General features: G+C 70.3%; 55 protein-coding genes (2 of these 55 cut by a window edge). 46 read left to right on the forward strand and 9 right to left on the reverse strand.

Annotation, left to right across the window (positions count from 1 at the left end):
* A protein-coding gene (locus AB0I38_RS25335; RefSeq protein WP_358472120.1) for an elongation factor G-like protein EF-G2 crosses the window boundary here: on the reverse strand, positions 1–1,751 show its 5' portion. Its footprint begins 388 nt before the window's first position; 1,751 of the gene's 2,139 nt are visible here — the first part of the coding sequence; the start codon lies at positions 1,749–1,751; its stop codon lies beyond the left edge, outside the window.
* 244 nt (positions 1,752–1,995) lie between these two features.
* Between AB0I38_RS25335 and pgsA the strand changes: the two genes are divergently transcribed.
* From pgsA to AB0I38_RS25425, 18 genes are all read left to right on the forward strand, one after another.
* Positions 1,996–2,598: a phosphatidylinositol phosphate synthase gene (gene pgsA, locus AB0I38_RS25340; protein ID WP_358472122.1), complete on the forward strand. Its 603-nt coding sequence runs from the start codon at positions 1,996–1,998 to the stop codon at positions 2,596–2,598.
* Positions 2,595–3,503: a phosphatidylinositol mannoside acyltransferase gene (locus AB0I38_RS25345; protein WP_358472124.1), complete on the forward strand. Its 909-nt coding sequence runs from the start codon at positions 2,595–2,597 to the stop codon at positions 3,501–3,503. The genes pgsA and AB0I38_RS25345 overlap by 4 nt, the downstream gene beginning before the upstream one ends.
* Positions 3,500–4,630 (forward strand): glycosyltransferase family 4 protein, encoded by a 1,131-nt coding sequence (locus AB0I38_RS25350; protein WP_358472126.1) that lies wholly within the window; start codon positions 3,500–3,502, stop codon positions 4,628–4,630. The genes AB0I38_RS25345 and AB0I38_RS25350 overlap by 4 nt, the downstream gene beginning before the upstream one ends.
* Before the next feature lie 8 nt (positions 4,631–4,638).
* Positions 4,639–5,169, forward strand: a complete 531-nt coding sequence (locus AB0I38_RS25355) for a hypothetical protein (protein WP_436838781.1) — start codon at positions 4,639–4,641, stop codon at positions 5,167–5,169.
* Between the two features lie 61 nt (positions 5,170–5,230).
* Positions 5,231–6,250, forward strand: a complete 1,020-nt coding sequence (locus AB0I38_RS25360) for a DUF3048 domain-containing protein (RefSeq protein WP_358472130.1) — start codon at positions 5,231–5,233, stop codon at positions 6,248–6,250.
* A 95-nt stretch (positions 6,251–6,345) separates the two neighbouring features.
* A complete protein-coding gene (gene pdxS / locus AB0I38_RS25365; protein WP_358472132.1) occupies positions 6,346–7,275 on the forward strand; it encodes a pyridoxal 5'-phosphate synthase lyase subunit PdxS in 930 nt (309 codons plus the stop codon).
* A gap of 197 nt (positions 7,276–7,472) precedes the next feature.
* Positions 7,473–8,111: a pyridoxal 5'-phosphate synthase glutaminase subunit PdxT gene (gene pdxT / locus AB0I38_RS25370; protein ID WP_358472133.1), complete on the forward strand. Its 639-nt coding sequence runs from the start codon at positions 7,473–7,475 to the stop codon at positions 8,109–8,111.
* A gap of 4 nt (positions 8,112–8,115) precedes the next feature.
* A complete protein-coding gene (locus tag AB0I38_RS25375; protein WP_358472135.1) occupies positions 8,116–8,868 on the forward strand; it encodes a YebC/PmpR family DNA-binding transcriptional regulator in 753 nt (250 codons plus the stop codon).
* Positions 8,869–8,939: 71 nt separating this feature from the next.
* Positions 8,940–10,688 carry a hypothetical protein gene (locus AB0I38_RS25380; protein ID WP_358472137.1) on the forward strand — a complete coding sequence of 583 codons (1,749 nt, stop codon included), beginning with the start codon at positions 8,940–8,942 and terminating at the stop codon, positions 10,686–10,688.
* 10 nt (positions 10,689–10,698) lie between these two features.
* On the forward strand, positions 10,699–11,850 hold the full coding sequence (locus AB0I38_RS25385) for a GNAT family N-acetyltransferase (protein ID WP_358472139.1): 1,152 nt from the start codon (positions 10,699–10,701) through the stop codon (positions 11,848–11,850).
* Between the two features lie 104 nt (positions 11,851–11,954).
* A complete protein-coding gene (gene ruvC / locus AB0I38_RS25390) occupies positions 11,955–12,497 on the forward strand; it encodes a crossover junction endodeoxyribonuclease RuvC (RefSeq protein WP_358472140.1) in 543 nt (180 codons plus the stop codon).
* Entirely contained in the window at positions 12,494–13,114 is a 621-nt protein-coding gene (gene ruvA / locus AB0I38_RS25395) for a Holliday junction branch migration protein RuvA (RefSeq protein WP_358472142.1), read from the forward strand. Before ruvC ends, ruvA begins: the two co-directional genes overlap by 4 nt.
* Before the next feature lie 58 nt (positions 13,115–13,172).
* Positions 13,173–14,204: a Holliday junction branch migration DNA helicase RuvB gene (gene ruvB, locus AB0I38_RS25400; protein ID WP_358472144.1), complete on the forward strand. Its 1,032-nt coding sequence runs from the start codon at positions 13,173–13,175 to the stop codon at positions 14,202–14,204.
* A gap of 210 nt (positions 14,205–14,414) precedes the next feature.
* Positions 14,415–14,774 (forward strand): preprotein translocase subunit YajC, encoded by a 360-nt coding sequence (yajC, locus tag AB0I38_RS25405; RefSeq protein ID WP_358472146.1) that lies wholly within the window; start codon positions 14,415–14,417, stop codon positions 14,772–14,774.
* A gap of 42 nt (positions 14,775–14,816) precedes the next feature.
* Complete coding sequence (gene secD / locus AB0I38_RS25410) at positions 14,817–16,580, forward strand: protein translocase subunit SecD (protein ID WP_358472148.1); 1,764 nt, start codon at positions 14,817–14,819, stop codon at positions 16,578–16,580.
* A gap of 1 nt (position 16,581) precedes the next feature.
* The gene (gene secF, locus AB0I38_RS25415) at positions 16,582–17,574 is read left to right on the forward strand and encodes a protein translocase subunit SecF (protein WP_358472150.1); all 993 of its coding nucleotides are present in this window, start codon (positions 16,582–16,584) and stop codon (positions 17,572–17,574) included.
* Between the two features lie 141 nt (positions 17,575–17,715).
* The gene (locus tag AB0I38_RS25420) at positions 17,716–18,234 is read left to right on the forward strand and encodes an adenine phosphoribosyltransferase (protein WP_358472152.1); all 519 of its coding nucleotides are present in this window, start codon (positions 17,716–17,718) and stop codon (positions 18,232–18,234) included.
* A 175-nt stretch (positions 18,235–18,409) separates the two neighbouring features.
* On the forward strand, positions 18,410–20,602 hold the full coding sequence (locus tag AB0I38_RS25425; protein WP_358472153.1) for a RelA/SpoT family protein: 2,193 nt from the start codon (positions 18,410–18,412) through the stop codon (positions 20,600–20,602).
* A 127-nt stretch (positions 20,603–20,729) separates the two neighbouring features.
* Here the strand turns inward: AB0I38_RS25425 and AB0I38_RS25430 are convergent, their stop codons facing one another.
* The gene (locus tag AB0I38_RS25430) at positions 20,730–21,959 is read right to left on the reverse strand and encodes a DUF349 domain-containing protein (RefSeq protein WP_358472155.1); all 1,230 of its coding nucleotides are present in this window, start codon (positions 21,957–21,959) and stop codon (positions 20,730–20,732) included.
* Between the two features lie 62 nt (positions 21,960–22,021).
* The gene (locus tag AB0I38_RS25435; RefSeq protein WP_358472157.1) at positions 22,022–22,888 is read right to left on the reverse strand and encodes a peptidylprolyl isomerase; all 867 of its coding nucleotides are present in this window, start codon (positions 22,886–22,888) and stop codon (positions 22,022–22,024) included.
* Between the two features lie 139 nt (positions 22,889–23,027).
* Here AB0I38_RS25435 and AB0I38_RS25440 point away from each other — a divergent pair, with 139 nt between their 5' ends.
* Genes AB0I38_RS25440 through aspS form a run of 3 tightly spaced genes read left to right on the forward strand, consistent with a single transcriptional unit; the run spans position 23,028 to position 26,700 of the window.
* Positions 23,028–23,708 carry an MBL fold metallo-hydrolase gene (locus AB0I38_RS25440; protein ID WP_358472159.1) on the forward strand — a complete coding sequence of 227 codons (681 nt, stop codon included), beginning with the start codon at positions 23,028–23,030 and terminating at the stop codon, positions 23,706–23,708.
* Complete coding sequence (hisS, locus tag AB0I38_RS25445; RefSeq protein WP_358472161.1) at positions 23,708–24,967, forward strand: histidine--tRNA ligase; 1,260 nt, start codon at positions 23,708–23,710, stop codon at positions 24,965–24,967. The genes AB0I38_RS25440 and hisS overlap by 1 nt, the downstream gene beginning before the upstream one ends.
* On the forward strand, positions 24,964–26,700 hold the full coding sequence (aspS, locus tag AB0I38_RS25450; RefSeq protein ID WP_358472163.1) for an aspartate--tRNA ligase: 1,737 nt from the start codon (positions 24,964–24,966) through the stop codon (positions 26,698–26,700). Before hisS ends, aspS begins: the two co-directional genes overlap by 4 nt.
* A 72-nt stretch (positions 26,701–26,772) precedes the next feature.
* Here the strand turns inward: aspS and AB0I38_RS25455 are convergent, their stop codons facing one another.
* Positions 26,773–27,648: a peptidylprolyl isomerase gene (locus tag AB0I38_RS25455; RefSeq protein ID WP_358472165.1), complete on the reverse strand. Its 876-nt coding sequence runs from the start codon at positions 27,646–27,648 to the stop codon at positions 26,773–26,775.
* Positions 27,649–27,835: 187 nt separating this feature from the next.
* Here AB0I38_RS25455 and AB0I38_RS25460 point away from each other — a divergent pair, with 187 nt between their 5' ends.
* The 16 genes from AB0I38_RS25460 (at position 27,836) to AB0I38_RS25535 (ending at position 44,485) form a co-directional block, all read left to right on the forward strand.
* Entirely contained in the window at positions 27,836–28,315 is a 480-nt protein-coding gene (locus tag AB0I38_RS25460) for a DUF2231 domain-containing protein (protein ID WP_358472167.1), read from the forward strand.
* A gap of 9 nt (positions 28,316–28,324) precedes the next feature.
* On the forward strand, positions 28,325–29,638 hold the full coding sequence (locus AB0I38_RS25465; RefSeq protein ID WP_358472169.1) for a replication-associated recombination protein A: 1,314 nt from the start codon (positions 28,325–28,327) through the stop codon (positions 29,636–29,638).
* A 240-nt stretch (positions 29,639–29,878) separates the two neighbouring features.
* Positions 29,879–30,253 (forward strand): DUF948 domain-containing protein, encoded by a 375-nt coding sequence (locus AB0I38_RS25470; protein ID WP_358472171.1) that lies wholly within the window; start codon positions 29,879–29,881, stop codon positions 30,251–30,253.
* Complete coding sequence (locus tag AB0I38_RS25475; protein ID WP_358472173.1) at positions 30,250–30,480, forward strand: hypothetical protein; 231 nt, start codon at positions 30,250–30,252, stop codon at positions 30,478–30,480. Before AB0I38_RS25470 ends, AB0I38_RS25475 begins: the two co-directional genes overlap by 4 nt.
* A 17-nt stretch (positions 30,481–30,497) precedes the next feature.
* The gene (gene alaS / locus AB0I38_RS25480; protein WP_358472175.1) at positions 30,498–33,170 is read left to right on the forward strand and encodes an alanine--tRNA ligase; all 2,673 of its coding nucleotides are present in this window, start codon (positions 30,498–30,500) and stop codon (positions 33,168–33,170) included.
* Between the two features lies 1 nt (position 33,171).
* The gene (ruvX, locus tag AB0I38_RS25485; RefSeq protein ID WP_189125706.1) at positions 33,172–33,654 is read left to right on the forward strand and encodes a Holliday junction resolvase RuvX; all 483 of its coding nucleotides are present in this window, start codon (positions 33,172–33,174) and stop codon (positions 33,652–33,654) included.
* A 46-nt stretch (positions 33,655–33,700) separates the two neighbouring features.
* A complete protein-coding gene (gene mltG / locus AB0I38_RS25490) occupies positions 33,701–34,768 on the forward strand; it encodes an endolytic transglycosylase MltG (protein ID WP_358472178.1) in 1,068 nt (355 codons plus the stop codon).
* A gap of 247 nt (positions 34,769–35,015) precedes the next feature.
* The gene (mltG, locus tag AB0I38_RS25495; protein WP_358472180.1) at positions 35,016–36,155 is read left to right on the forward strand and encodes an endolytic transglycosylase MltG; all 1,140 of its coding nucleotides are present in this window, start codon (positions 35,016–35,018) and stop codon (positions 36,153–36,155) included.
* Positions 36,156–36,206: 51 nt separating this feature from the next.
* A complete protein-coding gene (locus AB0I38_RS25500) occupies positions 36,207–37,070 on the forward strand; it encodes a shikimate dehydrogenase (RefSeq protein WP_358472182.1) in 864 nt (287 codons plus the stop codon).
* A gap of 243 nt (positions 37,071–37,313) precedes the next feature.
* Positions 37,314–37,985 carry a translation initiation factor IF-3 gene (gene infC, locus AB0I38_RS25505; RefSeq protein WP_436838778.1) on the forward strand — a complete coding sequence of 224 codons (672 nt, stop codon included), beginning with the start codon at positions 37,314–37,316 and terminating at the stop codon, positions 37,983–37,985.
* 121 nt (positions 37,986–38,106) lie between these two features.
* Positions 38,107–38,301: a 50S ribosomal protein L35 gene (gene rpmI / locus AB0I38_RS25510; RefSeq protein ID WP_358472184.1), complete on the forward strand. Its 195-nt coding sequence runs from the start codon at positions 38,107–38,109 to the stop codon at positions 38,299–38,301.
* A gap of 24 nt (positions 38,302–38,325) precedes the next feature.
* Complete coding sequence (rplT, locus tag AB0I38_RS25515) at positions 38,326–38,709, forward strand: 50S ribosomal protein L20 (protein ID WP_189125703.1); 384 nt, start codon at positions 38,326–38,328, stop codon at positions 38,707–38,709.
* A 119-nt stretch (positions 38,710–38,828) separates the two neighbouring features.
* Positions 38,829–39,632: a TrmH family RNA methyltransferase gene (locus AB0I38_RS25520; protein WP_358472186.1), complete on the forward strand. Its 804-nt coding sequence runs from the start codon at positions 38,829–38,831 to the stop codon at positions 39,630–39,632.
* 50 nt (positions 39,633–39,682) lie between these two features.
* Positions 39,683–40,762, forward strand: a complete 1,080-nt coding sequence (locus tag AB0I38_RS25525; protein WP_358472188.1) for a sensor histidine kinase — start codon at positions 39,683–39,685, stop codon at positions 40,760–40,762.
* Positions 40,763–40,889: 127 nt separating this feature from the next.
* On the forward strand, positions 40,890–41,930 hold the full coding sequence (gene pheS, locus AB0I38_RS25530) for a phenylalanine--tRNA ligase subunit alpha (RefSeq protein ID WP_358472231.1): 1,041 nt from the start codon (positions 40,890–40,892) through the stop codon (positions 41,928–41,930).
* Entirely contained in the window at positions 41,930–44,485 is a 2,556-nt protein-coding gene (locus tag AB0I38_RS25535) for a phenylalanine--tRNA ligase subunit beta (protein WP_358472190.1), read from the forward strand. Before pheS ends, AB0I38_RS25535 begins: the two co-directional genes overlap by 1 nt.
* Before the next feature lie 47 nt (positions 44,486–44,532).
* Here the strand turns inward: AB0I38_RS25535 and AB0I38_RS25540 are convergent, their stop codons facing one another.
* Positions 44,533–45,111: a Uma2 family endonuclease gene (locus tag AB0I38_RS25540; protein ID WP_358472233.1), complete on the reverse strand. Its 579-nt coding sequence runs from the start codon at positions 45,109–45,111 to the stop codon at positions 44,533–44,535.
* Positions 45,112–45,245: 134 nt separating this feature from the next.
* On the opposite strand from AB0I38_RS25540, the gene AB0I38_RS25545 reads away from it, so the two are divergent.
* Positions 45,246–45,479, forward strand: a complete 234-nt coding sequence (locus AB0I38_RS25545) for a hypothetical protein (RefSeq protein WP_358472192.1) — start codon at positions 45,246–45,248, stop codon at positions 45,477–45,479.
* A 16-nt stretch (positions 45,480–45,495) separates the two neighbouring features.
* Here AB0I38_RS25545 and AB0I38_RS25550 read toward each other — a convergent pair whose 3' ends face one another.
* From AB0I38_RS25550 to AB0I38_RS25565, 4 genes are all read right to left on the reverse strand, one after another.
* Positions 45,496–46,788 carry an MFS transporter gene (locus AB0I38_RS25550; protein ID WP_358472194.1) on the reverse strand — a complete coding sequence of 431 codons (1,293 nt, stop codon included), beginning with the start codon at positions 46,786–46,788 and terminating at the stop codon, positions 45,496–45,498.
* Between the two features lie 92 nt (positions 46,789–46,880).
* The gene (locus AB0I38_RS25555) at positions 46,881–47,243 is read right to left on the reverse strand and encodes a nuclear transport factor 2 family protein (RefSeq protein WP_358472196.1); all 363 of its coding nucleotides are present in this window, start codon (positions 47,241–47,243) and stop codon (positions 46,881–46,883) included.
* Between the two features lie 31 nt (positions 47,244–47,274).
* Complete coding sequence (locus AB0I38_RS25560) at positions 47,275–47,694, reverse strand: hypothetical protein (RefSeq protein WP_358472198.1); 420 nt, start codon at positions 47,692–47,694, stop codon at positions 47,275–47,277.
* A 180-nt stretch (positions 47,695–47,874) separates the two neighbouring features.
* Positions 47,875–49,536, reverse strand: coding sequence for a class I adenylate-forming enzyme family protein (locus AB0I38_RS25565; protein WP_358472200.1), 1,662 nt, complete (start codon positions 49,534–49,536; stop codon positions 47,875–47,877).
* A gap of 206 nt (positions 49,537–49,742) precedes the next feature.
* On the opposite strand from AB0I38_RS25565, the gene argC reads away from it, so the two are divergent.
* The 8 genes from argC to argH all read left to right on the forward strand — a co-directional run.
* Positions 49,743–50,786, forward strand: a complete 1,044-nt coding sequence (gene argC / locus AB0I38_RS25570) for an N-acetyl-gamma-glutamyl-phosphate reductase (protein ID WP_358472202.1) — start codon at positions 49,743–49,745, stop codon at positions 50,784–50,786.
* Positions 50,783–51,934, forward strand: a complete 1,152-nt coding sequence (gene argJ, locus AB0I38_RS25575; protein WP_358472204.1) for a bifunctional glutamate N-acetyltransferase/amino-acid acetyltransferase ArgJ — start codon at positions 50,783–50,785, stop codon at positions 51,932–51,934. Before argC ends, argJ begins: the two co-directional genes overlap by 4 nt.
* Entirely contained in the window at positions 51,931–52,809 is an 879-nt protein-coding gene (gene argB / locus AB0I38_RS25580) for an acetylglutamate kinase (RefSeq protein WP_358472206.1), read from the forward strand. The genes argJ and argB overlap by 4 nt, the downstream gene beginning before the upstream one ends.
* Positions 52,802–53,980: an acetylornithine transaminase gene (locus tag AB0I38_RS25585; RefSeq protein WP_358472208.1), complete on the forward strand. Its 1,179-nt coding sequence runs from the start codon at positions 52,802–52,804 to the stop codon at positions 53,978–53,980. Before argB ends, AB0I38_RS25585 begins: the two co-directional genes overlap by 8 nt.
* Positions 53,977–54,900, forward strand: coding sequence for an ornithine carbamoyltransferase (gene argF / locus AB0I38_RS25590; RefSeq protein ID WP_358472209.1), 924 nt, complete (start codon positions 53,977–53,979; stop codon positions 54,898–54,900). Before AB0I38_RS25585 ends, argF begins: the two co-directional genes overlap by 4 nt.
* Positions 54,897–55,466, forward strand: coding sequence for an arginine repressor (locus tag AB0I38_RS25595; protein WP_358472211.1), 570 nt, complete (start codon positions 54,897–54,899; stop codon positions 55,464–55,466). Before argF ends, AB0I38_RS25595 begins: the two co-directional genes overlap by 4 nt.
* Positions 55,467–55,518: 52 nt before the next feature.
* Positions 55,519–56,718: an argininosuccinate synthase gene (locus tag AB0I38_RS25600; protein WP_358472213.1), complete on the forward strand. Its 1,200-nt coding sequence runs from the start codon at positions 55,519–55,521 to the stop codon at positions 56,716–56,718.
* Positions 56,719–56,797: 79 nt separating this feature from the next.
* On the forward strand, positions 56,798–57,252 hold the beginning of the coding sequence (argH, locus tag AB0I38_RS25605) for an argininosuccinate lyase (protein WP_358472215.1). It continues 988 nt past the right edge of the window; only the first 455 of its 1,443 coding nucleotides appear in the window; it begins with the start codon at positions 56,798–56,800; its stop codon lies beyond the right edge, outside the window.

A 57,252-nucleotide genomic window follows, 5' to 3' on the forward strand; every position in this document is an offset into this window, starting at 1 on the left:
CGGACGTCCACCATCGGATAGCCGGCGACCACACCCCGCTCCATCTGGGCCCGCACGCCCTTCTCCACTGACGGGATGAACTGCCGGGGCACCACACCGCCGACGATCTTGTCCACGAACTCGAACCCGCCGCCGGACGGCAGCGGCTCGACCTCGAGGTGGCAGATGGCGAACTGGCCGTGACCGCCGGTCTGCTTGACGTTGCGGCCCATCGCCTGGCACTTGCCGCCGAACGTCTCGCGCAGCGGCACCCGCAGCTCGATGCGCTCCACCTCGACGCCGTGGCGCTTGGACAGGCGGTCGAGCAGCACGTCGGTGTGGGCCTCGCCCATGCACCACAGCACGAGCTGCCGGGTCTCGGCGTTGTTCTCCAGCCGCAGCGTCGGGTCTTCGGCCACCAGGCGGCCGAGCGCCTGCGACAGTTTGTCCTCGTCGGCCTTGGACCTGGCCTGGATCGCGACCGGCAGCAGCGGGTCGGGCATCTGCCACGCCGTCATCAGCAGCGGTCTGTCGACCTCGGACAGCGTGTCGCCCGTCTCGGCCCGCGACAGTTTGGCCACCGCGATGATGTCGCCCGCGATGCCCCTGGCGGTGCCGCGCTGCTGCTTGCCCAGTGGGCTGGTCAGGGTGCCGATGCGCTCGTCGACGTCGTGGTCCTCGTGGCCGCGGTCGGCCAGGCCATGCCCGGAGACGTGCACGGTCATGTCGGGGCGCAGCGTGCCGGAGAAGACGCGGACCAGGCTGATGCGGCCGACGTAGGGGTCGCTGGTGGTCTTGACGATCTCGGCCACCAGGGGCCCGTCGGGGTCGCAGGTGATGCCCTTGACCGGTTTGCCGTCGAGGGTGGTGATCTCGGGCATCGGGTGTTCGAGCGGCGACGGGAAGCCCTGCGTGATCAGCTCCAGCACCTCGGTCGTCCCGACGCCGAGCCCGGAGCAGAGCACCGGGAAGAAGCTGCCCCGGGCCACCGCCTTCTCCAGGTCGTCGATGAGCACCTCGGTGTCGATCGCGTCGCCGGCGAGGTAGCGCTCCATGAGCGACTCGTCCTCGCTCTCCTGGATGATGCTCTCGATCAGGGTGTCGCGGTGCTCCTCGATCTGCGCCTCGTACTCGGCGCCCGGCTCCTTCTCGGTGCGGCCGCCGGTGGCGTAGTTGTAGAACTTCTGGGTCAGCAGCCCGATCAGGCCGTTGACGTGACCGTTGGTGATCACCGGGAGGTAGAGCGGGGCGACGCCGTCGCCGAAGATCTCCTGGCAGCTCGTGAGCACCTCGTCGAAGTCGGCCCGCTGGTGGTCGATCTTGGTGATCACGACCGCCCTGGGCATCGCGACCCGCGCGCACTCCTCCCACAGCAGCTGGGTCAGCCCGTCGATGCCCTCTGCGGCCGACACGACGAAGAGCGCGGCGTCGGCGGCCCGCAGACCGGCCCGCAGGTCGCCCGTGAAGTCGGCGTAACCGGGGGTGTCGAGAAGATTGATCTTGATGCCGTTGTGCGTCAGTGGCGCGAGCGACAGGTTGACCGAGCGCTGCTGCCGCACCTCGACCTCGTCGAAGTCGCTGACCGTGTTGCCGTCCTCCACCCGGCCGGCCCGCTGGATGGTGCCGGTCGTCGCCAGCAGCTGCTCCACGAGGGTCGTCTTGCCCGCTCCTGAGTGGCCGACCAGCACGACATTGCGTATCGCGTCCGCCCTGTCGGCCGCTGGTGCCCTGCCCGCGGCTCCCAAGGCCCCTCCGGGGTTCTTCTCCGCCACATCGCCTCCGGTCTCCTGGGACGAGGCGGCCTCGCCGTCGAACGCCCGGCATCGCGACGCCAGGTGTCCGGCTCGGCTCCCTCTCCCGTCTCGTTCGGATGAGGTTCGCAACGCCGCGCCCGTGCGGGGGGTCGCAGGACCGCATGGACGCGGTGTGTTCACCAAATACCCGTGTGGCGGATATCACAAGGGGGGTGAGGCAAAGAAAGTCGCCGCTCCCGCGATGGCCTACGATCGGAGCGCGATGCTCAAACTCCTGCGCCCGGCCATGACCCGGATACTCACCCCGCTGGGCCGGGCCCTGGTCCGCCGGGGGATCGGCCCCAACGTCGTCACGGCGATCGGCACCCTCGGCACGGTGGCCGCCGCCCTGATCTTCTTTCCTGCGGGGATGCTCAGCGTGGGCGTCCTGGTGATCACCGTTTTCGTGCTGTTCGACCTGCTCGACGGGGTGGTGGCCCGGCTCGGCGGGGGAGGGGGCAGCACCTGGGGGGCCTTCCTCGACTCCACGCTCGACCGGGTGGCCGACGCCGCCATCTTCTGCGGGCTGGTCCTCTACTTCGCCTCCCAGGACGACCCGCTGATGGTGGGCGTCACGCTGTTCTGCCTGGTGGCCGGGGCCGTGGTGTCCTATACCAAGGCCCGGGCCGAGGGGCTCGGGCTCACTTGTGACGTGGGCCTGGCCGAGCGGCCCGAGCGGCTGGTGGTGGTGCTGGTGGCCACGTTCTTCGCCGGGCTCGGCGTCCCCTACCTGCTGCCCGCCGGCATGTGGTTGCTCGCGGGGGCGAGCGCTGTCACGGTGGTGCAGCGCGTGGTCCACGTTCACCGGCAGACGAGGGAGAGATGAGCGAGAAGCCGTCCGTCACCGATCGGGTCGTCGCCGCGGGGTTCGCGGCGGGCTGGACGATCGTGCCGCTGCTGCCCAAGCGGCTCACCGCCGGGGCCTTCCGCTACGCCGCCGACCGGCTGTGGCGCGGCCAGGGCAAGTCGGTACGCCGCCTGGAGTCCAACCTGGCCAGGGTGACCGGGCTCGCTCCCGGCAGTCCTGAGCTGCGCGAGCTCGGCCGGGCGGGCATGCGCTCCTACTTCCGCTACTTCGAGGAGATCTTCCGGCTGCCGTCCATGTCGCGCGACGAGATCGTCCGGCGCACCCACGTGACCGGCGCCGAGCACATCCACGACACCGTCGCCGCCGGGCGCGGCGTGGTGCTCGCGCTGCCCCACATGGGCAACTGGGACCAGGCGGGCGCCTGGCTGGTCGGCGTCGGCCATCCGTTCGCCACGGTGGCCGAGCGGCTGCGGCCCGAGTCGCTGTTCCGCCGCTACGTCGCCTTCCGCGAGGGGCTCGGCATGGAGGTGCTGCCGCTCACCGGCGGCGACGGCCACAACTTCGCCGCCCTGGCGATGCGCGTGCGCAGGGGCGGGGTCGTCTGCCTGCCCGCCGAGCGCGACCTCACCAAGAGCGGCGTCGAGGTCGAGTTCTTCGGCGCGACGACCAAGGTGCCCGCGGGGCCGCCGCTGCTGGCGGTGCAGACGGGCGCCGCGCTGCTGCCCGCCACGGTCTTCTTCGCGGGCGACGACTGGGGCATCGACATCCACGAGGAGATCCCGGTGCCCGAGGAGGGCACCCGCCAGGAGAAGGTCGCGGCGGTGGCGCAGAGCCTCAGCCACGTCTTCGAGAAGGGCATCGCCGAGCATCCCGAAGACTGGCACATGCTGCAGCGTCTGTGGCTGGAGGACCTGCGGCGATGAAGGTCGGCATCGTCTGCCCCTATTCCTGGGACATGCCCGGCGGGGTCAAGCAGCACATCGACGACCTGGCCCAGGCCCTGATCGCGCAGGGGCACGACGTCTCGGTGATCGCGCCCGCGGCCGACGACGACGACCTGCCGCCCTACGTGGTCGGCGCGGGCCGTGCGATCCCCGTCCCCTACAACGGGTCGGTGGCCAGGATGTCGTTCGGGTTCCTGTCGGCGGCGCGGGTGCGGCGCTGGATCGGCGACGGTGACTTCGACGTGCTGCACATCCACGAGCCGCTGGTGCCCAGTCTGGGGGTGCTGGCCTGCTGGGCGGCCAAGGGCCCGATCGTGGCCACCTTCCACGCCTCGTGGGCGCGCTCGCGCGCGATCGCGGTGGCCGAGCCGCTGCTGCGCAGCGCCCTGGAGAAGCTGAGCGGCCGCATCGCGGTCTCCGACGCCGCCCGCAAGAGCCTGGTCGAGCAGTTCGGCGGTGACACCGTGCTGATCCCCAACGGGGTGACCGTGGCCCGCTATACCGAGGCCGAGCCGCTCGACGGGTGGGGGCCCGACGGCGCGACGATCGGCTTCCTCGGGCGGATGGACGAGGAACGCAAGGGCCTGCCCATCCTGCTCGACGCCTTCAACCTGCTGGCCGGGGAGCGGCCGGAGCTCAGGCTGCTGATCGCTGGCCCCGGCGACGCCAAGGACGTCTACGACCGGGTGACCAGGGCGTTCCACGACCGGGTCACCGTGCTCGGCATGGTGAGCGAGGCCGACAAGATCCGCGCCTACCACTCGGTCGACGTGTTCTGCGCGCCCAACACCCGGGGTGAGAGCTTCGGCATCGTGCTGGCCGAGGCCATGGCCTCCGGCGCGACCGTGCTGGCCAGCGACATCCCGGCGTTCCGCAAGGTGCTGGGCGAGGGGCAGGCGGGCGCGCTGTTCTCCAACGGCGACCCGGCCTCGCTCGCCCGGGAGGCCGCGGCGTTACTCGACGCGCCCGAACGGCGGGCCAAGCTGGCGGCCGAGGCGCTGGTGGCGGTCCACAAGTACGACTGGTCGACGGTGGCGCGTGACGTGGTCAGGGTCTACGAGACCGTCACCATGGGCGGCGCGGGCCGGGTGGAGGAAGACCTGTGACCTCGATCATGGTCGTGCTGATCGTGGGCATCGTGGTGGTGCTCACGGCCGTCTACATCTCCTGGCGGGCGGGCCGGCTCGACCGGCTGCACATCCGGCTCGAACTGGCCGGAGAGTCGCTGTCGGCCGCGCTCATGCGACGCCGGGCCGTGGCGCTGGAGCTGGCGGGCTCCCGGCTGCTCGACCCGGCGACCTCGCTGGTGCTCGCGGCGTCGGCGCACGAGGCCAGGATGGCCGGGCCCGACGAACGCGAGCGCGCCGAGAGCGACCTGTCGCGCACCCTGCGGGCCGTCGTCGACCAGGAGCGGTTCGGGGAGAAGCTGTCGGAGTCGCCGGGAGGGCAGGCGCTCCTGGAGGAGCTGGAGGCGGCCGTGGCCAAGGTCGTCTACTCCCGCCGCTTCTACAACAACGCCGTCGGGGTGACGCGCACCGCCCAGCGGCGCTGGCTGGCCAGGGTTCTCCGCCTGGCTGGGCGCACCGAATACCCTCAATTCTTCGAGATTGATGACAATCCGCCTGAGGCGATGGCAACTGAATGACCCGATTCGTCAGGGCCGGTAAGCTTCTTCCGATTTTGCGGCAAAGCGGAGGAGTGTACAGGTGCGGCTATTCCGGATGATCACCGTGACGCTGGCCGGAGCGGCGGTTCTGCTGCCCGTCGCGGCATGTTCGTCGGATGAGCCCGCCGCGGGGCAGGCGCCGGAGGCGTCGGTCACCACGCCCGCCGAGGAGGAGACGCCCGACGCGGGCAAGACCCACCCGTTCACCGGGCAGCCCACCGAGACCCTCAAGCCGGTGCTCGCGGTGAAGATCGAGAACACCGCCGCGGGCAAGCCCCAGCTCGGCCTGAAGAGCGCGGACATCGTCTACGTCGAGCAGGTCGAGGCCGGTCTGACCCGGCTGATGGCGATCTTCTCGTCCAAGCTTCCGGCGAAGGTCGGCCCCGTCCGCAGCGCCCGCATCTCCGACCTGCACATCGTGCCGCAGTTCGGCAAGCCCGCCTTCGCCTACTCGGGCGCGCAGACCAAGATGCTGCCGTTCATCGCGGAGGCGTCCCTGTTCGACGTCTCCGACAGCCGGGCGCCCGGCGCCTACTTCCGCCAGCCCGGCCGCTACGCCCCCTACAACCTGTTCGCCACTTCCAAGCAGCTGCTGGCCGGCGCCCCCAAGGCGAGCAAGGCCAAGGACATCGGCTTCACCTTCGGTGATGCTCCGGCCGAGGGAGGCGTGGACCGCACGTCCTACACGGTCAAATGGCCCGCGGCGCGCTTGACCTTCGCCTGGTCCGAGGCCAGGAAGCAGTGGCTGATCTGGCAGGACGGCAAGAAGGACATGGCGGCCGAGGGCGGCCAGCTCGGCGCTCCGACGATCGTCATCCAGTACACCAAGACCGAACGCTCCGAGTTCCACGACAAGAACCAGAGCTACACGCCGCTCGTGCACAGCGTCGGCAAGGGCTCGGCGATCGTGCTGCGCGACGGCAAGGCGTACAAGGCTCGCTGGGAGCGGGAATCCGAGGAGGGGGGTACGACGTTCACCACGGAGAGCGGCGAGCCGATGAACTTCGCCCCAGGTCAGGTCTGGGTGGCACTCGCCAGCCGCAAGCCCGTGACTCCTTGACGTACAAGAACCACCGCAAGTCTTGACATGATGGCGGGTCGGGGAAAAGACCGTTAAGGACCTACCATGGGCTTGATAACTTACCGTTCGCCTTTGTGAGGAAGACCGTGTCCAGCACGCCCGAAGCCCCGTCCACCCCTGGCCCCGTCACCGGCACCGCCCGTGTGAAGCGAGGCATGGCCGAGATGCTCAAGGGCGGCGTCATCATGGACGTCGTCACCCCGGAGCAGGCGAAGATCGCCGAGGATGCCGGGGCGGTCGCCGTGATGGCCCTGGAGCGTGTGCCCGCCGACATCCGCGCTCAGGGCGGTGTGTCGCGGATGAGCGACCCCGACATGATCGACGGCATCATCGCCGCCGTGTCGATTCCCGTCATGGCCAAGGCCCGCATCGGCCACTTCACCGAGGCCCGCGTGCTGCAGGCGCTCGGTGTCGACTACGTCGACGAGTCCGAGGTGCTCACCCCGGCCGACTACGCCAACCACATCGACAAGTGGCAGTTCACCGTGCCGTTCGTGTGCGGGGCGACCAACCTGGGCGAGGCGCTGCGCCGCATCACCGAGGGCGCCGCGATGATCCGCTCCAAGGGCGAGGCCGGCACCGGCGACGTCTCCAACGCGGTCACCCACATGCGCACGATCCGGGGCGAGCTCAAGCGCCTCGGCTCGCTGCCCGAGGACGAGCTGTACGTCGCCGCCAAGGAGCTGCAGGCGCCGTACGAGCTGGTGGCCGAGGTCGCGAGGGCGGGCAAGCTGCCGGTCGTGCTGTTCACCGCGGGTGGCATCGCCACCCCGGCCGACGCCGCGATGATGATGCACCTCGGTGCCGAGGGCGTGTTCGTCGGCTCCGGCATCTTCAAGTCGGGTGACCCGGCCAGGCGCGCCGCCGCCATCGTCAAGGCCACCACGTTCTACGACGACCCCGACGTCATCGCCAAGGTCTCTCGTGGCCTGGGCGAGGCCATGGTCGGCATCAACGTCGAGGAGATCCCGCAGCCGCACCGCCTGGCCGAGCGCGGCTGGTGACCACGGCCCCGTAGGGCCGGATGAGCTGCCCGGCGGTGGCACTGATTTCCGAATAAGGCGATATCCGCGAAGGGTGTCGCCTTATTCGTGTTGTGTGGCGTTCGCCGGGGCGTCATGGAGCTCGGTCAAGCTACAGGACGTCCACAGCCCGGTCACGCGCGGGTGCCGCCGCCCTCTTTTAGCCACTCTGTAGGAAGATGTCGTACGGGCTTGGTGTTGAATCAACCGGACCCCACGACCCCGAGGGAAGGACGCCCGTGCCCACGATCGGTGTACTCGCTCTGCAAGGAGACGTGCGCGAGCATGTGCGCATGCTCCAGGAGGCAGGCGCCTCGGCCATGACCGTGCGCCGGCCCGCCGAGTTGGAGGCCGTCGACGGGCTGGTCATCCCCGGCGGGGAGTCCACCACGATGTGGAAGCTCGCCGAGACCTTCGACCTGCTGGAACCCCTGCGGCTGCGGGTCAAGGACGGCATGCCCGCCTACGGCTCCTGCGCCGGCATGATCATGCTGGCCGACCGGATCGAGGACGGCGCCGAAGGGCAGCGCACCATCGGCGGCATCGACATGGTGGTCAGGCGCAACGCCTTCGGCCGCCAGGTCGACTCGTTCGAGGCCGATCTCGACTTCGCGGGCCAGCCGGTGCACGCCGTGTTCATCCGAGCGCCGTGGGTCGAATCGGTCGGGCCCGACGTTGATGTGCTGGGCCGGGCCGAACCGGGGGATAGGATCGTCGCGGTCCGCCAAGGGCCGCTGCTCGCGACCTCGTTCCATCCCGAGCTGACCGGGGACGCTCGCGTGCACCGATACTTCGTAGACATGCTGAGGGAGCTATAGGTAGATGTCCGGCCACTCCAAATGGGCGACGACGAAGCACAAGAAGGCCGCGCTCGACGCCAAGCGCGGCAAGCTGTTCGCGAAGCTCATCAAGAACATCGAGGTGGCGGCCAGGACGGGTGGGCCTGATCCGGATGCCAACCCCACGCTCTTCGACGCCATCTTCAAGGCGAAGAAGAACTCGGTGCCCAACGACAACATCGAGCGGGCCCGCAAGCGGGGTGGCGGCCTGGAGGCCGGCGGCGCCGACTGGCAGACCATCACCTACGAGGGCTACGCCCCCGGCGGGGTCGCGGTCCTCATCGAGTGCCTCACCGACAACCGCAACCGAGCGGCCTCCGAGGTGCGTGTCGCGCTGACCCGCAACGGCGGCTCGCTGGCCGACCCCGGGTCGGTGTCCTACATGTTCAACCGCAAGGGCGTCGTGATCGTGCCCAAGAGCGACCTCGACGAGGACACGGTGCTCATGGCCGTGCTCGACGCGGGGGCCGAGGAGGTCAACGACCTGGGCGAGGCGTTCGAGGTCGTCTCCGAGGCCGGTGACCTGGTGCCGGTGCGCAAGGCGCTGCAGGACGCGGGCATCGACTACGACTCCGCCGAGTCCAGCTTCCTGCCGACGATGAGCGTGCCGCTCGACGAGGAGGGCGCCAAGAAGGTGTTCCGGCTCATCGACGCGCTGGAGGACAGCGACGACGTGCAGAACGTGTTCGCCAACTTCGACGTCTCCGACGAGATCATGGAGAAGCTCGACGCCTGATCCCGGCGGATCGAGGTGATGATCGGCATCGTCGTGGCACGGTGCCCGGGGGCGGCGTAGGGTGTCGCGTCGTGACCTCCCCCAACCCCTCCCAACAGGCTTCTCCCGCGCTCGGCTGGCTGCTCCTGCTTCCCGCGCTGGTCGGCACCGCGATCTCGCTGCTCTTTCCGACGATCAGGACCATCCTGCTCGGCTTCGAGTCGGGCCGGATCGCCGGGCCGAGCCAGTTCGTCGGGCTCGACAACTACGCCGGCAACCTGGGTGACGACGCGTTCTGGCGGGCGCTCGGCTTCACGCTCTCGCTGGCGGTGGTGCCGCTCCTGGTGGCCGTGGTGGTGGGGCCGTCGCTCGCGCTGGCCCTCGACCGGGCGGGCGGGCCGCTCAGGCGCACCGGCAGGGTCGTGCTGTCCCTGGCCATCGTCACCTTCTCGCCGTTGGGGGTCGCCGCCGCCTGGCTGCGGGGCCTGCGCTCCGAGGCCACGGGCGTGGTCACGCTGGCCGAGGGGCTGCGCGATCAGGCCACCGCGCCGGTGACCTTCGGTTTGATCTTCGCCGCCACCACGTTCGGGCTGGTGTGCGCCCTGGCGGTGATGGCGTTCCTGCCCGCGTTGCGCGGCGGCACCGTGACGGCGGCCATGCTCGTGGTGGGCGGGCTCGTCGCGCTGGCCATGATCGCCGCCGCCCTCCAGACGTTCTCGATGGGGCTGGCGCTGATGGCGGGCGGGCCGGGGCGTTCCGCGCAGACGCTGGCGACGTTGCAGTACGACTACGCCTTCCGGCTGTTCAGGCCGGGGCTGGGCGCCTCGCTGGCGACCATCGTGGGCGTCCTGCTCGGCGTGCTGGGGCTCGTCGCGACGATCCTCGCGGTGGCCGCCGACCTGCGCATCTCGCTCATACCTCGCTCGGGGCCCGCGGATGGGCTTGATCACCGGTCAGAGCCCGCGGACGGACAGAAAGCCCCGTACCAGGCTCCCGTGTACGGTCAGGGCGCCGAACGGCCGGAGGGTGCACACGGACAGGCCCTGGGGTCGCGCGCGGCGCAGCGGGCCGCTCAGAGCCGCACGCGGGGCGCGTCCGTGGCGGGCAAGGTGATCGGAGCGGTGGCGCTGGCCCTCGTGACCCTGATCGCGGTGGTCTGGGCCTGGCCGTGGCTGTCCGCCCTGGTCGCGGGCGGTGAGACGCCGGGCGCCGGGCCGCGGACGCAGGTGAACACCTGGGTGCCCGCCGTCGTGGGGGCGCTGGTCTCCGTCGGCGTCGCCTACCTGGCGGCGCTCGGCATCGGCGGGCTGCGCCCGCTGGGACGGCGCAGCGAGTGGCTGCTGCTGCTGTTCGGGCCATGGTTGTTCGTCGGCATCGGGCCGCTCAGTGTCGCCGATTGGCAGACGGTGACTGACATGGGCCTCATCGATACTTTTATCGCGATTTTTCCGCCTTTCTTGGTGTCTGTGCCTGCGCTCCTGGTGCTGACGTTGCTCTGCAAGGGGCTGGCCGAGCGCGCCGGAGGCGACTTCCTCGGCGGCGTCGTGCTGCCGTCCCTGCCGATGGCGGGCATCCTGGCCGGCGCGGTCGCCCTGGCCAACGCCCAGGAACTGCTCTGGCCGCTGCTGACCGCGCACGATCCCGGCCTCGCCACCGCCCCCGTCGCCCTGCTGAACCGGCTGAGCGACTTCCGCGCGGCCGCCCTCGACGCCGGGGTCACCACGCCGCTCGCCATGCTGCTCGTCGCCTTCGCCGCCCTGGTCGCGGCGCAGTTGCTCTACCTCGACCGGCTGGCCGTCACCGCCGGAAAAGGTTCGCGCTCCCGAACACCCGCCGCATAGGTTGCGCATTGTGGAAATTCGTTACCTCACCCCCGATGACCTCGACGCCGTGTTCGACATGCGCAAGCGCTCCTTCGGCCTGCTGTCGGCCTCCCAAGGCGAAAGCTGGCGCATGGCCATACGGCCCGTCCTGGCCGAGGGCCGCTACCTGGGCGCGTTCGACGGCACCAGGCTCACGGCCGCGGCCCGGCTGCGCGGCTTCACCCAGTGGTGGCACGGCAGGCCGCAGCCGATGGCCGGGATCGCCGGCGTCACGGTCAACCCCGAGGACCGTGGCAGGGGAGTGGGCGGGCAGATCATGCGCGCGATCGTCGCCCGGGCGGCCGAGCTCGGCGACGCCGTCTCCGCGCTCTATCCGGCGACGACGCCGCTCTACCGCTCCGTCGGGTACGAGCACGCCGGGGCCCAGCACCTGGCCACCATCCCGGCCGAGGCGCTGCGCACGATCCGGCCGTCCGGCGAGGTCAAGCTGCGCCGGATGGGCCCGGCCGACGCGGCCGAGGTCGTCGCCGTGCTGCACCGCGTGCACGGCGCGGGCCGTGCCTCCGGCCCGATCTCGTGGGACGAGCGCACCTGGGCGCTCTGGCTCGCCGAGCCCGACGACTTCCTCTACCTCGCCGACGACGGTTACGTCGTCTACCGCTGGGACGGCGAGAACATCCGGGTCGACAACCAGGTCGCCGGGTCCGAGGCGACCGCCAGGGCGCTGTGGTCGCTGGTGGGCACCTCCTCCTCGGTGGCCGAGCACGTCACCGCCGCCGTGGCGCCCGACGACCCCGTGCTGTGGCTGTTGCGCGAACGCTCGAAGGAGAAGGTCACCCTGGTGCGGTGGATGTTCCGGGTGATCGACCTGGCCGCGGCCGTCGAACGCCGGGGCTATCCGGGCGGGGTGACCCTGAGCGCCGCCGTCGAGGTGGACGACCCGCTGCGGCCCGGCAACACCGGCCGGTGGCGGCTGGAGATCGCCGAGGGCCGCGGCACGGCCACCCGCGTGGAGGCGGGAGACGGGCCCCGGCTCACGGTCAACGCCCTGTCGGCCCTCTACGCCGGCGTTCCCACCACCACGCTGCGCCGTGCCGGGCTCATGTCCGGCGACGACCGCCACGACGACGCCCTGGACGCGGCCTTCGCCGCCCGGCCGTACATGCTCGACTACTTCTGACGGTTCTGATGGGCGTCCGGCGGGCGTTTCGCGGTGCGCGGCCACGTCGGCCGGGGTAGAGTCTCGTGCCGAACAGGTGTTCGGCGGCGCGGGGAGGCAGGCCGGTGCGGGTGATGGGCGTCGATCCGGGGCTGACCCGGTGCGGCCTGGGAGCGGTCGAGGGCCGGCCCGGCGCGCCGCTGTCCCTGGTGGCCGTCGGGGTGGTGCGCACCGGAGCCGACGAGGAGCTGGGCGCACGGCTGGTGGGCATCGAGGCCGGCATCGAGCAGTGGCTCGACGAGGTGCGCCCCGACGCAGTGGCGGTCGAGCGGGTCTTCAGCCAGCACAACGTCCGCACCGTCATGGGCACCGCACAGGCCGCGGGCATCGCGGTCCTCTGCGCGGCCAGGCGCGGGCTGCCCGTCGCCCTGCACACGCCCTCCGAGGTCAAGGCGGCCGTCACCGGCAGCGGCAGCGCCGACAAGAAGCAGATCGGGCTCATGGTGACCCGGCTGCTGAGGCTCACCGAGATGCCCAAGCCGGCCGACGCCGCCGACGCGCTCGCGCTGGCCATCTGCCATGTCTGGCGCGGCGGCGCCCAGCACCGCGTCGCGGAGGCGGTCGCGCGGGCGCAGGCCCGCGCGCCGCGCAGGGACGTGAAGCTGTGATCGCCTCGGTGGCCGGCCGGGTGACGACCGTCGCGCCCGACGGCGCGGTGATCGAGGTCGGCGGCGTCGGCGTCCTGGTCCACTGCACGCCCGGCACCCTGGCCACGCTCCACACCGGTGAGCAGGCCCGGCTGGCCACCTCGCTGGTGGTGCGCGAGGAGTCCCTCACCCTCTACGGCTTCGCCACCGACGACGAGCGGGCCGTCTTCGAGCTGCTCCAGACGGCCAGCGGCGTGGGCCCCAAGCTGGCGCTGTCCATGCTCGCCGTCCACTCGCCCAACGCGCTGCGCGTCGCCGTCGCCGGAGCCGACCTCAAGGCGCTCACCCAGGTGCCGGGCATCGGCCAGAAGGGCGCCCAGCGCATCGTCCTGGAGCTGAAGGACCGCCTCGGCACCCCCGAGGCGACCCTCGACGCCGCGCTCAACGGCGGCCGCCGCGTCGCGCTCTGGCGCGACCAGGTGCACTCCGGGCTCGTGGGGCTGGGCTATTCGAGCAAGGACGCCGACGAGGCCGTCGCGGCCGTCGAGCCGGAGGCCGACGCCGATCTGGCCGCCGGCCGCACCCCCCAGGTGGCCGCCCTGCTGAAGGCGGCGCTGCGGGCGCTGAGCGTCCGATGACGGCGTGGGCGGGCCGGTGCCCTACCCTCGCAGGGAGCCCCGTCAGGGAGGTGCGGCAGTGAGCCTGGAGCGAGACCTCGTGTCGCCCGACGCCGAGGGCGAGGAGTCGCAGATCGAGGCGGCCCTGCGGCCCAAGCGGCTCGACGAGTTCATCGGCCAGGCGCGCGTGCGCGAGCAGTTGTCGCTGGTGCTCGAGAGCGCGCTGCGGCGCGGCCGGTCGCCCGACCACATGCTGATGAGCGGATCACCCGGGCTGGGCAAGACGACTCTGGCTATGATCATCGCAGCCGAGTTGAGCGCCCCGCTCCGCATCACGTCGGGGCCGGCCCTGGAACGGGCCGGCGACCTCGCGGCCATCCTGTCCACCCTGGCCGAGGGCGAGGTGCTGTTCATCGACGAGATCCACCGGATGGCGCGGCCCGCCGAGGAGATGCTCTACCTCGCGATGGAGGACTTCCGGGTCGACATCGTGGTCGGCAAGGGCCCCGGGGCCACCGCCATCCCGCTCGACATCGCGACGTTCACGCTGGTCGGCGCCACTACCAGGGCCGGGCTGCTGCCCGCGCCGCTGCGTGACCGGTTCGGCTTCACCGCCCACATGGACTTCTACCAGGTCGAGGAGCTCGAGCAGGTGCTCCACCGCTCGTCCCGGCTGCTCGGGGTGACGCTGCCCGACGAGGGCGCGCACGAGATCGCCCGGCGCTCGCGCGGCACACCGCGCATCGCCAACCGGCTGCTGCGCCGGGTGCGCGACTTCGCCGACGTGCGGGCCGGCGGCGTCATCGACCGCGACATCGCCTCCGCCGCCCTCAATCTCTACGAGGTCGACGCCGAAGGGCTCGACCGGCTCGACCGGGCCGTGCTCGGCGCGCTGCTGCGCAAGTTCGGCGGCGGCCCGGTGGGCCTGTCCACGCTGGCCGTGGCCGTGGGCGAGGAGCCCGAGACCGTCGAAGTGGTGGCCGAGCCGTTCCTCGTACGCCAGGGCCTGCTGGCCAGGACCCCGCGCGGCCGGGTCGCCACCGCCGCTGCCTGGCACCACCTGGGCATGACTCCACCCCCAGATGCGTTCGGAGCCTCGCTTTTCGACTGATTACAGAACGGTTGCAACCGTTTCGAATCGGGAACTTCCCCGCGCGCCGAAACGCTGCTTCGTTGCCGCGTTTCGCAACAACCGCCTACACTCCGTGGCTTGGCTGGCTGTGTAGGCTGACGGGCTGAGCGGCGCGGCCCGAGCAACGCACGGAATTTCCGGCGCGAGGCCGGTGTCAACTCCTTGTACGACAATGGAAGGTCGCCCCTTATGGACATGGGACAACTCGGAAGTATCCTGCCGCTGATCCTGCTGGTGGTGGTGTTCTACTTCCTGCTGATTCGCCCGCAGCGCAAGCGTCAGCAGGAAGCGGTCAAGATGCAGAACAGCCTCGCGCCGGGTGCCAGAGTGATGACCACGACCGGGCTGTTCGGCACCGTGGTCGCGGTGGACAATGACGACGTGATCCTTGAGGTCGCCCCCGGGATCGAGACCCGCTGGGTGAAGGCGGCCATCGGCCGCGTCGTGACACCTGGCGACGCTTCCGCCGAGAGCGACAGCGACGACAGCACGCATGACGAGCCCGTGGAGCGCGACGGCGGCCAGGACTCCAATTCGAAGCAGGCCTGACCAGGCTCTGCGACAAACCCCTATCTGAAAGACAGACGACCAGTGGCCCGACCGACCAGCAGCCACAGCAAGCCGGGGCGTACGCTCCTGGTGCTCGTGGCGCTCATCCTCGCCCTGGGCGGGACGATGTTCTTGCAGAAGGCATTCACGCCCAAGCTGGGACTTGACCTCGCCGGCGGCACGACCGTGACTCTATCTCCGGTTACGCAGAACGGTGCGGCTCCACCCGAGGAGATCCTCGACCGCGCGGTCAACATCATTCGTGACCGAGTCAACGGCACCGGCATCTCCGACGCGGAGGTCGCCAAGTCAGGCGACAACATCATCATCTCCATCCCCGGCGTCGGGCAGAGCGAGGCCATCAAGCTGGTCGCGACCACTGCGGAGCTGCGCTTCCGCCAGGTGCTCACCATGGAGGCCACGCAGCTCCCGCAGGAGCTCGCCACCGAGCCCCCGGCTCCGAGCTCCTCGCCCTCGTCCACGCAGCCCTCGGCCAAGCCCCAGCCGACCGCCTCGCGGTCGGCCGGGGTGGCGACGCCCGCGGCGTCCCCGACGGGCAAGGGTCTGTCATCGGCCCTGACGACGCCGACACGCAGTCCAACGCCGGAGACCAGCCCCACCCCGCGCGAGCGCAAGAGCGGGCAGAACGCGAAGGCCACGCCGACGCCGAGCCCCACTAAGGAGGGTGACCAAAACGCCGGCGCCCCCCCGAAGGGCATCGAACCCGCCGCCTGGAAGCAGTACAACAGCCTCGACTGCGCCGACCCGAAGAACCGCGGCCAGGGTGTCCAGGACGACCCGAACAAGCAGTACTCCGCCTGCGAGAGCGACGGCAGCTACAAGTACATCCTCGATGTGGCCAAGGTCGTCGGCACCGACATCAGCACCGCCTCCGCGGGCGTCCGCCAGGGCACGACCGAGTGGGTCGTCCAGCTCGACTTCAAGAGCAAGGGAGCGGGCGAGTGGAGCAAGCTCACCTCCACCGCCTACAACTCGCAGGAGCCGCGCAACAAGGTCGCCGTCGTCCTCGACGGTGTGGTGATCACCGCCCCCAACATCATCAGCCCGATCCCCGGCGGCCGAGCCGAGATCACCGGCGGTTTCAACCAGCAGAGCGCCACTGACCTCGCCGAGCAGCTCAAGTACGGCGCGCTGCCGCTGAAGTTCGAGCGCAGCTCGATCGACACGGTCTCCTCGACCCTGGGCCAGGACCAGTTGGAGGGCGGTCTGATCGCCGGCCTCATCGGCCTCGTGCTGGTGGTCCTCTACTCGATGTTCTACTACCGCGGCCTCGGGCTCGTCGCCGTGCTGAGCCTCATCGTCGCCTCGATCCTCACCTACACCGCGGTGGTGGTGCTCGGCCACAACGCCGGATTCCGGCTGTCGCTGCCGCACATCATCGGCCTGGTGGTCTCGATCGGCATCACCGCCGACTCCTTCATCGTCTACTTCGAACGCATACGTGACGAGATGAAGGAAGGACGGCGCTCGCTGCGCGCGGCCGTCGAGGTGGCCTGGGTCCGCGCCCGGCGCACGATCCTGATCGCCGACGCCGTCATGTTCATCGCCGCGGTCGTGCTTTACCTGCTGGCCGTCGGCGGTGTGGCGGGGTTCGCCTTCGCGATGGGCCTGACCACGCTGATCGACGTGGTGGTGGTGTTCCTGTTCACCAAGCCGTTCATCGCCTTGCTGGCCAGGCTCAAGTTCTTCGCCAAGGGGCATCCGCTGTCCGGGATCGACGCCGAACGCATGAGCGCCGTCTCGACCGGCACCACCGGCCGCACGAACAACCCGCTGGAGGCCTGAGATGGGACTCGCGCGTCGCCTCTACCGTGGCGAGATCAACGTCGACTTCGTCGGCCGCTGGAAGCTCTGGTACAGCCTGTCCGGCCTGCTGCTGATCGTGTCCCTGTCGGGGATCCTGGTCAACGGCCTCAACCTGGGCGTCGAGTTCACCGGCGGCTCGGTGTTCTCCTTCAAGGCGCCTGCCGCCACCATCGAGCAGGTCCGCGAGGGCTTCCAGGAAGAGGGCGTGCACCAGCCGATCGTGCAGACGGCCGGCGACCGCTGGCGGGTCACCACCGAGACCCTGCCCGAATCCACCATGACCCAGGTGCAGACGGCGATCTCCAAGGACTACGGGGTCCCGGTCGACCAGGTCGACATCCAGTCGATCGGCGCCTCGTGGGGCGGTGAGGTGTCGCAGAAGGCCTGGGTCGGCCTGGGCGTCTTCATGCTCGCGATCATCCTCTACCTGTCGATGGCGTTCGAGCCCAAGATGGCGCTGGCCGCCATCGTGGCGCTCATCCACGACCTGGTCATCACGGCCGGCGTCTACGCCTGGTCGGGCTTCGAGGTCACGCCCGCGACGCTGCTGGGCTTCCTGACCATCCTCGGTTACTCGCTCTACGACGCGGTCGTGGTGTTCGACATGATCAAGGAGGTCACGGCCAAGCTGGGCACCACGTCCAAGCAGACCTACTCGATGGCGGCCAACAACGCGCTCAACCACACGCTGATCCGGTCGCTCAACACCTCGCTGGTCGCGATCCTGCCGGTGGCCGCGATCCTGTTCATCGGCACCACGCTGCTCGGCGCGGGCACGCTGAAGGACCTTTCGCTGGCCCTGTTCGTCGGCATGATCGTCGGCACCTACTCCTCGCTGTGCGTGGCCACGCCACTGCTGGTGACGCTCAAGGAGCGGGAGCCGAAGTACCAGGCCATCGCCCGGCGTCTCGCCTCCACGGGAGGCAAGGGGTCGAAGGGTGGTTCCAAAAGCACCGCCGTAGCCAAGGGCTGAGGTTGTCCCACAGGGCGGGCCGACCGGCCCGCCCTGTGGCATGCGTGGCCAGGCCTCCGTCCATATGGTCCGGATATGCCGCCGGATGCGTCATCATGGAGGCCGTCAGTCGTGGGCAGGGACCGTCGGAGGAGTGGCTGGATGAGCGACCTGCAGAAGTTGATCCTCGAGCACATCAGGGACGTGCCCGACTACCCCAAGCCGGGTGTGCTGTTCAAGGACATCACCCCGTTGCTCGCCGACCACGAGGCGTTCTCGGCCGTGGTGCGCGAACTGGCCGGGTTGCACGCGGTCGACAAGATCGTCGGGATCGAGGCCAGGGGGTTCATTCTGGCAGCGCCCGTGGCTCTCCACGCCGGTGCCGGCTTCGTTCCCGTACGCAAGAAGGGCAAACTGCCTTCTGAGACGCTCGAAGAGTCCTACGATCTGGAGTACGGTTCCGCGACCATCGAGGTGCACCGTGACGCCTTCGCCGAAGGTGACCGGGTTCTCATCGTCGATGACGTGCTGGCCACGGGCGGCACGGCCGAGGCGACGGTGGAGCTGGTGCGCAGGGCCGGAGCCGACGTCGTCGGCGTCGCCGTGCTGATGGAGCTGGCATTTCTGAAGGGGCGTGAGCGCCTCGTGGGAGTGGAGGCGCACTCCCTGGTGATCGTCTGAGCCGGGACCCCCGGCGAGCCGGGTTTCTCACCTGGATACACTGGGGACCTGGACTCGAACGTGAGGAGTCTGAGTGCCCCGTGATGTGGTCGTGCCTGACGTAACCGACGCCGGGACCGCCGAGCCCGCTGGCGGCGCGCCCGCGGCACGTCGACGGCGGTTTGGGGGTGGGGCCATGAATCCGGTGCTGGAGCCGCTGTTCCGTACCGTTCGCGCCACTCACCCTAAGGCCGACCTGCGGCTCATCGAGCGCGCCTACGACGTCGCCGCCTACCACCACCGTGACCAGAAACGTAAGTCCGGTGACCCCTACATCACCCATCCGCTGGCGGTGGCGACGATCCTGGCCGAGCTCGGCACCGATGACGAGACGCTCTGCGCCGCGCTGCTGCACGACACGGTCGAGGACACCGCCTACGGCCTCGACGAGCTCCGGACCGACTTCGGCGACACGATCGGCTCGCTGGTCGACGGCGTCACCAAGCTCGACAAGGTCAAGTTCGGCGACGCCGCCCAGGCCGAGACCGTGCGCAAGATGGTCGTCGCCATGTCGCGCGACATCCGGGTGCTGATCATCAAGCTGGCCGACCGGCTGCACAACATGCGCACGATGCGCTATCTGCCCGAGCACAAGCGCCACCAGAAGTCCCGCGAGACGCTGGAGATCTTCGCGCCGCTGGCCCACCGCCTGGGCATGAACACGATCAAGTGGGAGCTCGAAGACCTCGCCTTCGCCATGCTCTACCCCAAGCGCTACGACGAGATCGCGCGCATGGTGTCGGAGCGGGCGCCGCGCCGTGACCTGTTCCTGCAGGAGGTCATCGAGAAGGTCTCCGGCGACCTGCGCGAGGCCAAGATCCGCGCGGTCGTCAAGGGCAGGCCGAAGCACTACTACTCCGTCTACCAGAAGATGATCGCCCGCGACGTGGCCTTCGACGACATCTACGACCTGGTGGGCATCCGGGTCCTCGTCGACAGCGTGCGCGACTGCTACGCGGCTCTCGGAACGATCCACGCGCGATGGAACCCCGTGCCCGGCCGGTTCAAGGACTACATCGCGATGCCCAAGTTCAACATGTACCAGTCGCTGCACACGACGGTGATCGGTCCCGAGGGCAAGCCGGTGGAGCTGCAGATCCGCACCCACGCGATGCACCACCGGGCCGAGTACGGCGTGGCCGCCCACTGGAAGTACAAGGAGGAGGTCGGCGCGCCCGGCCCGGTGGGCAAGGTCAAGCCGGGCAGCGACATGGCCTGGCTGCGGCAGCTCCTCGACTGGCAGAAGGAGACGGCGGACCCGGGAGAGTTCCTCGAGTCGCTGCGCTTCGACCTGTCGGTGTCCGAGGTCTACGTCTTCACGCCGCGCGGCCAGGTGGTGGCCCTGCCGGAGGGCGCGACACCGGTCGACTTCGCCTACGCCGTCCACACCGAGGTGGGCCATCGCTGCATCGGCGCCCGGGTCAACGGCCGGTTGGTGCCGCTGGAGTCGAGGCTGGGCAATGGCGACACGGTGGAGATCTTCACCTCCAAGTCGCCCGACGCCGGTCCTTCGCGCGACTGGCTGAAGTTCGTCAAGTCCGGCCGCGCCCGCAACAAGATCCGGCAGTGGTTCTCCAAGGAGCGCCGGGAGACCGCGATCGAGGCGGGCAAGGAGGCCATCGGCCGGGCCATGCGCAAGCAGGGCCTGCCGCTGCAGCGCCTGATGTCCGGTGAGTCGCTGCTGGCTCTAGCCCGCGACCTGCGCTACCCCGACGTCTCCGCCCTCTACGCGGCCGTCGGTGAGGGCCATGTGGCCGCCCAGTCGGTCGTGCAGAAGCTCGTGGCCTCCATCGGCGGGGTCGACAGCGCCGAGGAGGACATCGCCGAGACGTCGCTCCCGACGCGCCTCAAGGGCCGTCCCCGGGGCGGTGGCGGCGCGGGCGTGGTCGTGGCCGGCGACGCCGACGTGTGGGTGCGCCTGTCGAAGTGCTGCACGCCGGTGCCGGGCGACGAGATCGTCGGTTTCGTCACGCGCGGCCACGGCGTCTCGGTGCACCGGGCCGACTGCACCAACGTCCAGCAGCTCAAGGAGCAGCCCGACCGCCTGGTCGAGGTGAGCTGGTCGCCGAGCGACGACTCGGTGTTCCTCGTCGCCATCCAGGTGGAGGCCCTCGACCGGCCCCGGCTGCTGTCCGACGTCACCCGCACCCTGTCCGACCAGCACGTCAACATCCTGAGCGCGTCCGTCACCACCTCACGCGACCGGGTGGCGATCAGCAAGTTCACGTTCGAGATGGGCGACCCCAAACACCTCGGCCACGTGCTCAAGGCCGTCCGCGGCATCCAGGGCGTCTTCGACGTCTACCGCGTGAGCGGCGCCGGAGCCTGACGCTCTCCGCTCGCGCCGGGTGACCGAGATTTTCCCGTAGGTTTGCCCGCCGCGCGTCCAGGAGACGGCACGCGAAAGGCGTGGGCCGGCCCCGCGTATCGCGGAACCGGCCCTGAGACGCCTGTGGTCAGCTGAACTCCGCCAGGGTGCGCTCGGCCTCCTCCAGCCACGAGCGGCGGGCCGTGAGGGCCTCCTCGGCCTCCTTGACGTCCTTGGCGCGGCCGGCGGCCTCGGCCTTGGCCAGCCGCTTCTCCAACTGCTCGATGGAGGTGCGCAGCTGGTCGACCGTGCTCTGGGCGCGGGCGCGGGCCTCGGGGTTGGACCGCTTCCACTCGTTGTCCTCGGCCTTGCGCACGGCGTCGTCCACCTTGCGCAGCCCGCCCTCGAGCCGGTCGCGCTGCTCGCGAGGCACCGGCCCGGCGGCCTCCCAGCGCTCGACGATGTGGCGCAACGCCGACCGGGCGGTGCGCACGTCGGTGACCGGCAGGATCTTCTCGGCCTCGGCCAGCAGCTGCTCCTTGACCTCGGCGTTGGCCGCGAGCGAGGCGTCGCGTTCGGCGAACACCGCCGAACGCGCCTGGAAGAAGTGGTCCTGGGCGCCCTTGAAACGGGCCCACAGCTCGTCCTCGGCCTCGCGCGAGGCCCGGCCGGCGCTCTTCCAGCGCTGCATCAGGTCGCGGTAGACGGCCGCCGTGGCGCCCCAGTCGGTGGAGCCGGCCATGGCCTCGGCCTCCTCGACGATGCGCTCCTTGGCCGAGCGCACGCCCTCGCGCTGCTCGTCGAGACCCGCGAAGTAGACCTTGCGCCGCTTGGCGAAGGCGGTGCGGGCGGCCGACAGCCGCTTCCACAGCCCGGCCTCGGTGACCCGGTCGATGCGGTCGGCGGCCTTCCACTCCTCGACCAGCTGGCGCAGGCGCTCGCCGCCCGACTTCCAGTGGGTGGTCTCGTCGGCGATGCGCTCGGCCTCGGCGACGATGCGCTCCTTGATCGCCTTGGCCTCGGCGCGCGCCTGCTCACGGGCCGCCTTGACCTCCTCGCGGCGATGCCCGACCAGCTCCGACAGCCCGTCGAGACGGGCGGTCAGCGCGGCGAGATCGCCGACGGCGTGGGCGTCGGCGACCGCCTCGCGCAGCTTGGCGATGCTCGCCTCGGCCTGCGCCGGGGCCAGGTCGGTGCCCTTGACCCGCTGTTCGAGCAGCGCGACCTGGCCGGCCAGCTCGTCGAACTTGCGATGGAAGTATGCCAGTGCCTCCTCGGGCTCACCGGCCTGCCAGGAGCCGACGGCCCGCTCTCCCTCAGCCGTACGCACGTAGACGGTGCCGTCGTCGTCTACCCGGCCCCACGGGTCGGTGCTCACCGTGTCCTCCCGCACTTTCCATCAGACCCTTCGGGACGTACTCGTCCCTAGTTTGTATTACGTCAGCTCTTGCCCGCGATTGTCACGTCTTTGATTTCGATGGTTTCCTTGGGTGCTCCGGTGCCGTCGCCCGCATCGCCTAGGACGCCCGCCTTGTTCACCTTGTCCAGGATGTCGAGTCCCTTGGTGATCGTACCCACCGGGGTGTAATCCGGGGTGAGACCGATGTCGCCGTAGACCAGGAAGAACTGGCTGCCCGTGCTGCCCGGCGCCTGCGTCTTGGCCATCGCCATCACGCCGCGCTTGTAGGTCGCGCCCTCCAGGTTCTCCTCGGCCATGACGTAGCCGGGGCCGCCCGCGCCGTCCATGCTCTTGCCGTCGGCCTTGGCCGAGGGGTCGCCGCACTGCAGCATCGGGAACTTGTCGCCGCCCAGACGGTGGCACTTGCTGCCGTCGTAGTACTTCTTTCCCGCCAGGAACTCCAGCGAGTTGACCGTGCAGGGCGCCTTGGCGTTGTCGAGCTTGACCACGATGTCGCCCAGGTTGGTCTTGAGCGTCATGGTCTTCGTGGCGGGCGTGAGCTTCACCTTCGCCGGCGGCATGCCCACGTCCTTGACGTTGCCGCCCGCCGTGTCGGCGACGTAGCCGCAGGTGCCGCTCGTGGCGTCGTACGGCTTGGGCTGCGCGGCGGGCGACGCCGGAGCCGTCTCGGTCGGCGGCTGCGTGGGCGTCGCCGCGGCCTCTGTGCCGGCGTCACCGCCCATGAGCGCGACCGCCGCCACGATGCCGCCCACCACCACCACGACTCCCACGGTGGAGCCGATGATCGCGGTGCGCTTGGCACGCTGCTCGCGCTCGTGACGGTTCTTCAGCTGCCGCTCGTAGTGCTCGCGTGCCAGCTGCTTCTGCCGGTCCTTCCCCGTGGCCACCGCTTTGCCTCCCATAGTGAATCAACTGAGGTGGGCGAATCGTATCGGCCAATGGGTAATGATTCGCAGCCCGGCGACCCGCACCGGTACCCTTCGGTTACATTCCCATTGGCTTTTTTGACGAGATCAGCTGAGGCAGATGCTCATCGCCGGCTTCCCCGCAGGGGCCTTCCAGACCAATTGTTACGTCGTCGCGCCCGCCTCGGGCGAGGAGTGCGTGATCATCGACCCTGGTCAGGACGCCGTCGACGGGGTCGACGAGCTGCTGCGCGAGCACCGGCTGAAGCCGGTCGCGGTCCTGCTCACCCACGGTCACCTCGACCACGTCTGGTCGGTGGCGCCGGTCTGCGGCGCGCGCGACGTGCCCGCCTGGATCCATCCCGACGACCGTCACCTGCTGAGCGACCCGGCGGCCGGGCTGTCGCCGGGCACCAAGCAGGTGTTCGGCGGTCTGACGCTGAGCGAGCCCGACGACGTCAGGGAGCTGGCCGACGGGGCCGAGCTGCGGCTGGCGGGCCTCGAGCTCGTGGTCGACCACACACCCGGCCATACCAGGGGGTCGGTGAGCTTCCGGGCGCCCGGCGACGAGATCCTCTTCTCGGGTGACCTGTTGTTCGCCGGCTCCATCGGCCGCACCGACCTCCCGGGCGGCGACTATCCGACGATCCTGCGCAGCCTGGCCTCCAAGTGCCTGCCGCTGCCGGACGATACGGTCGTCCTGCCGGGCCATGGACCACAGACCACGATCGGCCGCGAGCGCGCCACCAACCCTTATCTCAAGGAGGCCGCGCCGCACGCCGGTCCCACACGAGGGATCTAATGAGTTTCCAAGCACCCAAGGGCACCTTCGACTGGCTGCCACCCCGCTCCGAGCAGGTTCTCGCGATCCGCGAGGCGCTCGCCGCCCCGGCGCGGCTGGCGGGCTACGGCTATGTCGAGACGCCCGTGTTCGAGGACACCCAGCTGTTCGCCAGGGGCGTAGGCGAGTCGACCGACATCGTCTCCAAGGAGATGTACACCTTCCCCGACAAGGCGGGCCGCTCGCTGACGCTGCGCCCCGAGGGCACCGCCTCGGTCGTGCGCGCGGTGCTGCAGCACGGCCTGCACAACGGCCGGCTGCCGGTGAAGGTGTGGTATTCCGGCAGCCAGTTCCGCTATGAACGCTCGCAGAAGGGGCGTTATCGCCACTTCTGGCAGGTCGGAGCTGAAGCCCTCGGCGCGGAGGACCCGGCGCTCGACGCCGAGCTGATCGTCCTCGCCGCGCGGGGCTACTCCTCGCTCGGCCTGACGGGCGTCCGGCTGCTGGTCAACTCGCTCGGCGACCAGACGTGCCGGCCCGCCTACCGGGCCGCGCTGCAGGCATTCCTGCGCGGTCTCGACCTCGACGAGGACACCCGGTCGCGCGTCGAGATCAACCCACTGCGGGTGCTCGACGACAAGCGGCCCGAGGTGCGGGCGCAGCTGACCGGCGCGCCCCTGGTCGTCGACCACCTGTGCCCGGCCTGCAAGGCCTACCACGAGGAGGTCCGGTCGCTGCTGGGCGCCGCGGGCATCGCGTTCGACGACGACCCCCGGCTGGTGCGCGGGCTCGACTACTACACCCGCACCACGTTCGAGTTCGTGCACGACGGACTCGGCTCGCAGTCCGCCGTCGGAGGCGGCGGCCGCTACGACGGGCTGAGCGAGATGCTCGGCGGCCCGCCGCTGCCCAGCGTCGGCTGGGCGCTCGGAGTCGACCGCACCTACCTCGCCATGGAGGCCGAGGGGCTGCTCACCGACACCGAGCAGGGCCGCGTCCAGGTGTACGGTGTCCCGCTGGGCGACGACGCGCGCCGGCGGATGTTCCTGCTCGTCGACGAGCTGCGCCAGGCCGGCGTCAGCGCCGACATGGCCTTCGGCGGCAAGGGCCTGAAGGGCAGCATGAAGGGGGCCGACCGCTCGGGCGCCCGCTTCGCGCTGATCCTGGGCAAGCGTGACCTGGCCGCGCAGGCCGTACAACTGAAGGACCTGACCACCGCTGAGCAGACCGAGGTGCCGCTGGCCCAGGTCGCCGACATTCTGAAGGGGAAAGTGCAGTGATCCGCACGCATACGGCAGGGTCGCTCCGGGAGGAGCACGCCGGGCAGCAGGTGACGCTCGCGGGATGGGTGGCCCGGCGCCGTGATCACGGTGGCGTGGTCTTCATCGACCTGCGTGACGCCTCCGGCTCGGCGCAGGTGGTCTTCCGCGAGGAGGACCACGCCCACGACCTGCGCGCCGAATACTGCGTGAAGGTGGTCGGCGAGGTCAGGGTCAGGCCCGAGGGCAACGCCAACCCCGACCTGCCCACCGGCGCGATCGAGGTCGTGGCCGACACGGTCGAGGTGCTCAGCGAGTCGGCGCCGCTGCCGTTCCCGATCGAGGGCAACGTGGGCGTGTCCGAGGAGGCCAGACTCAAGTACCGCTACCTCGACATCCGCCGCCAGCAGGTGGCCCAGTCGCTGCGGATCCGCTCCAAGGCCACCTTCCTGGCCAACGAGGTGATGAACGAGCTCGGCTTCGTCTACGTCGACACGCCGACGATGACCCGGTCCACGCCCGAGGGCGCCCGTGACTTCCTGGTTCCGGTGCGGCTGCAGCCCGGCAGCTGGTACGCCCTGCCGCAGTCGCCGCAGCTGTTCAAGCAACTGCTCCAGGTGGGCGGGCTGGAGCGTTACTACCAGCTGGCCCGGTGCTACCGCGACGAGGACCTGCGCGCCGACCGGCAGCCGGAGTTCACCCAGATCGACGTCGAGATGTCGTTCGTCGACCAGGAGGACGTCATCGCGGTCGGCGAGAAGCTGATCGAACGCCTCTGGCGCGACATCCTCGGCGTCGAGATCCCGATGCCGCTGCCGCGCATGACCTACGCCGACGCGATGGCCCGCTACGGTTCCGACAAGCCCGACCTGCGCTTCGGCCAGGAGCTCGTCGAGATGACCGACTACTTCGCCGGCACCTCGTTCCGGGTGTTCCAGGCCGACTACGTGGGCGCGGTCGTCATGCCCCAGGGGGCCTCGCAGACCCGCAAGGAGCTCGACGGCTGGCAGGAGTGGGCCCGCTCCCGCGGCGCCAGGGGCCTGGCCTACGTGCTCGTGCAGGACGACGGCACCCTCGGCGGCCCGGTCGCCAAGAACCTGTCGGACGAGGAGCTGTCCGGCCTGGCCGAGTTCGTGGGCGCGAAGCCGGGCGACGCCGTCTTCTTCGCCGCGGGGGCCCGGCACGCCTCCCGCGAGCTGCTGGGAGCCGCCCGGCTGGAGATCGGCCGCCGCCGCGGGCTGATCGACGAGTCCCTGTGGTCGTTCCTGTGGGTCGTCGACGCGCCCATGTTCGAGGAGGACGGCGAGGGCGGCTGGACCGCCGTGCACCACCCGTTCACCGGGCCCAAGCCCGAGTGGGCCGACACCTTCCAGGACCACCCCGGCGAGGCCCTGGCCTACGCCTACGACATGGTCTGCAACGGCATGGAGATCGGTGGCGGCTCGATCCGGATCCACCGCGCCGAGATGCAGCAGCGCGTCTTCGACGTGCTCGGCATCTCCAAGGAGGAGGCCGAGAGCAAGTTCGGCTTCCTGCTGGAGGCGTTCAAGTTCGGCCCGCCCCCGCACGGAGGCATCGCCTACGGCTGGGACCGCATCTGCATGCTGCTGTGCGGCGGCGAGTCGATCCGCGACGTGATCGCCTTCCCCAAGACGGCCTCCGGCTTCGACCCGCTCACCGGCGCCCCGACGCCCATCACCGCCGAGCAGCGCAAGGAGGCGGGCATCGACGCCCAGCCGAAGGCGGAGGTCTAGCCTCCCGCCCTCGGCGCGACGACGGCCGCCTCCCTGCCGAAAGGGGAGGCGGCCGTCGTCCTGCCAAGGAGGTCAGCGAACCGTGACCTTCTTGATGATGATGGGGTTCTTCGGCGCGGTGGAGCCGCCGTCGCCGGTGATGTCGTCGTCGTTGACGATGACGCCGTCCTTGGCCACCTTGTCGATGATCTCCAGGCCGGAGCTCACCACGCCGAGCACCGAGAACTGCGGCTCGAGCTGCGCGTTCTCGTCCGACAACGAGATGGCGAACTGGCTGCTGTTCTGGCCGGCCGCGTCCTGCGGCTGCGTGAGGAACACCACGCCGCGCCCGTAGGGCATCGCGCCGACGGCCTCGTCCTGGAAGACGTAGCCCGCCGTGCCCTGGCCGTCCGTCGGGTTCTTACCGTCGGCCTTGGCCTTCGGGTCGCCGCACTGCAGCAGGAACAGCCCCGACACCTCGGGCGTCACCAGCCGGTGGCACTTGGTGTCGTTGTAGAAGTTCTTCTTGGCCAGGAAGGCCATCGAGTTGACGGAGCAGGGCGTCACGGCCGGGTCGATGTCGATGACGATGTTGCCGTGGTTGGTGGCGATGGTCATCGTCTTCAGCTTCATGTTGGGCTTGGCGCCCGGCATGCCCACGTACTTCATCGGGACGTCGGAGGTGTCCCGCTTGTAGGTGCAGGTGACGGGGCCGGTCGCGGTGGGAGTGGCGGACGGCTCCCCCAGCAGGCCTGAGGGCGACGGCGTGCTCTCGGACGCCACAGGGGTGCTCGAGTCCTTGCCGACCAGAGTGGTCGCGGCGAAGATGCCGCCGGCCACCACGACGACGGCCAGTCCCGCGCCGATGAAGGTGTTTCGCTTGGACTTGGCGGACTGCTCGGCCGCACGCTGCGCCTGCCGCTCCTTGTGCTCGCGCGCCAGGTCGCTCTGGCGGTCGTCGGCGCTCACGGGTATGTCCTCCATTTTTGCCTACACATGACCAAACAACTCCGCGAATGCTACCGGCCCTTGAATGTGCTGGACGTAAGTGACGAAAACCGATCAGTGGTGCCAGCGGGCTACGAATAGCACGGGTCGGGCGCGAACCATATCGTTCTGGCAGACGTAGTTGAAATGAGAACTAAGGAGCCCGCGCATGTTCGACGAGATCCTCGGCCTGCCCGCACATCCGCTGATCATCCACTTCGCCGTCGTGCTGACGCCCCTGCTCGCCGCCGTCGCCGTGGCCTACGCGCTGCTGCCCCGCCGGCGTCCCGTGCTGTCGTGGGCGGTGGTGCTGCTCTCCCTGGCCGCCCCCGCCGCGGTCTTCACGGCCAAGGTGAGCGGCGAGGCGCTCAAGCAGGCCCGTTTCGCCACCGCGGACGGCGTGCTGGGCGAGCGGATCGCCAGCCACCAGAGCTTCGCCACCCCGCTGCTGCTGTCCGTCGCCGGGTTGTCCGTCGCCGCGCTGCTGCTGGTCTACGGCACCACGTCCTCGCGCGACACGGTCGGCGAGAGGTTCGGCCGCACCGCCACCATCGTCGTGTCGGCCGTGACCGTGGCACTGGCCGCGGTCGTCGGCTACTACGTCTTCCGCGCCGGGGACTCGGGAGCGAGAGCGGTATGGGCCGTGTAATCTCGCGTTGTGGAGAGTCTGTTCGATTCGGCTGCTGAGGAGGCCACACCCCAGCCCCTGGCGGTCCGGATGCGGCCGCGCACGCTCGACGAGGTGATCGGCCAGCGTCACCTGCTCGGTCCCGGCACCCCGCTGCGCCGGCTCGTCGAGAGCGAGGCGCCGATGTCGCTCTTCCTGTGGGGGCCGCCCGGCACCGGCAAGACCACGCTGGCCTACGTCGTGTCCAATGTCACCAAGCGCCGCTTCGTCGAGATCTCCGCCGTCTCGGCCGGGGTCAAGGACGTCCGCGCCGCCATCGACACCGCCCGCCGCGAGCTGGGCATGACCGGCCGCCAGACGGTGCTCTTCGTCGACGAGGTGCACCGCTTCAACAAGGCCCAGCAGGACGCGCTGCTGCCCGCCGTCGAGAACCGCTGGGTCACCTTCATCGGCGCCACCACCGAAAACCCGTTCTTCTCGGTCATCTCTCCGCTGCTGTCGCGCTCGCTGCTGCTCACGCTGGAGTCCCTGTCCGACGACGACGTCCGGGTGGTCCTGGAGCGCGCGGTGTCCGACGAGCGCGGCCTCGGCGGCCGCGCCACCATCGCCCCCCAGGCCCTCGACCATCTCGTACGCCTGGCCGGCGGCGACGCCCGCCGCTCGCTGACCTACCTTGAGGCCGCCGCGCTGCTGACCGACTCCGGCGAGGGCGCCATCACGGTCGAGGTGGTGGAGAAGGCCGTCGACAAGGCGGCCGTCCGCTACGACCGGCAGGGCGACCAGCACTACGACGTGATCAGCGCGTTCATCAAGTCGATGCGCGGCTCCGACGCCGACGCCGCGCTCCACTACCTCGCCCGCATGATCGAGGCCGGCGAGGATCCCCGCTTCCTCGCCCGGCGCATCGTCATCTTCGCCTCCGAGGACGTCGGCATGGCCGACCCCACCTGCCTGCAGACCGCGGTCGCCGCGGCGCAGGCCGTGCAGCTCATCGGGCTGCCCGAGGGGCAGATCAACCTCGCCCACGCGGTCATCCACTGCGCGCTGGCGCCCAAGTCCAACGCCGTCGTCAAGGCGATCGGAGAGGCGATCGGCGACGTGCGGCGCGGCCTCATCGGCCAGGTGCCCGGCCACCTGCGCGACGGCCACTACCCGGGCGCCGCCAAGCTCGGCCACGGCGAGGGCTACCAGTATCCCCACGACTTCGACCACGGCCTGGTCCGCCAGGACTACGCGCCCGAGCAGATCCGCGACCGGCGCTACTACCAGCCCACCAAGCACGGCGCCGAGGCCCCGGTGGCCGACCGCTGGGCCCGGATCCGCGACTTCCTCCGGGGCTCCTGACCTCCGGCCCCGGCTCGCATCGGAGCACATCACCTCTTGACCGGCCACGGCGCCTCGTTCGACGCCGCCCGGGGCGCCCGCCGCGCCGGGGGAGGGCGGATCGAGGGGGCACACGAGTGGGCCGGGAAAGCCCCGTGGCCGACGTGGCGGCATGATCAGGGTGTTCGAGCCCAGTAGCCTGGGTGCTCGAACGCGATAGGGTCTTGCCGTTCCGGCGTGGCGTACGAGGGAGATGAGCGGATGCTTACCGCTGGAGAGGTCGCGGCGCTGATCGCGGCCACGGGCTGGATAGTCCTGGTCTGCGTGCTCACCATGGTGCTGATCAAGCTCGCGAGACTGCTCACCGAGACGGCCAGGGCCGTCTCCGACCTGACCAGCCGCATGACGCCGCTGCTCGACGACATGGGCGTCACGGTCAGCGAGACCAACAGGCAGCTCGTCGCGGTCGAGGCCATCGCCAGAGACGTCAAGCAGGTCAGCGGGCACGCGGCCAAGCTGAGCGCGGTGACCCAGACGGTCTTCACCGGGCCGCTGATCAAGGTGTCGTCGATCGGCTACGGCGTCCGCCGGGCCATCGAGGCCCGCAAGCAGCCCAGGGGCAGGCGGCGGCCATGATCAGGCGGCTGTTCTACATCTCGCTGGGCGCGTTCCTCACGCTGTGGGTGGTGCGCAGGCTGCAGGCCCTGCACCCCCAGCACGTCGCCCGCCGCACGGCCAAGGGCGCCGCGGGCATGCTCGCGCAGGTGAGAGACTTTACTTCCGACGCGCTCGGCGAGGCCGCCGACCGCGAAATCGAGTTGCGGGCCCGGTTCGGGCTCGACAACGCTGAAACCAACGACTAACGCAAAGGATGGCCATCATGGAGTCGGCAGAGATAGCGCGCCGCTTCCTACGCTTCTTCGAGGAGCGTGGGCACAAGATCGTGCCCTCGGCCAGCCTGATCGCTGAGGACCCTACGCTTCTCCTGGTCAACGCGGGTATGGTGCCGTTCAAGCCGTACTTCCTGGGGCAGCGCAAGCCTCCGGGGTCACGGCTGGCCACCGCCCAGAAGTGCGTACGCACCCCTGACATCGACGAGGTCGGCAAGACGACCCGGCACGCCACGTTCTTCCAGATGCTCGGCAACTTCTCCATCGGCGACTACTTCAAGGCCGAAGTGATCCCGTTCGCCTGGGAGCTGCTCACCAAGCCCGAGTCCGAGGGCGGCTTCGGCTTCCCCGAGGACCGGCTCTGGGCGACGGTCTACCTCGAGGACGACGAGGCGTTCGACATCTGGCACAACAAGGTCGGGCTGCCCGCCGAGCGCATTCAGCGCCGCGGCCTGGAGGACAACTACTGGCACATGGGCGTGCCCGGCCCCGGCGGCCCGTGCTCGGAGATCTACTACGACCGCGGCCCCGAGTACGGCCGCGACGGCGGCCCGGTCGCCGACGAGGACCGCTACCTCGAGGTCTGGAACCTCGTGTTCATGCAGTACCAACTCAGCGAGGTCCGCAGCAAGGTCGACTTCGACATCGCCGGCGAGCTGCCGAACAAGAACATCGACACCGGCATGGGCCTGGAGCGCATGGCGGCGATCCTGCAGGGCGTCGACAACATCTACGAGATCGACACCACTTACAAGATCCTCGACCGGGCGGCCGAGCTCACCAGGACCCGCTACGGCCGCGACGAGCGTGCCGACGTCAGCCTGCGCGTCATCGCCGACCACGTCCGCACCGGCACCATGCTCGTGGCCGACGGCGTCATGCCCGGCAACGAGGGCCGCGGCTACGTCCTGCGCCGCATCCTGCGCCGCAGCGTGCGCAACCTGCGGCTGCTCGGCTCCGGCGACGAGCGCTACATGCACGAGCTGACCGACGTCGCGATCGACGTGATGGGCGAGCAGTATCCCGAGCTCAAGGCCGACGCGCCGCAGATCCACGGGGTCATCGACGCCGAGGAGGCGTCGTTCCTCGGCACGCTCCGCACCGGCACGGCCATCTTCGACGTCGCGGTCGAGGAGACCAAGCGCAAGTCCGGCTCGACCATCTCCGGCGACCAGGCGTTCCAGCTGCACGACACCTACGGCTTCCCCATCGACCTCACCCTTGAGATGGCCTCCGAGCACGGGCTCAAGGTCGACGAGGAGGGCTTCCGGCGCCTGATGAAGGAGCAGCGCCAGCGGGCCAAGGCCGACGCGGCGGCGAAGAAGACCGGCAACGCCGACATCTCCGTCTTCGGGCAGCTCCTGGAGCAGGCCGGCAAGGTCGAGTTCCTCGGCTACGACCAGACCGAGGCCGAGACCACCGTGCTCGGCATCCTCGTCGACGGCGTTCCGGTGCCGGCGGCGGGCGCGGGCACGAGCGTCGAGATCGTGCTCGCCCGCACCCCGTTCTACGCCGAGGGCGGCGGCCAGCTCGCCGACCAGGGCGTGATCCGCTCCGGTGGCGCCGAGGTAGAGATCCTCGACGTGCAGTCGCCGATCGCGGGTCTCGTCGTGCACCGCGGCACCGTCCGCAGCGGCGAGCTCAAGACCGGCGACGAGGCCCAGGCGTCCATCGACCTGGAGCGTCGCCGCGCGATCTCGCGCAGCCACAGCGCCACCCACCTCGTCCACCGCGGCTTCAAGAACGCGCTGGGTGAGTCGGCGGCCCAGGCCGGCTCCGAAAACTCGCCCGGCCGCTTCCGCTTCGACTTCACCGCCGCGGGCGCCGTCCCGCCGAGCGTGCTGCGTGACGTCGAGGACGAGGTCAACGCCGTGCTCATCAACGACCTCAAGGTCAACGCCTTCTACACCTCCCAGACGGAGGCCCGGGCGATGGGCGCGCTGGCGATGTTCGGCGAGAAGTACGGCGACGAGGTCCGCGTGGTCGAGATCGGCGACTACTCCCGCGAGCTGTGCGGCGGCACCCACGTGCACAGCTCCGGCCAGCTCGGCCTGGTCAAGGTGCTGGGCGAGCAGTCGGTCGGCGCGGGCGTGCGCCGGGTCGAGGCGCTCGTCGGCATCGACGCGTTCCGGTTCCTGGCGCGCGAGAGCGTGCTGGTCGCCCAGCTCACCGAGCAGCTCAAGGCCCGCCGCGAGGAGCTTCCCGAGCGCGTCGAGGGCATCGTCGGCCGGCTGCGCACCGCCGAGAAGGAGCTGGAGAGACTCCGTTCCGCGCAGGTGCTCCAGGTGGCCGGAGAGCTGGCCTCCCAGGCCCGTGACCAGCAGGGCGTCTCGGTGGTGACCCACCGCGCGCCTGATGGCACCGGCGCCGACGACCTGCGTAAGCTCGCGCTTGATGTGCGTGGCAGATTCCCGGCCGACCGGCCCGCGATCATCGTGATCGCCGGTGTACCCGCCGACCGGCCCGTGGTCGTCGCCGCGGTCAATGAGGCGGGACGCGAGCGTGGGCTCAAGGCCGGGAGACTGGTCGGCGTCGCCGCCAAGGCGCTTGGGGGTGGCGGTGGCGGCAAGGACGACGTCGCGCAAGGGGGCGGCACTCGGCCGGAGGCGATCGGCGACGCCTTGCGGCTCGTCGAGCAGGCCATCGAGGGGCAGCTCGGCTGACATGCGGTTCGGTTCACGGATCGGTGTCGACGTCGGATCCGTCCGCATCGGCGTGGCCCGCAGCGACCCCTCGGGGATGCTGGCCACGCCGGTCGAGACCGTCAGGCGAGGCAAGGGCGACCTCGACCGCATCGCCGTGATCGTCGCGGAGCACGAGGCGATCGAGGTCGTGGTGGGCCTGCCCACTTCGCTGTCCGGCCGCGAGGGGCAGGCGGCCGCGCTGGCGCGCACGTTCGCCTCGGCGCTGGCCGTGCGCCTCGCGCCCACGCCCGTGCGGCTTTTCGACGAGCGGCTCACCACCGTCGCGGCCCAGCAGGGGCTGCGCGCCAGCGGTGTGCGCGCCCGCAAGCAGCGCGATGTCGTCGACCAGGCGGCCGCGGTCGTGTTGCTCCAGGACGCGCTCGACGTCGAGCGAGCCACCGACAGACCACCGGGCAGGCCCGTCGAACCGCCTTCCGCGGCGGCCGGCGGACCGGCCTCATGACCGGGCTCGGCATCCGGCACGGCAGGACCACGCCAGGGGTGGTCGCTTGACCGCACATTCCCCGTCCCGAAGTGGCCGGCGGCCCAAGGCCCGGCGCAGGGCGGGGACGCTGGTCTCCGGCGTGGTCGTCTCCGTCGTGGCGCTGGGGGCGGCCGCCTACGCGGTGCTGCAGCCGTACGTCGTGCCCGACGATTTCGATGGGCGCGGCAGAGGCAAGGTGACCGTGCGGATCGCGCCCGGCGCCAGCGCGAGCGACGTCGGCACGCAGCTGGCCGAGACGGGTGTGGTGGCCAGTGCCCGGTCGTTCGTCAACGAGACCGTGGCCCGCGCGGTGGCCGACCGGCTCAAGCCGGGCCACTACCGGCTGCGCAGGGGCATGGCCGCGGGAGCTGCGCTGGACCTGTTGCTCGCTCCGGGCTCCCGGATCGTCAGGCGCGTCATGGTGCCCGAGGGCATGCGGATCGACGAGACGCTGGAGCGGGTCGCAGCGCAGTCCGGGCTGCCGCTGAAGGAGCTGCGTTCGGCCGACCCGGCTCTCGTCGGCCTGCCCGCGTACGCGCGGGGGCTGGAGGGCTTCCTGTTCCCGGCGACGTACGAGGTCGAGCCGGGGGCCTCGGCCGTGGACATGCTGGCCGCGATGGCCGAGCGGTTCGGCGTGGCGGCGGCCAAGGTCAACCTGGAGGCGCGGGCGGCACGGGTGCACCTGACCCCGCGGGAGGTCGTGATCGTGGCCAGCATCGTGCAGGCCGAGGGCGGCCGTGACGCCGACTACCCGAAGATCGCCCGGGTGATCTACAACAGGCTCAATGCGAACATGCCGCTCCAGCTCGACACGACCGTGCTGTACGCCCAGGGCAGGCGGACGCTGAAGGTCTCCGAGAGTGACACGAAGATCGACTCGCCGTACAACACCTACCTGCACAAGGGGCTACCGCCCGGACCGGTCTCCAGTCCGGGAGAGAAGGCGCTGATGGCGGCCTTGCGCCCAGCTAGGGGCGATTGGTACTGGTTTGTTACCACGGATCCGGCGCATAGAATCACCAAATTCACCGACAAAGAGAGCGAGTTCGTGAGATACCGGGAAGAGTTGAACCGATACCTCGGGACTGACTGATGCTTGCCGGGAGCCCCCCCATCCCGCAGGGGATCGTGACGATCCCCAAGCAGAGCCCCCGCCGCGGGGCGCGTGTCCTCTCTCGGCTTCTCACCACGATTACTCTGAGTGATCATTGCTGGCCATGGGTATATGTCCGGCGGATCCCCCCATTCCACTCGGTTACTCCCGGCGATTCGGTTCCCGGACCTGAAGCTGCCGGTGCCGCACCGGGAGATTGGCCACCGCACCTATGAACGAGCTCGACATGGACTTTCTGCTTGGCGCCGAGGACGACGACAGTCGTAACCAGCGGCGTACCCGCGGTTCCGGCAGACGAGGAAACCGCAGGCGGCGCAAACGCCGCAACCGGGGCGGATTCATCGCCCCGCTTCTCGCGTTCATCATCCTCGCCGGCATCCTCGGCGGCGGTGGCTACTTCGGCTACCAGTGGCTCAGCGGCGCCCTCGTCCCCGATGACTTCACCGGTCAGGGCAAGGGCGACGTGGTCATCGAGATCAAGGAGGGCCAGAACGCCTCCGACGTCGCGCAGGAGCTCGAACGGCAGGGGGTCGTCGCGAGCGCCAGGGCCTTCACCAACGCGATCACCAACGCGGGCAAGAGCGACTCGCTCCAGCCCGGCCAGTACACCTTGCGCAAGGGCATGTCCGCCGCCAACGCGGTGACGCTCCTCGACTCCGGCAACCGCATGCTCGTCCGGGTGACCCTGGAGGAGGGCCTGCGGCTGTCCGACACCCTGACCCAGCTGGCGAAGAAGACCGGCAAGCCCGGCAAGGACTTCGTCGCCGCGGCGAAGAAGACCGGAGGGCTGGATCTCCCGTCCTACGCCAAGGGCAAGCTCGAAGGCTACGCCTTCCCCGCCACGTACGAGTTCCAGCCGAAGACCACGCCGTCCGAGATGCTGGAGGCGATGGTCGACCGGTACAAGCAGGCGGCGGACAAGGCCGGCCTGGTCGCGGGCGCGAAGAAGCTCGGCCACACGCCGCACGAGATCATCACGATCGCCAGCATCATCCAGGCCGAGGCGGGCCGGCACGAGGACATGCCCAAGATCTCCCGTGTCATCTACAACCGCCTCAATCACAATCCGCCGATGCAGCTCAAGATGGACAGTACGGTGTTCTACGCGCTCAACACCTACGGCACGCAGGCCACGCACGCCCAGCTGGAGAGCAACTCGAAGTACAACACCTACAAGTTCCACGGCCTGCCGCCCGGTCCCATCAGCAACCCCGGCGACCACGCGATCGAGGCCGCCCTCAACCCAGCCAAGGGCGACTGGCTGTGGTTCGTCGCCACCGACCCGAAGAGCAACGTCACGAAGTTCGCCTCCACGGATGCGGAGTTCGCCGTGCTGCTCCAAGAGCTCCGCAGCAACGGCGGCTGACCAGAGCGCGGCCGGTAGAGTGCTGCCAGTCGAAACAGAGCTGGGGGGACTATGCGGGCCGCCGTGCTGGGGTCGCCGATCGCGCACTCACTCTCGCCCCACCTGCACCGGGCCGCCTACACGGCGATGGGCCTGACCGGGTGGAGCTACGAGGTGTTCGAGTGTGACGAGGCCGGGCTGCCCGCCATGCTCGGGCGGCTCCGGCCGGTGCGGGGCGAGGGCCCCGATGACGCGGACGCCTGGGCGGGCCTGTCGCTGACCATGCCGCTCAAGCGGGCCGTGCTGCCCCTGCTCGACACCGTCTCCGAGCTGGCCGTGGAGGTGGGCGGGGCCAACACCGTGGTGTTCCGCGACGGTGCCGCCCACGGTGACAACACCGACGTTCACGGCATCAAGCAGGCGCTGGCCGAGGCCGGGGTGCCCGCGCCCCGCTCGGCGACGGTGCTCGGCGGCGGCGCCACGGCCGCCTCGACGCTGGCGGCGCTGCGCGATCTGGGGCTTCCGTCCGCCACCCTGCTGGTCCGCGAGCCCGCCAGGGCGGGGGAGACCGTCGAGGTGGCCGAGCGGCTGGGGCTGGCGCTCGCGGTGGAGACGTTCGACAAGCTCGACGCCCGGCTCCAGGTGGATCTGGTCGTCTCCACCCTGCCCGGTGGCGCGGCCGACCTGCACGCCGAACGACTGGCCGCCGTGCCCGCCCTGTTCGACGTGGTCTACGCGCCATGGCCGACGGCGGCGGCGACGGCCGTGCGGGCCGCGGGCGGCACCGTCGTGGGCGGCTTCGCGATGCTGCTCCACCAGGCGGTGCGCCAGGTGGAGCTGATGACCGGCCGCGCCGACGTGCCGGTCGAGGCCATGCGCGCGGCAGGTGAGGCCGAGATCGTCCGGCGGGCGGCCCACGTGGTTCGTTCGGGCTGACGCCGCGCCGGATTGAGCCCTCAGGCGACCTCGGCGGGCACCGCTCCGGGTGGGCGGGGAAGATTCGGGGATCCTGCGTGGTTGTGGTAACGTTGCTCTCTGATCGGTCCGGCATGCCTTGCTGGACGCGCAAGCGGAGGTCTCCTCCCACCTGAGTCACCGAGAGGTGGCCGGGTCCAGGATCACGCCGGACTTACTCCGGGGAGCTTCAGGCCGCGATGCCGAAGAGCTCAGTGGCCCCGCATGCGCGACGTGCGGGGCTTTCGCGTTTTACGCGGAGCTTCCCGGCACGACGAGCACGTAGGGATTCGCAACCTAGGAGGCCCCATCAGCACTGAGCCCCGCATCAACGAGCGTATCCGAGTTCCCGAGGTTCGCCTCGTGGGCCCGAACGGTGAGCAGGTGGGCATCGTATCGATTCACGATGCGCTGAAGCTCGCCCAGGAAGCCGACCTTGACCTCGTCGAGGTCGCGGCGACGGCTCGACCGCCCGTGTGCAAGCTCATGGACTACGGCAAATTCAAGTACGAGTCCGCGATGAAGGCGCGCGAGGCGCGCAAGAATCAGGCGCACACGATCATCAAGGAGATCAAGCTCCGGCCGAAGATCGACCCGCACGACTACGAGACCAAGAAGGGTCACGTGGTGCGGTTCCTCAAGGCGGGAGACAAGGTCAAAGTCACGATCATGTTCCGTGGTCGCGAGCAGTCCCGGCCGGAGCTCGGCTTCCGGCTGCTGCAGCGGCTGGCGGAGGACGTCCAGGAGCTCGGGTTCGTCGAATCCCAGCCGAAGCAGGACGGCCGTAACATGATCATGGTGATCGGTCCGCACAAGAAGAAGGCCGAGGCCAAGGCCGAGAAGGCCGCCGCCAAGGCGCAGCGTGGCAGCGAGGAGCCTTCCGAACAGGAAGCGTGACCCCCGGTTCGGGTTAGCCTTACACCACCCCGAACAGCCACCAGCAGACGAAGACGTCGCGTCCGGGCCGGCCAGCACCGGCCCGGCCACCGGCACGACCGAATTGAGGAGAGACGGCGAAATGCCGAAGATGAAGACGCACAGCGGTGCGAAGAAGCGGTTCCGGATCACCGGCACCGGCAAGATCAAGCGTCGCCGTGCCAACCGCGCGCACTACAACGAGTGGAAGTCGTCCACGCTGACGCGCCGTCTCAAGAATGAAGTCGTCCTGTCCGAAGCAGATTCCAAGAAGATCAAGAAGCTGCTCGCCAAGTAGCGCGAACCCCCGGGGAGAAGAACTATGGCACGCGTGAAGCGGGCGCTCAACGCCAAGAAGAAGCGCAAGGTCGTCCTCGATCGGGCATCCGGTTACCGAGGCCAGCGGTCGCGGCTGTACCGCAAGGCCAAGGAGCAGATGCTCCACTCGATGACGTACGCCTATCGGGACCGCAAGGACCGTAAGGGCACGTTCCGCCGTCTGTGGATCCAGCGGATCAACGCCGCGGCCCGTCAGAACGGCATGACCTACAACCGCCTGATCCAGGGGCTGCGGCTGGCCAACATCGAGGTCGACCGCAAGATCCTCGCCGATCTCGCGGTGCACGACAGCCAGACCTTCGCCACGCTCGTCGAGGCCGCCAAGAAGGCGCTGCCGGCGGACGTGAACGCGCCGGCCGCGGGCTGAAGCACTTGAGGAGCCCGGCCGGGCTCTAGCCGAGGGGCCCACCTGACGGTGGGCCCTTTGCCATATGTACGGCGAGCAGCAGGGGTACGCCGTGCCGTACCCGCGAACCAGGGGGAAGCATGGCGGGATCCGAGCTGACCAACCTCAAGTCGCCCCGGGTGAAGGCCGCCCGGAGGCTCACCAAGCGCGCCTTCAGAGACCAGGACCGCAAATTCCTGGCCGAGGGCCCGCAGGCGGTGCGCGAGGCGCTCAAGCTCGACGGCGTGACGCTCGAGTTGTTCACCACCGCCGAGGCAGAGCTGCGCCACCCCGAGCTCGTCACCGAGGCCACGCTCCAGGGCGTGCCGGTCCACCGGGCCAGTGGCGAGATCATGGCCGAGCTGTCGCAGACCGTCACCCCGCAGGGCCTGCTGGCGGTCTGCCGGCTCGTGCACGTGCCGCTGGAGGAGGCGGTGCCCGCCACGCCGCGCCTGGTCGCGGTGCTCGCGCACGTGCGCGACCCGGGCAACGCCGGCACCGTCATGCGCACCGCCGACGCGGCCGGAGCCGACGCCGTGGTCTTCACCGACGCCTCAGTGGATCCGTACAACGGCAAGTGCGTGCGCGCCAGCGCCGGTAGTCTTTTTCACCTTCCGGTCGTCATCGGTACACCCGCGGCGGTCGCCGCGCGTCACCTCAGGGAGCGCGGGCTGCGGGTGCTGGCGGCCGACGGCGCGGGCAAGCACACGCTCGACGACGTCGACCTGTCAGGACCCACCGCGTGGATCTTCGGAAACGAAGCCTGGGGTCTGCCGGAGGAGGTGCTGGCCGAGGCCGACGACGTGGTCAGGGTGCCCATCTACGGGCAGGCTGAAAGCCTCAACCTGGCCACCGCGGCGGCGGTGTGTCTTTACTCCTCCGCCAGGTCTCAGCGAGTGCCCTAGGCGGCGGGAAACCCGATATTGTCGGCCCTGTAGGCGGAGGAGGCGAGGTCGTGCACGGCGCAGACGATGGTCGAGAGCGCACCTCCGCGTGCGTGATCCCCATCGACGAGCTTCCCGACGGCCTCATCGTGACCGATGGTTTCGGCCGGGTGCTGGCGGTCAACCGGGCCGCCGTCCGGCTCACCGGAGTGAGCGTCGAGCGAGCCGTCGGCAAGGACATGGACGAGGTGTTCCCGTTCCGCGACCACGATGGCCGCGACTGGTGGAAGGCCCTCGACCCCGACGGCGGTCTGCGCACCCGCAGCAGGGTCCCGGAGCGGCCGCTCCACCTGCCGGGCGGGCAGGAGGTCTACGTCGCGGCCCGGCTGATCCGCGAGCCCGCCCGGGGCGGCGACGTCGCCCGGGTGGCGATCACGCTGCGCGACGGCGGCGCCCGCGCCCGCCTGGAGCGCAGCCGCGCCGACCTGGTCTCCACGGTCGCCCACGAGCTGCGCTCCCCGCTGACCAGCGTCAAGGGCTTCACCGCGACGCTGCTGGCCAGGTGGCCCCGCTTCACCGACGAGCAGAAGCTCGTCATGCTCGAGACCGTCAACAACGATGCCGACCGCGTGACCAGGCTGATCACCGAGCTGCTCGACGTGTCCCGGATCGAGTCCGGCCGGCTGGAGCTGCACCGCCAGGTCGTCGACGTGCCCGCCAGAGCCCGCCGCATCATCGCGGGCCGCGTGGCCGCCGGTGAGCCGGAAGATCGCTTCCGCCTCGTCGCCGGCCCCGACCTGCCCGAGATGTGGCTTGACCAGGACAAGGTCGATCAGATCCTCGGTAACCTGATAGAGAACGCGGTGCGTCACGGCCGTGGCACCGTGACGATCGACATCCAATCCGTCGAGTGGGGAGCTGCCGTGTCGGTGCGCGACGAGGGCGAGGGCATCGAGCCCGAGCTGGCTCCGCGCGTCTTCAGGCAGTTCTGGCGCGGCAACAGCCGCAGGCGCGGCGGCACCGGGCTTGGCCTGTTCATCGTCAAGGGCCTGGTCGAGGCACACGGCGGCACGATCACCGTGCAGCGGGCGCCCGAGGGTGGGGCGGAGTTCCGATTTACCGTGCCCACTGGCACGCCCGACTTCGCCTGAAGCCCGAGTCGGCCGGTGGGCGTCCACCGTTAGACTTTGACCGCTCAAGCCCTGGATACGGAGCTCACTCTTGTCTGACTACGACCCCGTCGAGGTGACACCGTTGCATGCCGACGAGGTGTCCCACATGGAGGCCGGCGCCCTGGCGGCGATCAAGGCGGCCGACACCCTCGACGCACTCAAGCAGGCGCGCCTGGCGCACGCGGGCGACCGCTCGCCCATCGCGCTGGCCAACCGCGAGATCGGCGCCCTGCCGCCCGCCGCCCGCGCCGAGGCCGGCAAACGTGTCGGCACCGCCCGCAGGGCGATCAACGAGGCCCTCGTCGCCCGGCAGGGCGAGCTGGAGGCCGAGCGTGACGCCCGGGTGCTCGTGGAGGAGGCCGTCGACGTCACCCTGCCCTGGGACCGCCGGCCGCGCGGCGCCCGCCACCCGCTGACCACCATGCAGGAGCGCATCGCCGACACGTTCGTGGCGATGGGCTACGAGGTGGCCGAGGGGCCCGAGCTCGAAGGCGAGTGGTTCAACTTCGACGCCCTCAACATCGCCACGGACCACCCCGCCCGCTCCGAGCACGACACGTTCTTCGTCGAGTCCGGCGAGTCGGGCATGGTGCTGCGCACCCAGACCTCGCCGGTGCAGATCCGCGCGCTGCTGCAGCGCGGGGTGCCGTGCTACGTGATCTCTCCGGGCAAGGTGTTCCGCACCGACGAGCTCGACGCCACCCACACCCCGGTGTTCCACCAGGTCGAGGGGCTGGCCATCGACGAGGGCCTGACGATGGCTCACCTCAAGGGCACGCTCGACCGGTTCGCCGAGGTGATGTTCGGCGAGGGCATCTCCACCCGGTTCCGGCCCAACTACTTCCCGTTCACCGAGCCGTCGGCCGAGATGGACCTCAAGTGCTTCGTCTGCCGCGGCGCCTCGGCGGTCCCCGGCAACCCCTCCTGCCGCACCTGCAAGTCGGAGGGCTGGATCGAGTGGGGCGGCTGCGGCATGGTCAACCCGCGCGTGCTGATCGCCTGCGGGGTCGACCCGTCGAGATATTCGGGCTTCGCCTTCGGCATGGGCATCGAGCGGACACTGATGTTCCGCCACAACGCCGAGGACATGCGCGACATGGTCGAGGGTGACGTGCGCTTCACGCTCCCGTTCGGAATGGAGATCTGATGAGGGTCCCGCTCTCCTGGCTGCGGGAGTATGTCGATCTCCCGGCGGTCACGGCGCACGAGGTGGCCGACAGGCTCACCGCGGCCGGGCTCAAGCTCGAGTCGATCACCTCGCACGGCCACGACGTCAAGAACGTCGTCGTCGGCGAGGTCCTTGAGATCGAGGAGCTCACCGGCTTCAAGAAGCCGATCAGGCACTGCAAGGTCGAGGTCGGTGAGGCCACGCCACGCGAGATCGTCTGCGGCGCCACCAACTTCGCCGTGGGTGACCGCGTGCCGGTCGTGCTGCCGGGCGGCGTGCTGCCCGGCGGCTTCGAGGTGGGCGCGCGCAAGACCTACGGCCGCATGTCCGAGGGCATGATCTGCTCCGAGCGCGAGCTCGGGCTGGGCGACGACCACCACGGCATCATGGTGCTCCCGGCCGGCACGCCGATCGGCGCCGACGTGGTCGAGCTGCTCGGCCTGCGCGACGACGTGATCGAGCTGGAGATCACCCCCGACATCGGCTACGCGCTGTCCATCAGGGGAGTGGCGCGCGAGGCGGCGACCGCGTTCGGCGTGCCGTTCCACGACCCCGCCGACGTCGAGCTGCCCGAGGAGACCGGGCCGTCGTGGCCGGCGTCGATCGCCGACCCGACCGCCTGCGACAGGTTCGTGCTGCGCGAGGTCCGCGGTTTCGACCCGTCCGCGCAGAGCCCGCTGTGGATGCGCGTACGACTGACGCGGGCCGGGATGCGGCCGGTGTCGCTGGCCGTCGACATCACCAACTACCTGATGTTGGAGCTCGGTCAGCCGCTGCACGCCTTCGACCGCGGCAGGCTGACCGGCGAGATCGTCGTGCGCCGGGCCTGGCCGGGCGAGACCCTCGAGACGCTCGACCACGTGGTGCGCGAGCTCGACCCCGACGACATCCTGATCACTGACCAGTCGGGCCCGATCTCGATGGCCGGCACGATGGGCGGGCTCGAGACCGAGATCTCCGACGCCTCGACCGACATCGTCATCGAGGCGGCGCACTTCTCGGCCACCGGCATCTCCCGCGAGTCGCGCAGGCACAACCTGGTGTCCGAGGCGTCCAAGCGGTTCGAGCGGGGCGTCGACCGGGAGCTGCCGCTGGCCGCATCCTGGCGGGCCGCGCGACTGCTGGCCGAGCTGGGCGGCGCGACCGTGCAGCCCGGGGTCACCCACGCCGAGGTCGGCGTGCGCCCCGCGCGCATCGCGATCCCGGCGAGCCACCCGGGCGACGTCGCGGGCATCCCCTACGCCAAGGAGACCGTCGTCCACCGGCTGGAGCAGGTCGGCTGCGCGGTGACCGACGGAGACGACCCGGCCGTGCGCACGGGCGGCGTCGACCCGACCGGCGTCGTGACGGGCGGCGAGCTGGCGGCCAAGCTGGCGGTCGCCGGTGACGACATGATCACCGTGACGCCGCCGTCCTGGCGGCCCGACCTCACCGACCCCAACGACCTGGCCGAAGAGGTCATCCGGCTGGAGGGCTACGAAAGCCTGCCGTCGGTTCTGCCCAAGGCTCCGGCCGGGGCCGGGCTGACCGAGGGGCAGCGGCTGCGCAGGCGCGTCGGCCGAGCCCTCGCCGCCGCCGGCTACGTCGAGGTGCTGGCCTACCCGTTCATCAGCGAAGCCGACTTCGACAACCTGCAGCTGCCCGCCGACGACGCCCGCCGCCGGGCGATGCGGCTGGCCAACCCGCTGGCCGAAGACGAGCCGCTGATGCGCACCACGCTGCTGCCGGGCCTGCTCAAGACCCTGGTCCGCAATGTCGGCCGCGGTTTCCCCGACGTGGCGCTGTTCGAGTCGGGTGCGGTCTACCGGCCGCGCGAGGGCGCCCCTCGCACCGCGCCGGTGCTCGGCGTCGAGCGCGAGCCCACCGGCGACGAGCTGGCCTCGGTCGAGGCGGCCCTGCCCGACCAGCCGCACCGCGTCGCGGTCGTGCTCGCGGGCGAGTTCGACCGGTCCGGTTGGTGGGGCGCGGGGCGGCAGGAGTGCTGGGCCGACGCGGTGCGGGCCGCGCAGCTCGTGGCCGCCGAGGCGGGCGTCGAGCTGTCCGTCACCGCCGACCAGCACGAGCCGTGGCATCCCGGCCGATGCGCGGCCCTCTATTCCGGTGACACGCTCGTCGGCCATGCTGGTGAGTTGCACCCGCGGGTCATCGAGGCCTACGGTCTGCCGCCGCGCACCTCGGCGATGGAGCTGGAGCTGTCGAGGATCGAGCGCGTCATGCCGGGCCCGGTCGAGGCGCCCAGGGTGCCGGCCTATCCGGTCGCGACGCAGGACGTGGCGCTGATCGTGCCCGACTTCACGCCCGTCGCCGACGTGGAGGCGGCGTTGCGCGACGGCGCGGGTGAGCTGCTGGAGTCGATCCGGCTGTTCGACGTCTACACCGGCGAGCAGGCGGGCGAGGGCAACAAGTCGCTCGCCTACACGCTGCGCTTCCGCGCCGCCGACCGTACGTTGACGGCCGAGGAGACGACCGCGGCCCGGGACGCCGCCGTGGCGCTGGCCGCCGACCGGGTGGGCGCCCACCTGCGGGGCGTCTGAGCATACGAAAGGTCCGGTACGTGTGGCGTACCGGACCTTTCGTCGTTTCAGAGCCGGTCGATCTCGGTGAGGTCGATGTCGATGTCGAACGGCACCGTCACCTTGAGCCGGTCATGGAAGATCTCGGTAGGGACGTACGTCCTCGTGACGGAGTCAAGCTCGTAAACGTAGACGACCGGCTGGCCGGAGTTGTTCTCGACGCGCCAGAAGTGGGGGATGCAGGCTTCGGCGTAGAGAGTCGGCTTCCGTTTACGGTCGCGCGTCCTTGATTCGGGTGAGACGACCTCGACGACGAGCGTCACGTCCTTGGCCCGGTAGAAGGTCTGCTCGCGGCTGTGCTCAGCGTCGGCGCGGATGACACTGATGTCGGGCTCCGGGCGCTGGCTCTCGTCGAGGATGACGCTCATCTCCCGCCGCACGCGCACATCGGCCGGCGCCATGCGGCGCAGCTCAACCTCGAACAGCGACACCGCGAGCGTGTGGAAGGAAGCTTGAGGGCTCACGAAGACCAAGCTTCCATCAATCAACTCTGTGTGCGCAGGCAATTGCGTAATGCGATCGAGGTCCTCCGCAGCGAAACCTTGAGGTGGCGGAAAGACCCAGTCGGGTAGCGAAGATGACTCCATGTCCGGGCTCACCGCTTCATCCAGGCTCACCGCTTCGGCCGTCATGGTTCTACGGTAGCAAGCTACCGCGGTCACGTTCTGTGAACCGGGATGTGGGCATCGGGTGCTTGTCCCAGGGCTGGCAGAATGCCCGCATGAGGCAGCTACTCGTGTTCGCTGAGCGGGACGACGCGCAGGAGGTCGCGGAGACGCTGGCCGAGCTGTTTCCCGCGCTCGGGGTCCCGCGTGTGGTGCGGGAGACGCTGGCGGGCGAGGACGACGCCGACGACGCGCAGTGGCTGGTCGTGGCCGAAGGGCTCGACGAGGAGATCCTGCCCGAGGTGGACGAGCTGGTCGAGCGCTACGCGGGCTGGCGCGAGCCGGGCTGAGCCGTCGCCGACGCGGTCAGGTGGTCGCCTGCTCGGCGCGGCGAGCCTTCTCGGCCAGCGCGTGTTCGTCGGTGCGGGCGTCGTAGGTCCTGAACGCGGGCAGCGCCACGGCCAGCGCGGCCACGGCCGCCACGCACAACAGCCCGCCCACGCCCAGCGAGAACCTGGCTCCGCCGGTCTGCGCCATCAGCCCGGCTCGGGCGTTGCCCAGCATCGGACCGCTGGCGTAGGAGAGCAGCTCGATGCCCGCCAGCCGGCCGCGCAGCTCGTTGGGGATCGTCTGGTTCCACATCGTCATCCTGAAGATGCCGCTCACCATGTCGGCCGCGCCCGCCAGCGCCAGGCAGACGAACACCCCCCAGATGGTGGGCATCAGCGCGGCCAGCGCCACCGACACGCCCCAGAGCACGGCGGCCACGATCACGCCGAGCCCCTGCCGATGCACCCGCGAGGTCCAGCCGCCGGTCAGCGAGGCCAGCAGGGAGCCGACCGCGCCGGCCGAGTAGAGCAGCCCGAGCGCCTGCGGCGCGCCCATCTGGTCGGCCAGGAACGGGAAGAGCGCCGTTGACATGGCGAACACCATGGCCGCGATGTCGACCAGGTAGGTGCCCATCAGGTCGCGGCGCCCGACGGCGTACCGTACGCCCTCGACGAGTGACCGCAGCGACGCGGGCACGGCGTCCTCGGCGGGCGGCAGTGAGCTCATCCGCCAGAGCAGCGCCAGCGACAGCAGGAAGCTGACCGCGTCGAGTCCGTAGGCCAGGGCGGTGCCGAACGACACGACGAGCAGGCCGCCGAGTGCGGGCGCGACGATGGCGCCGAAGTTCCAGCGCAGGCTGGTGAGCACGGCGGCGGCGGCGAGCTGGTCGTGCCGCACGACCTGCGGAATCATCGCCTCCAGGCTGGGCCGTTGCAGGCAGGCGATGCCCGTGGCCAGCGCGCCGACCACGTACAGCACCCAGACCTGAGGGTCGGGCAGCAGTGAGTTGACCATCAGCATCGCCGAGGTGACGGCCAGACCGACCTCGCTCAGCAGGATCACCTTGCGCCGGTCGACGGCGTCGGCGATCGCGCCGCCCCACAGGCCGCAGACCACCATCGGCACGAACTCGGCCAGGCTCACCAGGCCGACCGCGACGTAGGAGCCGGTGAGCTCCTTCATCTGGTAGGGGACGGCCACGAGGGTGATGAACGTGCCGAACATGGTGACGACACCCGACACCATCAGCAGCCGGTAGTCGCGGGAGTCGCGGAGCGGGCCCAGATCCGGCACGAGGTGACGGATCAGGCGTCTGAGTCGGTCGGGCACGAGCTCACCTTGTCGGGTGAGACGGGGCTGAGCAACAGCTTTTCGCACGGGGAGAAAGGGGCCCCGTCCGGGGCCCCTTCACGGGGGAGAGGTCAGGCGGTGGGGACCTTGTCCAGGAAGCCCAGCACCCTGGCGATCCGGCCGTCCTCGGCCAGCTCCACCACGTCGAACCCGACGACCACCGGCTCCTCGCCGGCCGGGCCCAGGTGCCAGGTGAACCTGGCGATCCGGTGGTGGGCCTCGTACATCTCGCCCGGGGTGAAGACGAAGCCGGGGAACATGCCCTGCGCGCCCTCGATGACGGCGGCGATCCCGGCATGGCCGGCGACGTCGGCCAACGGGTCGGTGTAGGTGGCCTCCTCGGTCCACAGCTCGGCCACGAGCTTGGCGCGGGCGTCGGCGCCGGTCTCGTTCCAGGCGGCGAGGTAGCGTTCGACCAGGTTTTCGGCGGTCATGATGTTCCGTTCTTTTGAATGATTTATCCGGCTATTGGGACGAGTGTTGTGAGCGCAGCCTGCGCAGGCCGACGAGCTGTACGGCGGCGAACAGGCCCACGACCATCGCCTGGGCCACCGCCCACAGCGCGCCGATCGTGGTGAACTCGATCACCCCGGTCACCACGGCCAGGATGCTGCCGATCGCCCAGACGGTGTTCAGCGCGATCACCGTCATGGTGGCCGCCGGGTTGACGGCCTCGCGGGCGGCCAGCAGGCCGACCCCCAGGGCGTACACGAGCAGGAAGGCGCCGATCCCGCGCAGCGGGGCCACGTCCGGGCCGAGCAGGTCGCTGAGGAGAGCCGCGCCGGCGAGGTAGCCGAGGCCGTTGACCCCGGTGACGACGGCGTCGAGGCCCAGCGCCAGGCGCAGGAACCTGGTGCGGTCGGTGGTGATGGTCAGAGCGGTCATCTTCGAGCTCCTTGTACGGGCGTTCCGACAAGGGAAAAGGTGCCATCCGGCCGGTCGCCGGCGCGATTACGCCTCAGGTAATGAGCCCGCCTATCTCCGGCTCGACCTGGGGGACCTCCGCGGGAACTGCTACGACGAAAAGGCCGCCGGACGGATCCGGCGGCCTTGGGGCAGGGAGGGTCAGGAGCCCAGGATCTCCCTGCGCAGGTGGGTCTTGAGAATCTTGCCGCCGGGGTTGCGCGGCAGCTCACCGTCGCGGAACCAGACATGCGCCGGGATCTTGAACTTGGCGATCTGGCCGGCCAGGAACTCCTGGAGCTCGGCGGGGGCGACCGACGTTCCGGGGGCGAGGCGGACGACGGCTCCGACCTCCTCGCCGAGTTCGTCGTGCGGTACGCCGATCACCGCCGCGTCGTCCACCGCCGGATGCTCGAACAGCGCCGCCTCGACCTCGGCGCAGTAGACGTTCTCGCCACCCCTGATCACCATGTCCTTGGCCCGGTCCACGATGTAGACGAAGCCGTCCTCATCGATCTTGGCCAGGTCGCCGGTGTGCAGCCAGCCGTCGATGAACGTCTGCGCGGTGGCCTCCGGTTTGTTCCAGTAGCCAAGGATCACGTTCGGTCCCCGGACGCACAGTTCGCCCACCTCGCCAGGGGGCAGCTCGGTGTCCATGGGATCGACCACCCGCACGTCCACCACCGCCGAGGGCAGTCCGATGCTGTCGGGCCTGGCGTGGTAGTCGGCGCCGCCGTTGCCGATGGCCAGCGCGGTCGTCTCAGTCATGCCGTAGCCGTTGGACGGCGCCCGGTTGGGGAGGTTCTGGGTGATGCGCTCCAGCAGCTTGGGCGGCGCCGGCGCCCCGCCGTAGCCGAGCGTGGTCAGCGACGACAGATCGTACTTGCCGAAGTCGGGGTGCGACATCAACTGCCAGGCGTTGGTCGGCACGCCGATCATCGTGGTGATCCGCTCGCGCTCGATGAAGCGCAGCGCCTGCTCCGGGTCCCACTTGTACATGAGCGCCAGCCCGCCGCCGGTGAACATCGTCGTGGTCAGCCCCGAGAAGCAGCCGGTGACGTGGAACAGCGGCACGGTCAGCAGTGTCACGCGCCGCACGCCGGCCACCTCGCCGGGGTCCTTGCCCGCCATCGCCACCGCGCGCATCAGCCCGTAGGCGACGGTCATCGGCGACTGCCCGAGGTTGCGGTGGCTGCCCAGCGCGCCCTTGGGCTGCCCGGTCGTGCCGGAGGTGTAGAAGATCGTGGCCGGGTCCTTGGGGGACAGGTCGACCTCGGGCAGGGCCACCTCCGCGGCGACCTCGCCCAGCACGTCCTCGAACGCCCGCGCGCCCTCGGGCGCCTCGCCCCGGGCCACGATGAGCGGCACGCCCGTCGCCGCCAGCCGGGCGGCCCGCTCGCCGTCGGCGATCAGCACCTTGGCCCCCGAGTCGCTGACGCCGTAGGCCAGCTCAGGCTCCGTCCACCACGCGTTGAGCGGGACGGCGATGCCCCCGGCGGCCAGCACGGCCGAGAAGGAGATCACCCACTCGGGATAGTTGCGCATCGCCACGGCCACCCGGTCGCCCTTGGTGACGCCGTACTCGTCGACCAGCCGGTTGGCCAGCGTGGCGGCGCGGCGGTAGTGCTCCTCGAAGGTGATGTGCTCGTCCTCGTAGATGAGGAAGACCTTGTCGCCGTGGAAGCGACTCATTTCGAGCAGGGCGCGAAAGTGTCCGGGGGCATGTTTCCAGGTCCGCACCCCGGTGTCGCCGATCTCTTCGATCTCGAAAAGCTGGCCCGGTCCCGTGAGCTGGGCCTGGACCTCGGCATGAGTGACGGTCATGCGTACAACTCCCGAATTTGACGGCTGTTGGATAAATCACAGTACCGACCGGCCGGTACGCGCGCTAGACCGTCGTTCCGAGTGCGTGACCATGCAGTGATGGCCGCGATGAGCCCGTCTCCTCATGCGAACACGCCGGGTCCCGGCTTGCATATCCATCTTGATCGGTGCATCATCTTCACAAGCAAACTTATGAGTGTGAGTGCATGAACATACAGGAGGTTGGGATGAGAGCGGCGGTGGCGGGAGCCAGCGGCTACGCGGGAGGCGAGCTGCTCAGGCTGCTGCTCGGCCACCCGGAGTTCGAGATCGGCGCGCTGACCGGGGCCTCCAGCGCGGGCAGCCCACTCGGAGCCCACCAGCCGCACCTGCTCCCGCTCGCCGATCGGGTCATCGAGGACACTACCCCCGAGGCACTGTCCGGGCACGACGTGGTCTTCCTGGCCTTGCCGCACGGCCACTCCGCCGCCGTCGCCGCCGGGCTCGCGCCGGACGTCGTCGTGGTCGACTGCGGCGCCGACCACCGGCTCGCCGATGCCGCCGCCTGGCAGGAGTTCTACGGCGGCGAGCACGCCGGCACCTGGCCGTACGGCCTGCCGGAGCTGCCCGGCCAGCGCGAGGTGCTGAAGAAGGCCCGCCGCATCGCGGTGCCCGGCTGCTACCCGACCTCCGTCCTCCTCGCCCTGATGCCCGCGTTCGCCGCCGGGCTGGCCGAGCCCGACGTGGTCGTCGTGGCGGCCAGCGGCACCAGCGGCGCCGGCCGGTCGCTCAAGCTTCACCTGCTCGGCAGCGAGGTCATGGGCGCGGTCAGCGCCTACGGCGTCGGCGGGGTCCACCGGCACACGCCCGAGATGGAGCAGGGGCTCTCGGCCGTGGCCGGCACGCCGGTGCGCGTGTCGTTCACCCCGACCCTGGCCCCGATGAGCCGCGGCATCCTCGCCACCTGCACCGCTCCCGCCCTGCCCGGGCTGACGAGGGCGACCGTGCGTGAGGCGTACGAGAGCGCGCTGGCCACGGAGCCGTTCACGCGGCTGCTGCCCGAGGGCGTCTGGCCCTCCACCGCGATGACCTACGGGGCCAACACCGCCGCCGTGCAGGTGACGCTCGACGAGCGCGCGGGCCGCCTGATCGCCGTCATCGCCATCGACAACCTGACCAAGGGCACCGCCGGAGGCGCCGTCCAGAGCACCAACCTCGCCCTCGGCCTGCCGGAAGAGCTCGGCCTCCCCCTGACAGGAGTATCTCCATGAGCGTTACCGCCCCCCTCGGCTTCAGGGCCGCGGGCATCGCCGCCGGCATCAAGGCAGGCGACGCCCGCGACCTCGCCCTCGTCGTCAACGACGGGCCGAGCCGCGCCGCCGCCGGAGTCTTCACGGCCAACCGGGTGAAGGCCGCTCCCGTGCTGTGGTCACAGCAGGTCCTGCGCGGTGGGAGGGTCCGGGCGGTCGTCCTCAACTCGGGCGGAGCCAACGCCTGCACCGGCGCCGAAGGCTTCCAGGACACCCACGCCACCGCCGAGGAGGCCGCCGGCGCGCTCGGCGACTCGGCGGGCGAGATCGCGGTCTGCTCCACCGGCCTGATCGGCGAGCGGCTGCCGATGGACCTGCTGCTGCCCGGCGTCCGGGTGGCCGCCTCGCAACTGGCCCGCGACGGCGGGCTGGCAGCGGCCGACGCCATCCGCACCACCGACACGGTCTCCAAGATCTCCTTCAAGCGCGGTGACGCGTACATGGTGGGAGGGATGGCCAAGGGAGCGGGCATGCTCGCGCCGGCCATGGCGACCATGCTGTGCGTGCTCACCACCGACGCCGACCTGACCGCCGAGCAGCTCGACACGGTGCTGCGGGCCGCGACGTCCCGCACATTCGACCGGCTCGACGCCGACGGCTGCATGTCGACCAACGACACGGTGCTGCTGCTGGCCAGCGGCGCGTCCGGGGTGACGCCCGATCTCGCGGAGTTCGAGCAGAAGGTCACCGAGGTCTGCGCCGACCTGGCCCGGCAGCTGCTGGTCGACGCCGAGGGCGCCTCCAAGGCCATCGCGATCGAGGTCGTCGGCGCCGCCTCGGAGGACGACGCGGTCAAGGCCGGCCGCGCCGTCGCCCGGTCCAACCTGCTCAAGTGCGCCATCCACGGCGAGGACCCCAACTGGGGTCGCGTGCTGTCCGCCGTCGGCACCACCGACGCCGAGTTCGAACCCGAACGGCTCAACGTCGCCATCAACGGCATCTGGGTCTGCCGGGGCGGCGCGGTCGGCGACGACCGGTCCAAGGTCGACATGCGTCCCCGCGACGTGACGATCACCATCGACCTGTCGGCAGGGGCCGCCTCGGCCACCGTCCACACCACGGACCTGACGGCCGACTACATCCACGAGAACTCGGCGTACTCGTCATGAGGACCTCCAGCGCGCACACCAAGGCGGGCACGCTGATCGAGGCGCTGCCCTGGCTGGCCCGCTTCCACGGCGCCACCGTCGTCATCAAGTACGGCGGCAACGCGATGACCGAGGAGTCGCTCAAGGAGGGCTTCGCCGAGGACATCGTCTTCCTGCGCTACGCCGGGCTCAGGCCGGTCGTCGTGCACGGCGGTGGGCCCCAGATCAACGAGCACCTCGATAAACTGGGCATCGAGTCCACGTTCACGGCGGGGCTGCGGGTCACCACACCCGAGGCCATGCAGGTGGTCCGGATGGTGCTGGTCGGCCAGGTCAACCGCGACGTGGTGGGTCTGATCAACCGGCACGGCCCGTTCGCGGTCGGCATGTCGGGCGAGGACGCCCACCTGTTCACCGCCGAGCGCAAGCACGCGCTGGTCGACGGCGAGCAGGTCGACATCGGCCAGGTGGGCGAGATCGTCAAGGTCGACGCGAGCTCCGTGCGGACCCTGATCGAGCACGGCCGCATTCCCGTCGTCTCCGGCATCGCGCGCGGCGAGAACGGCGAGATCTACAACGTCAACGCCGACACCGCGGCCGCCGCGCTCGCCGTGTCGCTCCAGGCGCAGAAGCTGATCGTGCTCACCGACGTCGAGGGCCTGTACGCCAACTGGCCCGCCGACACCGACGTGATCGACCACCTTGACGCCGACGCGCTGGCCGAGTTGATGCCCACCCTGTCCAGCGGCATGGTCCCCAAGATGGAGGCGTGCCTGACCGCGGTTCAGGGCGGCGTCCCGGGGGCACACGTGATCGACGGCCGGGTGCCCCACTCGCTGCTCCTGGAGATCTTCACCGACGAGGGAATCGGAACCATGGTGACGCCCAATGAGTGACAACAGCGACCTCAAGGACAGGTTCGAACAGGCCTTCATGCCCAACTACGGTGTCCCGCCGGTGGCGCTGGCGCGGGGCGAGGGCACCCGGGTGTGGGACGTCGACGGCCGTCAGTACCTCGACTTCGTCGGCGGCATCGCCGTCAGCTCGCTCGGCCACGCCCACCCGGCCCTGGTCGAGGCGGTCTCCCGGCAGGTCGCCACGATCGCCCACACCAGCAACCTGTTCCTGCACGAGCCCGAGGTGCTGCTCGCCGAGCGGCTTCTCGGCCTGCTGGGCGTTTCCGGTCGCGTCTTCCTGGCCAACTCCGGCACCGAGGCCAACGAGGCCGCCTACAAGCTCGCGCTCAAGTACGGCCGGCGCGAGGGCCGGGGCTACTTCGTCGCCGCCGAGAACGGATTCCACGGCCGGACGATCGGCGCGCTGTCGCTGACCGGCAAACAGTCCATCCGCGACCAGTTCGGGCCGTTCCCGGTGGACGTCCGATTTGTCCCCTACGGCGACGCGGGCGCCCTCAAGGAGGCGGTGACCGGCGACTGTATCGCGGTCTTCCTGGAGCCGACTCAGGGCGAGGCAGGGGTCGTCCCTCCGCCCGACGGCTACCTCGTGGCGGCCCGCGAGATCTGCGACGCGACCGGCGCGCTGCTGGTCGCCGACGAGATCCAGTCGGCGATCGGCCGCACCGGCCACTGGTTCGCCCACCAGGCCGACGGCTTCCTGCCCGACATCCTCACCCTGGCCAAGGGCCTCGGCGGCGGCCTGCCGATCGGGGCCTGCATCGGCTTCGGAGACGCGGGCACCCTGTTCGACAAGGGAGACCACGGCTCGACGTTCGGCGGCAACCCGGTCTCGTGCGCCGCCGCGCTGGCCGTGCTCGACACCCTCGACCTCGACCACGTCAAGACGACCGGCGCCCGGCTCCGCGCCGGCCTGGAGGCGATCGACCACCCGCTGCTCAAAGGGGTGCGCGGGCGCGGCCTGTGGCTGGCCACCGTGCTGAGCGAGCCGCGCTCGGCCGAGGTGCAGCAAGCGGCCGCCGACGCCGGCTTCCTGGTCAACGCCCTGCAGCCGGACGCCGTCCGTCTGGCGCCGCCGCTGGTCGTCACGGCCGGCGAGATCGACGCGCTGGTGGCGGCCTTCCCGGCGATTCTCACGGAGGCGGCCAAGTGACGACCAGACATTTCCTGCGCGACGACGACCTCTCGCCCGCCGAGCAGGCCGAGGTGCTCGACCTGGCCGACGCGATGAAGAAGGATCGCCACGGCTACCACCCCTTCGCGGGGCCGAAGACCGTCGCGGTGCTCTTCGACAAGCCCTCCACCAGGACCAGGGTGTCCTTCGCCGTCGGCGTCGGCGAGCTGGGCGGGCTGCCGCTGATCATCGACGGCGGGTCGTCGCAGCTCGGCCGGGGCGAGTCGATCGAGGACACCGCCCGGGTGCTCGAACGGCAGGTGGCCGCCATCGTCTGGCGCACCGCCGGGCAGGAGCGCGTCGACGCCATGGCGGCGGGCACCGCCGTGCCCGTGGTCAACGCGCTGACGGACGAGTTCCACCCCTGCCAGATCCTGGCCGACCTGCAGACCGTGCGCGAACGCTTCGGCGGTACGGCCGGGCTGACGCTGACCTACCTCGGCGACGGCGCCAACAACATGGCCCACTCCTACCTGCTGGGCTGCGCCACCGCCGGGATGCACGTGCGGATCGGCGCCCCGATCGGCTACCAGCCGGACGCGACCATCCTGCTCCGGGCCGCCGAGATCGCCGCGAGGACCGGTGGTTCGGTGGTGTCGCTGTCCGACCCGGTCGCCGCCACCCAGGGCGCGCACATCGTCGCCACCGACACCTGGGTGTCCATGGGCCAGGACGGCAAGGACGAGCGGATGGCGGCGCTGCTGCCGTACCAGGTCTGCTCCGAGCTGATGGAGCACGCCGCGGACGACGCGATCGTGCTCCACTGCCTGCCCGCCTACCGCGGCCACGAGATCACCGCCGAGGTGCTCGACGGCCCGCGCAGCGCGGTGTGGGACCAGGCCGAGAACCGCCTGCACGCCCAGAAGGCGCTGCTCCACTGGCTGGTGACGTCCTCATGAGCATCCCGATGACCAAGGTCGCGCGGCAGGCGAAGATCACTGACCTGCTGCAGCGACAGCCCGTGCGCTCCCAGCCGGAGCTGGCCAAACTGCTCGCCGAGAGCGGCGTGGAGGTCACGCAGGCCACGCTCTCGCGCGACCTGGACGAGCTGGGCGCGCTCAAGCTGCGGGCCGAGGACGGCTCGCTCGTCTACGCGCTGCCCGGCGAGGGCGGCGGCCGGATCCCGCTGGCCCGAGTCGGCATCGGCGGCGAGTCGCCGGCCGCCCGGCTGCACCGCATCGCGGAGGAGCTGCTGGTCTCCGCGGACGCCTCGGCCAACCTCGTCATCGTCCGGACCCCGCCGGGAGCCGCGCAGTTCCTGGCCTCGGCCATCGACCACGCCGGCTGGGAGTCGATCCTCGGCACGGTCGCCGGCGACGACACCATCCTCGTCATCAGCCGCGATCCGCAGGGGGGTCCCGCGGTCGCCGAGTCGCTGCTTAAGGCTGCCGACCGGCGCGCGGCACAGGAGCTCGGCGGCAGGGAGCGAAACCCGACGCCGCCGGGCGAGAGAACGACGATCTGAACACGCCGGACGGCCGGCCCGCCGCCACGGACTCAGCAATGGAGATCATGAAATGACCGAGAGAGTGGTTCTCGCCTTCTCCGGCGGGCTCGACACGTCCGTCGCCATCCCGTTCCTCGCCGAGAAGATGGACGCCGAGGTGATCGCGGTCGCGGTCGACCTGGGCCAGGGCGGCGAGGACATGGAGGCGATCCAGAAGCGCGCGATGGACTGCGGCGCCGTCGAGTCCGTCGTCGTCGACGCCAAGGAGGAGTTCGCCGCCGACTTCTGCGTGCCGGCCCTGCAGGCCAACGCCCTTTACATGGACCGCTACCCGCTGCTGTCGTCGCTGTCGCGGCCGCTCATCGTCAAGCACCTGGTGACGGCGGCCAAGCGGTTCGGCGGCACGGTCGTGTCCCACGGCTGCACCGGCAAGGGCAACGACCAGGTGCGGTTCGAGGCAGGCCTGGCGGCTCTCGCGCCCGACCTGAAGGTCATCGCACCGGCCCGCGACTTCGCCTGGACCCGCGACAAGGCGATCGAGTTCGCCGAGCAGAAGGGCCTGCCGATCGAGACGACGAAGAAGAACCCGTTCTCGATCGACCAGAACCTGTGGGGCCGGGCCGTCGAGACCGGCTTCCTCGAGGACATCTGGAACGGGCCCACCGAGGACGTCTACTCCTACACCGCCGACCCGTCCGTGCCCCGCGAGCCCGACGAGGTCGTCATCACCTTCGAGCGGGGCGTCCCGGTCAAGATCGACGGCCGCGCGCTCACGCCGTACCAGGTCATCGAGGAGCTCAACCGGCGCGCCGGCGCGCAGGGCGTCGGGCGGATCGACCTGGTCGAGGACCGCCTGGTCGGCATCAAGTCACGCGAGGTGTACGAGGCGCCCGGCGCGATCGCGCTGATCACCGCGCACATGGAGCTGGAGAACGTCACCGTCGAGCGCGACCTGGCCCGCTTCAAGCGCGGCGTCGACCAGCGCTGGAGCGAGCTCGTCTACGACGGCCTGTGGTTCTCCCCGCTCAAGGACGCCCTCGACACGCTCATCGCCGACGCCCAGAAGTACGTCTCGGGCGACATCCGCATGACGCTGCACGGCGGGAGGGCCACGGTCAGCGGGCGCCGCTCCGAGGAGTCGCTGTACGACTTCTCCCTGGCCACCTACGACACCGGCGACACGTTCGACCAATCCCTGGCCAAGGGCTTCGTCCAGCTGTTCAGTCTGCCGGCCAAGATCGCCGCGGCCCGCGACGCGAAGCGCGGGTGATGTGCACTAAGGTCGCGCCCGGGGGACTCGGAGCAGCGAGCGACGCACGACGCCGACGAGCACCGGAGTGGCCGCGACCATGAAAGCCGACGTGAAGGAGACACTGGTGAGTGATGGCAAGCCGATGAGGCTGTGGGGCGGGCGGTTCGAGGGAGGCCCGGCCGACGCGCTGACGCGGCTGTCGGTGAGCGTGCACTTCGACTGGCGACTGGTGCCGTACGACCTGGCGGCGTCACGCGCGCACGCCCGCGTGCTGCACAAGGCGGGGCTGCTCAGCGAGGACGAGCTCGGACGCATGATCGGCGCGCTCGACGACCTGGAGCGCGCCTGCAAGGCGGGCGAGTTCCGGCCGACCGTCGCCGACGAGGACGTGCACACCGCGCTGGAACGCGGCCTGCTGGAGCGGCTCGGCTCGCTCGGCGGCAAGCTGCGCGCCGGGCGGAGCCGCAACGACCAGATCGCCACCGATCTCCGCCTCTACCTGCGCGACCACGCCCGCACGATCGTCTCGCGACTGGTCGAGCTGGAGACGGC

The organism is Nonomuraea cavernae, assembly GCF_040655715.1.
Classification (GTDB): Bacteria; Actinomycetota; Actinomycetes; order Streptosporangiales; family Streptosporangiaceae; genus Nonomuraea; species Nonomuraea cavernae_A.

Coding starts and splice junctions, on each gene's coding strand:
- AB0I38_RS25420 (WP_358472152.1), top strand. CDS start 17,716: ATGAGCGACCTGCAGAAGTTGATCCTCGAGCACATCAGGGACGTGCCC.
- argB (WP_358472206.1), top strand. CDS start 51,931: ATGAGGACCTCCAGCGCGCACACCAAGGCGGGCACGCTGATCGAGGCG.
- pdxT (WP_358472133.1), top strand. CDS start 7,473: ATGTCGTACGGGCTTGGTGTTGAATCAACCGGACCCCACGACCCCGAG.
- hisS (WP_358472161.1), top strand. CDS start 23,708: ATGAGTTTCCAAGCACCCAAGGGCACCTTCGACTGGCTGCCACCCCGC.
- AB0I38_RS25345 (WP_358472124.1), top strand. CDS start 2,595: ATGAGCGAGAAGCCGTCCGTCACCGATCGGGTCGTCGCCGCGGGGTTC.
- AB0I38_RS25555 (WP_358472196.1), bottom strand. CDS start 47,243: ATGACCGCCGAAAACCTGGTCGAACGCTACCTCGCCGCCTGGAACGAG.
- argC (WP_358472202.1), top strand. CDS start 49,743: ATGAACATACAGGAGGTTGGGATGAGAGCGGCGGTGGCGGGAGCCAGC.
- infC (WP_436838778.1), top strand. CDS start 37,314: ATGCGCGACGTGCGGGGCTTTCGCGTTTTACGCGGAGCTTCCCGGCAC.
- yajC (WP_358472146.1), top strand. CDS start 14,415: ATGGACATGGGACAACTCGGAAGTATCCTGCCGCTGATCCTGCTGGTG.
- AB0I38_RS25565 (WP_358472200.1), bottom strand. CDS start 49,536: ATGACCGTCACTCATGCCGAGGTCCAGGCCCAGCTCACGGGACCGGGC.
- pgsA (WP_358472122.1), top strand. CDS start 1,996: ATGCTCAAACTCCTGCGCCCGGCCATGACCCGGATACTCACCCCGCTG.
- AB0I38_RS25540 (WP_358472233.1), bottom strand. CDS start 45,111: ATGGAGTCATCTTCGCTACCCGACTGGGTCTTTCCGCCACCTCAAGGT.
- AB0I38_RS25560 (WP_358472198.1), bottom strand. CDS start 47,694: ATGACCGCTCTGACCATCACCACCGACCGCACCAGGTTCCTGCGCCTG.
- rplT (WP_189125703.1), top strand. CDS start 38,326: ATGGCACGCGTGAAGCGGGCGCTCAACGCCAAGAAGAAGCGCAAGGTC.
- AB0I38_RS25350 (WP_358472126.1), top strand. CDS start 3,500: ATGAAGGTCGGCATCGTCTGCCCCTATTCCTGGGACATGCCCGGCGGG.
- alaS (WP_358472175.1), top strand. CDS start 30,498: ATGGAGTCGGCAGAGATAGCGCGCCGCTTCCTACGCTTCTTCGAGGAG.
- AB0I38_RS25500 (WP_358472182.1), top strand. CDS start 36,207: ATGCGGGCCGCCGTGCTGGGGTCGCCGATCGCGCACTCACTCTCGCCC.
- AB0I38_RS25470 (WP_358472171.1), top strand. CDS start 29,879: ATGCTTACCGCTGGAGAGGTCGCGGCGCTGATCGCGGCCACGGGCTGG.
- AB0I38_RS25460 (WP_358472167.1), top strand. CDS start 27,836: ATGTTCGACGAGATCCTCGGCCTGCCCGCACATCCGCTGATCATCCAC.
- mltG (WP_358472180.1), top strand. CDS start 35,016: ATGGACTTTCTGCTTGGCGCCGAGGACGACGACAGTCGTAACCAGCGG.
- argJ (WP_358472204.1), top strand. CDS start 50,783: ATGAGCGTTACCGCCCCCCTCGGCTTCAGGGCCGCGGGCATCGCCGCC.
- secF (WP_358472150.1), top strand. CDS start 16,582: ATGGGACTCGCGCGTCGCCTCTACCGTGGCGAGATCAACGTCGACTTC.
- AB0I38_RS25375 (WP_358472135.1), top strand. CDS start 8,116: ATGTCCGGCCACTCCAAATGGGCGACGACGAAGCACAAGAAGGCCGCG.
- AB0I38_RS25425 (WP_358472153.1), top strand. CDS start 18,410: ATGAATCCGGTGCTGGAGCCGCTGTTCCGTACCGTTCGCGCCACTCAC.
- AB0I38_RS25535 (WP_358472190.1), top strand. CDS start 41,930: ATGAGGGTCCCGCTCTCCTGGCTGCGGGAGTATGTCGATCTCCCGGCG.
- AB0I38_RS25595 (WP_358472211.1), top strand. CDS start 54,897: ATGAGCATCCCGATGACCAAGGTCGCGCGGCAGGCGAAGATCACTGAC.
- ruvX (WP_189125706.1), top strand. CDS start 33,172: ATGCGGTTCGGTTCACGGATCGGTGTCGACGTCGGATCCGTCCGCATC.
- AB0I38_RS25545 (WP_358472192.1), top strand. CDS start 45,246: ATGAGGCAGCTACTCGTGTTCGCTGAGCGGGACGACGCGCAGGAGGTC.
- rpmI (WP_358472184.1), top strand. CDS start 38,107: ATGCCGAAGATGAAGACGCACAGCGGTGCGAAGAAGCGGTTCCGGATC.
- pheS (WP_358472231.1), top strand. CDS start 40,890: ATGGAGGCCGGCGCCCTGGCGGCGATCAAGGCGGCCGACACCCTCGAC.
- AB0I38_RS25355 (WP_436838781.1), top strand. CDS start 4,639: ATGGTCGTGCTGATCGTGGGCATCGTGGTGGTGCTCACGGCCGTCTAC.
- AB0I38_RS25520 (WP_358472186.1), top strand. CDS start 38,829: ATGGCGGGATCCGAGCTGACCAACCTCAAGTCGCCCCGGGTGAAGGCC.
- AB0I38_RS25475 (WP_358472173.1), top strand. CDS start 30,250: ATGATCAGGCGGCTGTTCTACATCTCGCTGGGCGCGTTCCTCACGCTG.
- AB0I38_RS25600 (WP_358472213.1), top strand. CDS start 55,519: ATGACCGAGAGAGTGGTTCTCGCCTTCTCCGGCGGGCTCGACACGTCC.
- AB0I38_RS25440 (WP_358472159.1), top strand. CDS start 23,028: ATGCTCATCGCCGGCTTCCCCGCAGGGGCCTTCCAGACCAATTGTTAC.
- AB0I38_RS25585 (WP_358472208.1), top strand. CDS start 52,802: ATGAGTGACAACAGCGACCTCAAGGACAGGTTCGAACAGGCCTTCATG.